This is a genomic window from Lipingzhangella rawalii (assembly GCF_031628175.1).
In the GTDB taxonomy this organism is placed as follows: domain Bacteria; phylum Actinomycetota; class Actinomycetes; order Streptosporangiales; family Streptosporangiaceae; genus Lipingzhangella_A; species Lipingzhangella_A rawalii.
On record NZ_JAVLVT010000008.1, the window covers coordinates 1 to 47,696 of the forward strand.

Sequence of the window (47,696 nt, forward strand, 5' to 3'; positions counted from 1 at the left end):
CGCTTGGTTAGGAGCACGCACCGTCTCGGCCGCCGGCGGCGTCGCGCCACAGTGGTCACCCGTGATGTCCTGTCCCCGCGGCGCTCCCCCGCACGACGGCCAACGGTGGGGCCGGCTGTGGCTGTGGGGCGTTTCCCGCAACCCGGGGGAACACACACTCCAGCCCAGCGGCCAGCGGTGGGGGTGGTGGCCGTGGGGGGTCTCCCGCTACCCGGGGGAGCGCACTCCCGCGCACGACGGCCAACGGTGGGGGTGGTGGCCGTGGGGGGTCTCCCGCTACCCGGGGGAGCGCACTCCCGCGCACGACGGCCAACGGTGGGGGTGACGGTGGCCGTGGGCCGTCTCCCCCAACCCGGGGGAACACACACTCCAGCCCAGCGGCCAGCGGTGGGGGGTGGTGGCCGTGGGGGGTCTCCCGCTACCCGGGGGAGCGCACTCCCGCGCACGACGGCCAGCGGGGTGGCGGCTCGGTAGGCCGTGGGGCACATCCCGCTGCCGGGGAGAACACGCTCCCCCGCACGACGGCCAGCGGGATCGGGGGCGGGGCCGACGTCGCCACGCCAGGACCAACCTCGCTCCCACCCCAAGAAGCCACGCCCTAGCCGTAGCGTTCCAGCATGAAGCTCTCCGCCAGCCGGTTCAGACCGTCCCGCACCGCGCGGGCCCGGGTTTCGCCCACGCCGTCCACCGCCTGGAGGTCGTCGACGGTACTGGTGAGGATTTTGCGTAGGTCCCCGAAGTGGGAGATCAGGCGGCTGGCCACGGGCTGGGGGAGACGTGGCACCCGGGCGAGGAGCCGGTATCCCCGCGGACTGACCGGTTGGTCCAAGCCGTCGGGTCCCTCGAAGCCGAGCGCCTCGGCCACGGAGGCGAGCTCCAGCAGTTGGCTGGCCGAGAGCCGCCCCAGCTGGGTGAGGGCTTGCCGGGGCCTGCCACTGGAGCCCGCACCCCCGGGATTGTCCACCAGGGGGATCGCGCAGTAGTCCCGCAGTGTCAGGTCCAGCTCTGTGTCCATCCCGCGGGTCAGCTCGTCCAGTTGCAGCTGGAGCAGGCGCCCGTCGGATCCGAGCTCCACCACATAACCCTCGATCTCCGTGGAGATACGACGCACCATCTCCAGCCGCTGTACAACAGCGGCCACGTCGCGCACTGTGGCGAGATCCTCCAGCTCCAGTCCGGACAGTTCACCCGAAACCTCGTCCAGACGGGAGCGATACCGCTCCAGGGTGGACAGAGCCTGGTTTGCCCGAGACAGCAGGGAGGTCGAGTCCTCCACCACGTAGCGCCGATCCTCGACGTACAGTGCGACGGTCCGCATGGAATGGCTCACCGAAAGCACGGGGAACCCGGTCTGACGGGCGACCCGCTCCGCGGTCCGGTGGCGGGTGCCGGACTCCTCGGTGGGAATACGTGGATCCGGCACCAAGTGGATTGCCGCACCGACGATCCGGTTGCGGTCCGTGTCCAGGACGATAGCCCCGTCCATTTTCGCCAGCTCCCGGAGCCGGGTGGCCGACGGTTTGACATCGAGGGTGAATCCCCCGGTGCAGATGGACTCCACGGTCGCGTCGTGCCCCAGCACGATCAGGGCCCCGGTCTGTCCCCGCAGAATCCGGTCCAGTGCGTCCCGCAGCATCGTCCCGGGAGCAAGCATGGCAAGTGCGGAGCGGTCTCCCTCGGCGATCCCGCTCCGCCAGCGAGGTGACTGTCCCCCGCGGCGCACTGTCGAACGTGCATGTGGCGCCAATGACTCCCCCGCAGCGGATGGCTGTGTTGGGCCAGTCTAAGGCACAGCTGCTCGCAGCGCCTGTGCAGCGAGTGGGATGACGGTGCGTCAGTGCTGCTCAGCCGGCAGGGTGGCCCGCAGTGCCTGCCCCAGGTCGTCCACTCCGACCGCGTCGATCCCGGGAACCGGTTCCTCACTGAGCCGCGGGACGATCGCACGGGTGAACCCCAGACGCGCCGCTTCGGCGAGCCGCCGCTGCACCCCACCCACGGCCCGCACGTCCCCGGCAAGGCCCACTTCACCGATGGCAATGGTGGCACGGGGGAGGGGGACGTCGGTGTGCGAACTGGCCAGGGCCAGGGCCATGGCGAGATCGACCGAGGGTTCGCCCAGGCGAACTCCTCCCACCGTCGAGGTATAGACGTCCGCGCCCCCGACGCGTAGGCGCGCACGCCGTTCCAACACCGCCATCACCATGGCGACCCGAGAGGAGTCCAGCCCCGAGGTGGCCCGTCGTGGTTGGGGCATTCCGGTTGGGGCGACGAGTGCCTGAACCTCCGCAATGAGTGGACGCCGCCCTTCCAGGGTGACGGTCACACAGCTGCCCGACACCGGCTCGTTGCGGCGGGTCAGAAACAGTCCGCTGGGATCGGGCAGCCCGATGATCCCGGACTCGGTGAGCTCGAAACAGCCGATCTCGTCGGTTGGCCCGTAGCGATTCTTGGCGGCCCGGAGGAGGCGCAGACGAGAATGATGATCTCCCTCGAACTGCACCACCACGTCCACCAGGTGCTCCAGCACCCGCGGCCCGGCGATCCCGCCGTCCTTGGTGACATGTCCCACCAGCACCGTGGCGATCCCCCGCGACTTGGCCAATCGGATCAGCGCCGCGGACACTTCCCGCACCTGGGTGACGCCCCCCGGTGTCCCGGAGACATCCGGAGCGGTGAACGTCTGCACCGAGTCCACGATGAGCAGACGTGGCTGGACCCGGTCCACCTGACCGAGAACGGCAGCCACGTCGTTCTCCGCGGCGAGATACAGCTGTGGTGCCAGCGCGCCGAGACGGTCCGCCCGCAACCGGACCTGCCCCGGAGACTCCTCCCCGGTGACGTACAGCACGGGAGCACGATCCGCCTGGAGCGCCGCAACCTCCAGCAGGAGGGTGGACTTGCCGACTCCCGGTTCCCCGGCCAGAAGCATCACCCCACCGGGGATCAGGCCGCCGCCGAGCACACGGTCGAGTTCGTCGAGGCCGGTGGGGGCAGCGTGTGCGGACTCCACGTCAATATCGGCGATGGGGCGAGCGGGGTGACCAACCCGGGCGGGGGCAACGTCCCCCGACGGGGCGGCGTCGATCTCCTCGACGGTGCCCCAGGCCTGGCATTCGCCACAGCGGCCGACCCACCGCAGCGCGGTCCATCCGCACTCGCTGCACCGAAACTGCGTCTTCGCCTTCGCACTACGACTCATGGCAGTACGCTAGCCGCCGCAGACGACATCCTGGGTCGTCGTCCACCCTCCGGTTCGTCGCGGACTCCCACCCGGTTCCGTGGCGTTGCGCGCCTGCCGGACGCACCCGAATAGCTACGATTCGCGCATGCATAAACACGAGGAGTTCTTCATTCGTCGGGCAGTCCGCAGGGGCGGCTCGACCCTCCCACCCCGCCCCGCGCCCGGTGTAGCACTACTCGGCCCCGCTGTAGCATGCGTGCTGGTTGCCCTCACCTCCAGCCCCGCCCAGGCAGATACCGCCACCCAGGTCCCACCGGGCGACACCGAACCGGAGTCGGGCGTGCACGGCAGTGGTGTCAGTGTTGCTGTCCAGGCCACTCCCACCGATGTCTCCGTCGAGGTGGACGGCGCCGCCGACCCCGATTCCGACCTCGACCGCGAGGCGCTGCGCTATGTGGCCCTGGGAGACTCCTTCACCGCAGGCCCCCTGGTGCCCAGTCCCCACGGCAGCCCCGCCCTGTGCCTGCGCTCGACGAACAACTATCCCGCGCTGGTGGCCGAGGCTCTCGACGTCGACGAGGTGGACGACGTGAGCTGCGCATCGGCCACCACCGAGCACATGTTCGAGCCGCAACGCCTCACCCTCGGACAGAACGATCCGCAGCTGGACGCGCTCACCGAAGACACTGACCTGGTCACTCTCGGGATCGGAGGCAACGATCTCGGCTTCGCGGACGTGGTGCGCACGTGCTCCACCCGCAGCGCACTCGACCCGCACGGAGACCCCTGCCGGAGCCACTTCGAGGAGAGCGACGGTGGGGACGAGCTCACGCAACGAGTCCCGGAGGTGGGGACAGCGGTCGCCGAGGTCCTGGACGCGATCACCGAACGCAGCCCCCATGCCACGGTGGCCGTGGTCGGCTACCTGCGCATCCTGCCCGAGGAGGAGGGCTGCTGGCCACGGGAGCCCATCGCCGCGGGAGACGTCGGCTATCTGGACGGCATTCAGACCGCCCTCAACGACGAGCTCGACCAGGTGGCCACCGCGGCCGGAGCCCGGTTCGTGGACGTTGCCGAGCGTGGACACGACATCTGCCAGTCCCCGGGCGACAAGTGGGTCGAGGGATTCGGTGTGACCTCCCCGGCCGCACCGGTGCACCCCAACGCGGCCGGCATGGAGGCCGTCGCACACCGGGTCACCGCGGCTGTGGAGGCACCACTCAACGCCGGTTCGCCCCGCGGCTGAGGTGGTGCGCCGAAGGGGTGATCGGGGGCGTGCCACTGCACAGCGGTACGCCCCACCGTTCGACCAGAGGCCGCTTTCCGGGGCCGGCCCTCCGCCACGGCAGCTCTGCCCGCCGAAGGGAATACAGTTGGTGGGGTGAGCGCAATCCACGTACCCGACGCTCCCGTTGTTCTGTCGACCGCCTCGGTGTTTCCGGAACGGACCCCGGAGGCGTTCGAGATCGCGGCGCGGCTCGGTTACGACGGGATCGAGGTCCTGGTGCACAGCGATCCGGTGAGCCAGGACGTGGACATGCTGCGTCGACTGTCTGACTATCACCGGATTCCCGTGCTGGCGGTGCACGCACCGTGTCTCATCTTCACCCAACGCGTCTGGGGACGGGACCCCTGGGAGAAGCTGCTGCGCTCCAAGGAGATGGCGGAGGCGCTCGGAGCCTCGACCGTGGTCGTCCATCCGGCGTTTCGCTGGCAACGCGACTACGCGCGCGACTTCGAAACCGGGATCGCGCGGATGCAGGACGAAACCGATGTCACCTTCGCCGTGGAGAACATGTACCCGGTGCGAATGCGCGGGACGGAGGTCGTTCCGTACTCGCCGGGATGGAATCCGGTGGAGCGGGACTATCCGGACGTCACCCTTGACCTCTCGCACACCGCCATGTCCGGATCGGACGCGATGGACATGGCCAAACAACTGGGGAGTCGTCTGTCCCATATCCACCTCGCGGACGGGGTCGGCGGACAGAACCTCGACGAGCACCTGATCCCCGGGCACGGGAACCAGCCGTGTGCGGAGCTGCTGGAACACCTCGCCACCAGTGGATACAGCCGGCAGATCGTGCTGGAGGTCAGTACACGCAAGTCCGAGGGGCGAGAGGCGCGGGAACTGGAGCTGGCCGAGGCGCTGGCATTCACCCGACTGCACTTCGCGGGGGCCCGCGGCGAGACCGAATCGGCACACACACGGGAACGCATCGTCTCCGCAGGTGACACCCAGCACCGGGCCGCGACGGCGACGCCCGCCCGACTGTGGCAGGTGCACGTGGACGGTACCGTCAGCCAGATCGGCTGACTCCTCCCCGGGCGTTCGGGGAGGAGTGGCGCGGGCTCCACCGATCGACGAGCCGCTTCCGGCGGTCTGGCTCGGGACGGCGGTGAGTCCCGCTACCGTGGATGACAAGTCCAGGAGGGTGGTTCGATGATCGCGATAGTCGGTGCGGGAAAGATGGGGGAGGCCCTGCTCGCCGGTTTCCTGGGGACGGGATACACCCCGGCGGACGTGCTGGTTACCGAGTCCCGACGGGAGCACGCCCAGGACCTCTGGGAGCGGTTCGGGGTCGAGTCCGTGGACGTGGCCACGGCGGCCCGCCGTGCCGACACCCTCGTTCTCGCGGTCAAACCCCAGGACATGGTCGCCCTCCTGAACGAGCTCTCCGGAGTGGTCGATTCGCGGCACCTGGTCATCTCGGTGGCCGCCGGGGTCACCACCGACGTCCTGGAGAAACACCTGGGGGGCGAGGTCGCCGTGGTCCGTGCGATGCCCAACACTCCGGCGCTGCGGGGTGTCGGCATGACGGCCCTGGCCGCCGGGACACACGCGACTGCCGAGGCCCTGGACCGCACGGAGCGGCTGCTGCGCACCGTCGGCGACGTGGTGCGGGTCCAGGAGCGGCACATGGACACGGTTACGGCGATCTCGGGCAGCGGCCCGGCCTACATCTACTTCGTCGCCGAAACCATGGTCGAAGCCGGGGTCGCGATGGGGATGCCCCGCGACATCGCCCAACACCTCGTCAGCCAGACCATCACCGGGGCGGCAGAGATGTTGCGTGAGTCCGGGGAACACCCGGTCATGCTGCGGGAGGCGGTTACCTCGCCCGGCGGGACCACGGCCGCCGCGCTGCGGGAGCTGGAACGGGACGGCGTGCGCGCGGCCTTCACCAATGCGATCGAGGCAGCCGGGAATCGCAGCCGTCAGCTGTCCGAGGGATGAGTGTCCGGGAGTTCGGGGCGGCTGTGGCCGGCGCACACCGGTCCGCTACGGTGACGGTGACGGCTGTGGTTACATCGCGTCCGTCACCGGTTGCTGTCGCTGTGTGGGTCGTCGTGGGTCATCGGCATCGCCCACCGCGGGTTGTGGAGGATTGATGGGCTGCTCGTTGCGCGTGCCGTGGGATGACGGGCTCACGCAGTACAACTTCGGCCCGCAGCATCCTCTTGCGCCGGTGCGCGTCGAGCTGACGATGGCGCTGGCCGAGGAGCTGGGGGTCTTCGACTCTCCCGACGTGCAGCGCACCAGCTTCGAACCAGCGACCCAGCGGGAGCTGGAACTGGTCCATGACGCTGGCTACATCGACGCGGTTCGGCTGTCGGGGGAGACCCTCAAACCCAACGATCCGTACTTCCTGGGAACACCCGACAACCCGGTGTTCTCCCGCATGCACGATGCCTCGGCCCTGGTGGCAGGGGCATCGATCGCCGCGGCCCGATCCGTGTGGACCGGAGAGGCCGAACACGCGGCCAACATCGCCGGTGGACTGCACCACGCGATGCCCAAGCACGCCTGGGGATTCTGTGTCTACAACGATCCGGCCATCGCCGTGGCCTGGCTGCTGGAGCAGGGCGCGAAGCGCGTGGCCTACCTGGACATCGACGTGCACCACGGTGACGGGGTGCAGGCCATGTTCTACGACGACCCGCGTGTGCTGACCATCAGCCTGCATGAGTCACCACTGACCCTGTTCCCCGGGACGGGAATGCCCAACGAGCTGGGAGCGCGCGGGGCCGAAGGGTACTCCGTCAATGTTGCGCTGCCCGCGGGCACCGACGACAGCAGCTGGCTACGGGCGTTCCACGCGGTGGTCCCCCCGCTGCTCCAGGAGTTCCAGCCCGAGATTCTGGTCACCCAGCAGGGATGCGATACCCACGCGCTGGACCCCCTCGCCAACCTGACCCTGAGCGTCGATGGCCAACGCACCGCCTACGAGGCCATTCACCGCCTTGCCAAGGAGACGGCGGCAGGACGGTGGGTGCTCCTCGGGGGTGGCGGCTACGAACTGGTCCGGGTCGTGCCACGAGCCTGGACCCACCTGCTGGCACAGGCCGCCGACCAGCCGATCGATCCGCACACTGAGACGCCACGGCGCTGGCGCGAGCTGGTGGCGGAGCGAACCGGTGAGGTCGCGCCCACCCAGATGACGGATGGGCGCACGGCCGCCCACACACCCTTCGAAGCGGGATACGATCCGGACGATCCGGTCGACCGGGCGATCCAGGCAACCCGAACAGCCGTCTTTCCATGCCATGGTATTGACCCGAACCTGTAAGGGAGACCCCGGTGACGCCCCCGACCCGTGACGGCCTGATCCGCTATCTCGTCCGGTCTGGAATCGCCGGAAGTGTGGCGACGCCTCGGGATGACAACCTGCGCCACTACCGACGGCTGGCCGAGGGAAACCCCTACTACGCACTGGGGCTCCGCTTCGACCGCAGCTGGAGCTATCCCGAGATTTTGCAGCTGATGACGAAGCGCTGTGGCGTGGTTCCGGACGAGGACTACACCCGTGGTGTGGACACGATCGACCCCGAACGCACGGTGGACGCGTTGGAGGCTGCCGCGGACCGGATGGGCGAGGCGGCCCAGCGTGGTGAGCGGGTGATGTTCGCGACGGGACATCCCGGAAGCCTGCTGGGGACCTACCAGGTGTGGGCACGGGCGCTGGCGGAGCGCGGGGCACGCCAGGTGGTGGCGGGTGCGGGCTACGAGTACCAGCAGGACCGGGACCGTCAGGGACCGCGGCGCCGCGTGGTCACCTGGGACGAGGGAGTGGCCTTCGTGAGTGACGGCCACGAGCCGCGGCACAGTCACCATGCCGAGGGAATGAACGGGATTCTCGGTGCCCTCGACCGTCAGGACTGGCCGGACATGGTTGTCGCCGACCACGGTTTCGCGGGTGCGGCCGGTCAGGCGGGGCTGGACGTCATCGGATTCGCCGACTGCAACGATCCCGGCCTGTTCGTGGGCGAGGCCGAAGGCCGGATCAACGTTGCCGTCCCGCTGGACGACGGGTACACAACATCCGACTACGAGCCACTCGCGAGCTACGTTCTGCACCGGGCCGGGCTGTAGTCGCGGCGATCCCGGTTTCCCGGTTCCAACTGTTGGGGGCCACGCTCGTTTGTGCACGTCGTAAGGTGCGCATAGCTGCGCGGACAGACAATCCCTCCTTTAAAAGCAGTGACCGTCGACCTACCCTGAAATCGGACGTGTCGGTAGTTACTGAAGGACACCGCAGCGTGGCGGTGAGACCCATGTATCCCCGGACAAGGTTTCAACGGGGGGTGCATCGGGGATTCGCCACGTTGAGGCAGGCAGGGACGACAGTACTCACGTCCGGAAATGAGGGCGTCGTGATGATGGGGAGTAAGGCTCCGCTGGAAGAGGTCAGGTTCTTGACCGTGGCTGAGGTTGCCACGATCATGCGCGTCTCGAAGATGACGGTTTATCGGATGGTGCACTCCGGAGCGCTGCCCGCAATTCGGGTCGGGAGGTCCTACAGGGTGCCGGAGCGTGCCGTACACGACTACCTGCGCGAGGCGTTCGTCGAGGCCGGATAGCACGCGTGTAGGTTTCCCGGGGCGATGTGAACCCCGCCCATCGCCCCGAGGGAGGTTGTGCGTGGGTCCTGTGCCCGTCCCGTGTCGCTCCCCCCGGGGCACCCGTAGCTACCCAGGCTTCTCTACTACACTTTGTCGTTGACAGTGGCGTGCGCTGTCGCTGTTCTCGTTCACGACCTGGGAGCTGTCGTTTGCGGTCGCTGCATGGGTTTGACCTGGGCCGTCCCGAGCGGTTGGCCGCCGTCCTCGTGACGGTGGGGCTGCTCTCCGGCTGTGCCGGTATGGACGTCGAGTCCGGGGATGCCGACAACCGATACATCGAAGGTGACGGTGTCGCCACCGAATACTCCCCTGATGAGCGGGAGGAGGCCCCCGACATTGAGGGGGAGACGCTCGACGGCGACCAGCTGTCGATGTCGGAACTCGGTGGTGACGACGTCGTCGTCGTGAACTTCTGGGCCAGCTGGTGCGCTCCGTGCCGCGCGGAGAAGCCCGTGCTTCAGGAGGTGCGGGAGGAAAACGCCGAGAACGGAGTGACCTTCCTCGGCGTGAACATCAAAGACGACCGCAACGCGGCGCAGTCGTTCGAGTCCAACTTCGAGGTGCCGTACCCGAGTTTGTACGACCAGCCGGGCGAGATTCCACAGACACTGCGGGACACCGTCCCGCCGCAGGCGGTCCCCAGCACCCTGGTCATCGACCGCGAGGGCCGGATCGCCGGCCGGATCATCGGGGCGAGTGACTACCGTACCCTCTCCGAACTCCTGGAGTCGATCCTCGACGGCGAGGACGGATCGAACACGGCGGCCGGTTCCGCGTTCGCCCGCGGGGGCGGCCAATGATCATGGAGACAGTGCTGCACGGGTCCATGATCCTGGCAATCCCGCTGGCCATCCTGGCCGGGCTGGTGTCCTTCTTCTCCCCGTGCATCCTGCCGCTCGCCCCGGGCTACCTGTCGTACGTCACCGGACTCTCCGGCGTGGACATGGCCGGCCAGCGGCCCCGCCCCGCCGCCCAGCCCGCCGGTGCGACACCCCCGGCCGGGCCGAGTCCTGAGGCTGGGGTCTCCGGCGGGCAGGACACGACGGCCGCCCCGATCGATGAGGTCCTCCAGCGACACCGCGGCACCATGCTGGCCGGAAGTCTGCTGTTCATTGCCGGGTTCACGGCCGTGTTCATGACCACCGGCGCGCTGCTTGGCGGACTCGGCGGCTTGCTGTTCGACTACATGGACCCGATCACACGCGTCCTTGGTGCGGTGACGATCGTCCTCGGCCTGGCGTTCGCGGGATTGCTGCCGGGCCTGGGCCGGGAGATGCGGATCCGCTGGCTGCCCAGGGCCGGACTGGCCGGAGCGCCACTCCTGGGGGTGGTCTTCGGGCTCGGGTGGACTCCGTGTATCGGACCGACCCTGGCCGCGGTGCAGACCCTGGCGTTCACCGAGGGCAGTGCCGAACGCGGTGCGGTGCTCGCATTCGCCTACTGCCTCGGGCTCGGGGTTCCGTTCCTGTTGGGCGCGGTCGCCTACCGGAGAGCCCTTGGGGCGTTCGCCGTGGTCAAGAGGCATTACCGCACCGTACTGGCGATCGGTGGCGGGATGCTCGTACTGATCGGCCTGCTGATGGTGACCGGGGTGTGGATGGAGCTGAACGCGGTTATGCAGCGTTGGGCGTCGAGCTTCGTGATGGTGATCTGACGTGACCCCCACTCCGTCTTCATCCCGGTCCTCGGCGGCGACCGAGGCCACAGCGTCCTCGGTGCCGCCGAAGCTCTCCCCGCGAGCCTGGCTGCGATGGGCGTGGAACCACCTCACCACCATGCGCACCGCGCTGGTGCTGCTCTTCCTGCTGGCGCTCGCCGCGATCCCCGGCTCCGCACTGCCGCAGCGCACCGTGAGCGTGGAACAGGTCGACGACTTCTACGTCGACTATCCCGAGCTGGCGCCCTGGCTGGATCAGCTCTACCTGTTTGACGTGTACTCGTCCCCCTGGTTCGCAGCGATCTACCTGTTGCTGTTCACCTCCCTGGTGGGCTGCGTCATCCCGCGGATGCGCACCCACCTGCGTGCCCTGCGGAGCCCCCCGCCAGCGGCCCCGCGCCACTTCGAACGCCTTCCCTACTCGGCCAGGTTCACCACCACCGCGAGCCCCGACACCGTGTTGGCGGAGGCGCGTCGGACCCTCCGGGGCCATCGGGTACGTACCTCCACGGACCACGTCGCCGGGGAGCGGGGATATCTCCGGGAAACGGGGAACCTCCTGTTCCACGCATCCCTCGTCGGGTTGCTGGTCGCCCTGGCGGCGGGTTCCCTGCTCGGCTACCGCGGCAACATGCTCGTCGTCGAGGGCGATGGATTCGCGAACGCGGTGCCCTCCTACGACGCGTTCCATCCCGGTGCCGCCGTGGATTCCGCCGATCTCGAACCCTTCACCTTCTGGCTGGAGGACTTCGAGGCGAGTTTCGTCGAGGACGGTCAACTGCGTGGACAGGCCGAGAATTACACGGCCGAGCTGCGGTACCGCGAGACACCGGACGGGCCCGAGCAGTACCACGACCTCGAGGTGAACCATCCCCTGTCGGTGCAGGGAGCCCAGGTCTACCTGCTGGGACACGGCTACGCCCCCGAGTTCACCGTGACCGATGCCACGGGTGAGGTGGTTTTCGACCAGGCGGTGCCGTTCCTTCCCAGCCCCGAGGCCGAAGACATGATCGCTTCCGAGGGCGTGGTGAAGGTTCCGGACACATCCGAGGAACAGCTGGGCTTCCGGGGGGTCTTTCTCCCGTCCCCAACCGAGAACGCCGCCGGTGAACTGATCTCGGACTTTCCCGCACCACGGGACCCCATCGTCACCCTGGATGCCTACCAGGGCGACCTCGGGTTGGATTCGGGGGAGTCCCAGTCCGTGTACCAGCTCCAGACCGAGTTCATGGAAGAGATCGGTACCACGACCGCGCTGGGGGTCGGGGACACCTGGGAGCTTCCGGACGGAGCCGGAACGATAACGTTCACGGGCTACAGCGAGTACATCAGCATGGAGGTCACCAGCGACCCGGGGCGCGTTCCTGCGCTGGTGGCGTCCTCGGTAGCGGTGGCGGCCCTGCTGTTGACGCTTCTCGTTCGGCCACGCCGCTGCTGGATCCGTGTTCACCGCGCCGACACTGCCGACGCAGAGACGGTCGTCGAGGTAGGCGGGCTCAGCAAGACGGACCATGCCGAGGTCACCGCGGACTTCCACGCGGTCACGACCCGGCTTCGAAACCGACTGCGCGGAGACTCCCGCGCGTCCCAGTGACAAGGAGTTGATCCGGGGTGCAGGTACTGCCCGTGGATATCGCGGACTCGTGGAGCCTGTCTGCGCTCAGCGACACCATGGTGCTCGCCATGATCGTCGCCTACGCGGTGGGGCTGTTGCTGTTCGCCGTCGAGGCGGCCTACGGGCAACGAACCACCCTGCGGTCCAGGACGCCGGCGACCGTCGGCGGTTCCGGCACATCGGAGGGGGGCGGTGACGAACCCGACGACCTCGAGGTGCGGCTCCGGGAGACTCCGTCCCAGGTGAAAGCCCCCCGACACTGGGTCGGCACGCTCGGTCTCGTGGTCGTCGGACTCGGCCTGGTCTGTAACCTCCTCCAGATCGTGGCTCGGGGGCTCGCCGCAGAGCGGTGGCCCTGGGGCAACATGTTCGAGTTCGTGGTTGCCATCTGTTTCGGGGCGGTCGCCGCGTTCCTGTACGTGGCCCTGCGGCACCAGGCCCGGTTCCTCGGGGTGTTCGTCCTGGTTCCGGTGCTCATCCTGCTCGGGGTGGCCGCGCGGTGGTTGTACAACGAAGCGGGGCCGCTCATCCCCGCGTTGGACTCCTACTGGATCGCGATTCATGTCTCCGCGGCCATCGTGGCGACGGGGGCGTTCATGGTCGCCGGGTCCACCACGATCGCCTATCTGCTGGCGCACCGCGCCGAGCTTCGTCGCGCCGCGGGCGAGGTGGTGACCGGAGTGGCCGGGCAGCTGCCGAGTTCCCAGGTGCTGGACCGGCTGGCCCACGGCCTGATCGTGTTCGCGTTTCCGTTGTGGACGTTCTCCATCATCGCCGGGGCGATCTGGGCGGACGAGGCGTGGGGACGGTTCTGGGGGTGGGACCCCAAGGAGGTGTGGTCCTTCATCACCTGGATCATCTATGCCGCCTACCTGCACGCCCGCGCCACCGCGGGGTGGCGCGGACCCCGCTCGGCCTGGATCAGCCTCGCTGGGTTCGCCTGCCTGTTGTTCAACTTCTTCGCCGTGAACTACCTGTTCAGTGGGCTGCACTCCTACGCATAGCCCGCTCGTGTGGGGGAAGCACGACGAGGATCCCGCCGCGGAGAGTGGCGCAGATGGCCCACCGTAGGGCGGGTGATGGCGTCGTGCTGACGCGCTGGTCGTCCCTGATCCCATGGTCGGGTGTTTCCCTGGACGACGTACCCGCCCCCACGTCCACCCTGGTCGGCTGACGGGTGTCCCGAACCAGCGGACCCGTTACTCCGGACTGCGAACGCCTGGTGGCCGGCTCCGTTACCGGAGCCGGCCACCACAGCCAGTTCGTCCCGAGGGGGAGGACGAGTGGCGCTACTCGTCGGGATTGATGCGCTTATTGAGTTTCCGCAGGAACTCGGGGTCGTCGTCCGGGCCGACGGGGTTCTGTGCGCCACGGGGCCGAGAGAAGTCCTCCGGACTCAGGTTCTGTGTGGGCGGCTGCTGCCGCGGCGTCGGTCCGGACGGTTCCTCTGCTGCGACGGCCGCGGTCTCGCGAGGCCGCCCGAAGAACAGCCAGAGCAGTGCTCCAACGTGCATGAACACCGCAATGAGGATCAGCCACAGAAGCTTCGGCAGATTCCGGACTTCCGAGCCAGGGCTCGTGAGGGCGTCACAGAACGCGTACACCCACAACGCCGTGAAGGCAACGGTTAGAAGCGCATAGAGCCACAGCATTCTTCCAGCCTATCCGTCGGCGTCGTTCTCGTCTGTAGGAGCGCTGCGGATTGGGGCCGTGAAGCGGGTCGCCTAGTGTGCCGGCTCCACCGCCTCGCCGTGGAGTAGTGCCCGCACTTCCGTTTCCCGGAACCTGCGATGCCCACCCGGGGTGCGGATACTACTGATCCGCCCGGAAGCCGCCCACCGGGTCACCGTCTTCGGGTCGACCCGGAAGAGGGAGGCGACCTCCCCTGGAGTCAACAGGCGTTCACTCGTACGTTCCACCGTCACTGTCCCCCTCTCTGTCCATCCGCCCCGGTCCGGGCGGTTGCTCCCCCAGTGTGCCTGAGTGCGTCCGTTTCCTCCCTAGTTTTCGTAAAAATTGCGGGGAGCGGGGGCGATTGAGGTCATCGTGATTAGAACGTAATCGTGTTTTGGGAGGGATCGAACCCCCACATGGACGGCGACGACGCCCTTTCCCGGGGGTGCCGCGTCGATGCGCTGCACCCCCTCTATCCTGGAGGAGACGCGGGCGCGACGGGGGCGGTTTTCGGGGACTTCCTCCAGGCGGAGTGGCTCGCCCCACCCCGCGCCCGGATCCATCCGGTCGGCGAGCGTCGGCCCCCGTCATTGTGAGGCAGGTGCATGCTGAACTTTGTGATGTACACCCTGGCCCGGCTGCTGCTGTTTCTGGCGGCGTCGGGACTCGCGTACCTCCTGGGAGCGCGCGGCTATCTGACCTTCCTGATCGGGATCGTGATCAGTGCTCCGGCCAGTTACGTCCTGCTCGCCCGGCATCGGGATGCGATGTCGGCGCAGGTCGTTTCCTGGATCGGGGAACTGAAATCCCTGGGGCGGCGGCTGGAGGAAGGGGCCGGTAAGGAGGACGTACCGGAGGAGACCGCCTCCGCCGAGGCGCCGGGGTCAGCGCCCGCCGGGCAGGGAGTGGACCAGTCCCGGGCCACCCCGAGCTCGCAGGCCGGCACGGACGAGGCCGGCACGACCACCGGTGTGGAGGCCCCCGACGGCAGTGTGGAGTCAGTGGAGCCAGCGGAGCCAGTGGAGCCAGTGGAGCCAGTGGAGTCACCGGCAACGCCGGACTCGTCGCGCAGCACGTCCGGGTGACGCGCCGCGCCAGCGGGAACAGCGGGTGCACTACCGGGTTGGGAACATGGCCAGGCGGGGCTGGTAGCGCCCGCCGATCCATTCGGTGTCGCTTCCCACATAGAGACCGTCGTCGGTGACGGTGAGTTCCTCGGCCCCGTGCCCGCGCTGCCGGCCGGGGTTCCAGGACAGGGCGGTTCCCCGTGTCGGATGGATTGCACCGATCCCTTCTCGCTCCACCGCTGAGGGCCCGGCCGACTTGTCCCCCTCGGGGTTGTCCAACCACCTCTGGTGCCCCCCGACGTACACGGCGGCCTCGGTGACCGCCACGGAGTACAGGGAGTCGCCGCCTGTGTGGTTGACCCAGGTCGGTTCGGCGTCGGGGTTCTCGTCAACCTCCCAGCGACTTGCCGTCTTGCACAGGCCGCCCAGGTCCACGGGCGCGCCGGTGGTTACCACCACGAAGTAGCTGCCGTCCGGGGCAAAGTCCATTTGGCGTAGGTAGGTGTGCATCCGGGACCAGTCGCATTCCGCGGTGAATGCGTCCGTGGCCCACGAACTCAGCCGCGCCTCGTCCCCGGTGGTGTCGATCATGGCGATCTGGGGACGCGGCGCGCCATCCACCTCCAGGAACGGGCCACTGATGAGCAGTCGGTCCCCGGCGGGGCTCAGTGCGAGGTTGTGCACCCGCAGGAAGCCGGCCCGGGTCTGGCCGATCGGAAGGTCGAACGCCGGGTCCACCACCCCGGTGCTGGAGTCCAACCGGGCCACGCCCTGCCGCTGCTCGCCGTTGATGCTGGAGAATGAGCCCCCGACGTAGAGATCGCCGTCCTGCTCGGCGAGCCCGTAGACACGTCCGTCGTCGATCGTGGTGTCCGCGAATTCCGGCACCTGACGGCCGTCGTCCAAGGACAGGCGCACGAGGCCGCGTGCCGGTTCTCCATTCACGGTGGTGAAGAATCCCCCCACATAGACAGTGCCGTCCCGGACGGAGACCGACGTGACTTCCCGGTCGAGGTCGGGGCGAAAGCCGGTACGCAGCGCTCCGGTAGACCGGTCGAAAGCGAAGAGGTACGGCTGCTCGATCACGTCGTCGTGGTCGTTGGTGCGCAGGTGCCCGAAGTTCCCGCCGACGACGACCACATCCCCGTCCTGGTCGATCGCCTGTACCTTGCCGTTCACCACGTGTGGGGTCCAGCTGACCGGGACGTCGTCCACGACCGCGGTGTGCCCGAGGGACGCGGTGGTTCCAGCCTCGGCGATCGGGGTGCCCACCGCGGATGGGACCATGAGGAAGCAGAGTGTGCAGCCGACCGCGCAGATGCGGGTAAGGAGACACTGTGGCACGAGCCACCTCCGACACAGTTCTGGCCGCGATATCCATGTGCTTACCTATTGTTTCTGGTCTTGCACACTATGTGATTATTGGTCTGGTGTGTGCGATGCACCCCTGTCGACGTGTCGCCCGGGACGAGCCGCAGTGACCGCGCCAACAGCTAGGCTTGACGCCATGACCCGCCCCGACCTCGCCAAGAACCCCGACGATGTGTCGACCATGTTCGACCAGGTCGCTCAGCGTTACGACCTGCTCAACACCGTCATGTCCGCCGGGCAGGACCGCATCTGGCGGCGGGCCGTCGCCCGGGAACTCGAGGCTTACAGCGGTGAACTCGTGCTCGACCTCGCCGCCGGCACCGGAACCTCCTCCGAATCCTTCGCAGCGGGTGGGGCTCGCGTCATCGCCTGCGACTTCTCCATGGGCATGCTCACCGTGGGGGCCCAGCGCAGAGGAGGAGCCAACCGCCGCGGCGTGACCTGTGTGGCTGGAGACGCCGTTCATCTCCCGTTCGCAGCCGAGACCTTCGACGCGGTCACGATCTCCTTCGGCCTGCGTAACGTTGTGGATACCCAGGCTGCCCTCCAAGAACTACTCCGGGTAACGAAACCTGGTGGGCGACTGGTTCTGTGTGAGTTCAGCCACCCTCCCAGCCGTGTTCTCGACTGGATCTATACCCGCGGTATCCGCATCGGCCTCCCCCTGCTCACGCGCCGCCTCACGCCCAACCCGGAGGCGTATGAGTACCTGCCCGAATCCATTGCGGCCTGGCCCGACCAGCGTCAGCTCTCCGCCGAGCTCACTCGCAGCGGATGGACCACGGTGCGCTGGCGCAACCTCAGCCTCGGTGCGGTTGCCGTGCATCGGGCGACACGGCCCACCAGCCACTAGTGCCGTGGCGGGCGCCGTCGATCCCGGATGTGCTCGGCCCCGGGGGTGACCGCAATACGGGCTGCGCTGCCTGGCCCCTGGGTGGGTGGACGGCCTGGCCCGGAATCCGCCCAGCGGCACGACGATCCCCGACACCTGGTCCGTTGGGGACCTACCGGCGGTGCTGGTGACCAGCAACCGGGGTGGTTGGGCCGTACGCCCCGGGTGGATGGTGGCTTACCGGTGGGTATGATCCGGGCATCCGCAGGCCCATGCTCCGAGAGTCAGCAATGTGACCTGTGATTTTCTTCGAGGGCCTGCCACGTCCGGCCCTGACTACGCTTCGTGTTCAACGTCGGCCCGGGGGCGGGGTCGCTGAGCGATGGCGAAAGGTCTAGACTGCGGACGAGGGTTTGTGAAGGGCTTCACAAGTGTTCGTGCTTTTGGTCGCCTCCGGTTGCGTCCGTACAGCACACACCCGAGGCCGGACTCCCCGCCAGCCACAACGCGTGGGTCCAGCATGCATAGAACTCAGGATGGGCTCGTGAGCGACACCAGATCCGACACAGTCGTTACCGGTCGTGCCGGGATCGAACCAGACGCCGACGTTATCGTCGTCGGCGCCGGCCCCGCAGGCGCGACCGTTGCCTACCATCTCGCCCAGTCCGGTCTGGACGTCTTGGTGTGCGAGAAGACAACCTTCCCCCGAGAGAAGGTCTGTGGGGACGGCCTGACTCCCCGCGCGGTCAAGCAACTGATCGCGATGGGCGTCGACACCACGACCGAGGGGTGGGTCCGTAACCACGGCCTACGGATTATCGGAGGTGGGGTCCGCCTGGAGCTGCCCTGGCCCGAACTGGGGGAGTATCCCAATTTCGGTCTGGTTCGTACGCGCTACGACTTCGACCAGATCCTGGTGGAGCGCGCCCAGCAGGCCGGTGCCCGGTTGCGGGAACAGACCAATGTGCAGCAGCCCATCATCGGAGACCGAACCAACCGCGTCATTGGGGTGCGTGCGCGCGGTGCCGACGGCGAACCGGTGGACCTGCACGCCCCCCTGGTCGTCGCCGCGGACGGAAACTCCTCCCGTCTCTCGGTGGCCCTCGGGATTCGCAAGCGTGAGGATCGGCCGATGGGAGTCGCGGTCCGGACCTACTTCACCAGCCCGCGGCACACCGACGACTACCTGGAGTCCTGGCTGGAGCTGTGGGACCGCAGTGGGGACCGGGACGTGTTGTTGCCCGGGTACGGCTGGGTGTTCGGTGTCGGGGACGGGACCAGCAACGTCGGGTTGGGCATCCTCAACTCCACCTCTTCCTTTCAGAGTGTGGACTACCGGCAACTCCTGCGTCGCTGGACCGCGAGCATGCCCGAGGAGTGGGGATTCGGGGAGGACAATCAGGTCGGGCCGGTGCGTGGTTCCGCCCTGCCCATGGGGTTCAACCGGGTCCCCCACTACTCCCGTGGGCTGTTGCTGGTCGGTGATGCCGGTGGCATGGTCAATCCGTTCAACGGGGAGGGGATCGCCTATGCGATGGAGGCCGGTCACCGTGCCGCCGAGGTGATCGCCCAGGCGTTGCGCCGTCCGACTGTGCAGTCCCGGGAGCGAACCCTGCTGAGCTACCCCCGGATTCTCCAGGAGACCTACGGTGGCTACTACACCCTGGGTCGCTATTTCGTAAGACTGATCGGGAATCCGGAGTTCATGAAGTACGCGACCAAATACGGCCTGCCCCAGCCAATGTTGATGCGCTTCACCCTCAAGCTGCTGGCGAATCTGACCGAACCCCATGGTGGCGATGCGATGGATCGGGTCATCAACGGGATGTCGCGATTGGCGCCGGCAGCGTGACGGGACGGGTGAGCGCGGGGCATCCTCCGGGTATCGGCACGGCCCGTTCCTGGCTGTGGGCCCGGGGCATGCCATCCGTGTTGGCTGGCATGGGGGTGAATTACCCCGGCCCGGGTCCGGTGGTGCCGGCGCTGGACATACCAACGAGCGGACCGTTGTGTGTCCGCGACGAGGAGAGGATCGGCTAGCGATGGAGCTGTACACCCCCATCCTGGTGCTGGGTGGCCTTGCGGCGGCGTTCGCGCTGTTCTCACTGTTCGCGGCGCATATTGCCGGTCCCCGCCGGTACAACAGGGCCAAGCTGGAGCCCTACGAGTGCGGGATCGAACCCACCCCCCAACCGAGTGGTGGTGGTCGGTTCACGGTGAAGTACTACCTGACCGCCATGCTCTTCATCATCTTCGACATCGAGATCATCTTTCTGTATCCGTGGGCGGTCCATCTGGACGCACTCGGCTTGTTCGGGCTGATCGCGGTGGTGCTGTTCCTGGTCAATGTGTCAATCGCCTACGCCTATGAATGGCGGCGTGGCGGATTGGAGTGGGACTGATGGGAGTCGAGGAGAAGCTGCCGAGCGGCTTCCTGCTGACCACGGTCGAGCAGCTGGTCGGAGCCGCCCGTAAGTCCTCGGTCTGGCCGGCCACATTCGGGCTGGCGTGCTGCGCGATCGAGATGATGTCGGTGGGTGGCCCACGGTACGACCTGGCCCGGTTCGGGATGGAGCGCTTCTCGGCCACCCCTCGCCAGGCCGATCTGATGATCGTGGCCGGCAGGGTGAGCCAGAAGATGGCCCCCGTCCTGCGTCAGATCTACGACCAGATGCCCGAACCCAAGTGGGTGATCGCCATGGGCGTCTGTGCCTCCAGCGGTGGAATGTTCAACAACTACGCCATCGTGCAGGGGGTGGACCATATCGTTCCGGTGGACGTCTACCTGCCCGGTTGCCCGCCGCGGCCGGAGATGCTGCTGGACGCGGTCCTCAAGCTGCACGACCAGATCCAGAACACGAAGCTCGGGGTGCATCGGGAGCAGGAGATCGAGGAGAACGAGCAGCGGCAACTGCGCACGCTTCCCCTGGTGGAGCGGGATGACGACACTGAGGGGGTGTCACGATGACCTCCGATTCACCCGCAACCAACAATGAAGGCCAGCCTAACCTAAACGACGAGGAGAGTCTACCCGAGCGTCGGGGCGCGGAACGGCTGGCCACACCGGTGGTGCGCACCGGGATGTTCGGGGCCAAGACCACCGGGGACACCTCCGGCTACGGTCGCCTCCAGGTGCGTCAACAACCGCCGGCCCGGTCCGAGCCGCCCTACGGCGATCCGGACAATCCGAAGACCGCCTACTTCGACGAGGTGGCCGAGACCCTGGCCGCAGCTCTCGAACAGCAGGGGACCACCTTCGACACCGCCGTGGAGCGGGTCGTGGTGGAGCAGGGAACGTTCGTCCTGCACCTGGACCGGGAGTACCTGCCGCTTGTCGCACGGCTGTTGCGGGACGAGCCCGCCCTGCGGTTCGAGCTGTGCCTCGGGGTGGCCGGAGTGCACTACCCGGAGGACACCGGGCGGGAGCTGCACGCCGTCTACCCCCTGCGCTCGATCACGCACAACCGGTTTCTGCGTCTGGAGGTCAGCGTTCCCGACAGTGACCCGCGCGTGCCCTCGATCGTGGACACCTACCCCACGAACGACTGGCACGAGCGCGAGGCGTGGGACCTGCTGGGGATCGTCTTCGAGGGACACCCCGCCCTGACCCGGATCCAGATGCCGGACGACTGGCACGGCCACCCCCAGCGCAAGGACTACCCCTTGGGCGGGATCCCCGTCACCTACCGCGGTGCGACGGTCCCCCCACCAGACGAGCGGAGGTCATACGCGTGAGCACCCCAGCCGCAGCTGACGCGACGTCCACCGGTAGTGGTGGCGAGCGTGTGTTCAACGCCTCGGGCGCCGACTGGGACGAGGTCATCGCGGCCGCCCGGGAAGCCGGAACCGACCGGCTCGTCGTCAACATGGGGCCGCAGCACCCCTCGACCCACGGAGTGCTCCGGCTGATCCTCACCCTCGACGGTGAGACCGTGACCGAGGCCCGGGCCGGAATCGGCTACCTGCACACCGGCATCGAAAAGAACATGGAGTACCGGACGTGGACGCAGGGCACCACGTTCTGTACCCGCATGGACTACGTGATGCCGATCTTCAACGAGACGGCCTACTGCCTCGCGGTGGAACAGCTCCTCGGCATCACCGACGAGATCCCGGAACGCGCCCAGGTCATCCGCGTCATGATGATGGAGCTCAACCGGATGGCCTCCCACTTCGTGGCGATGGCCACCTTCGGAATGGAGCTGGGCGCGACCACGATCATGACGAACGGGTTTCGCGAGCGCGAGATGGTGCTCGACCTGTTCGAGATGATCACCGGGCTGCGGATGAACCACGCCTACATCCGCCCCGGAGGTGTGGCCCAGGACCTGCCCAGCGGAACCCTCGGCAAGGTACGTGAGTTCCTCACCGAGATGCCCAGGCGCGTGGCAACCCTGCGCAAAATGCTGGATGAGAATCCCGTCTACCTCGCGCGAACGCGTGATGTCGCCTACCTGGACCTGTCCGGCTGCATGGCGCTCGGCGCGACGGGGCCGCTCCTGCGCGCAACCGGCCTGGCCTGGGACCTGCGTAAGTCCCAGCCGTACTGCGGGTACGAGAACTACGAGTTCGACATTCCGGTGTCCGAGGGATGTGACGTCTACGCGCGCTATCGCGTGCGCGTCGCCGAGCTGGAGCAGTCCCTACGAATCATCGAGCAGTGCGTGGACAAACTGGAGGGGCTGCGCTCCGAGCCCGTCATGATCAACGATGCCAAGATCGGATGGCCTGCCCGACTGGCGCTCGGCCCGGACGGTCTCGGGAACTCTCCGGACCACATCGCCCACATCATGGGCCAGTCCATGGAGGCCCTGATCCACCACTTCAAGCTGGTGACCGAAGGGTTCCGGGTCCCCGCAGGCCAGGCCTACGTGGCGGTGGAGAGCGCCAAGGGCGAACTGGGCTGCCTCGCGGTCAGTGACGGCGGAACCCGCCCCCACCGTGTGCACTTTCGGGACCCGTCCTTCACCCACCTCCAGGCCGTGGCAGCCATGTGTGAGGGCGGAAGCGTGGCCGACGTCGTCGCGGCCGTGGCCAGTATCGACCCCGTGATGGGAGGGGTGGACAGGTGACTGAGGAGACGGCCGGGACGGACCGCGCCGAGACCGCGGGGGCGTTTGACCCCGAGGTACGGCAGCGGTTGGAGGCCGACGCCAAGGAGATCATCTCCCGCTATCCGCAGGCCCGATCGGCGCTGTTGCCGCTGCTGCACCTGGTGCAGTCAGAGGAGGGTTACGTCAGCGACCGGGGTGTGGCGTTCTGCGCGGAGCAGCTCGACATCACCAAAGCCGAGGTCACCGCTGTGGTGACCTTCTACACCATGTACAAGCGTCGCCCCACGGCCGACTACAACGTGGGGGTGTGCACCAACACCCTGTGTGCCGTTCTCGGTGGCGACCAGATCTACACCGAGCTCAAGGAACACCTGGGAGTTGGCAACGACGAACCAACGCCCGACGGCACGGTCTCGGTCGAGCATGTCGAGTGCAACGCGGCCTGCGACTACGCCCCGGTCGTTATGGTCAACTGGGAGTTCTTCGACAACCAGACCCCGGACAGCGCCAGGGAGTTGGTCGACAACCTCCGCGACGGCGCCGCGGTGCGCCCCACCCGCGGTCCGGACAGCCTGTGCACCTGGCGTCAGGCCTCTCGCATCCTGGCGGGTTTCTCCGACGGGCGGGCAGGCGAGGGCCCCCAGGCGGGCGAGGCGAGTCTCGCCGGCCTTCGGTTGGCCCGGGAACGGGGCTGGAGCGCCCCCGACCCGCAGGAAACCGGTGTGCTGGAGGAGGGTAGCGAGTGACCACCCTGACCCCGATCCTGTCGGCGAACTGGGACCGTCCCGAGTCCTTCACCCTCGCGGACTACCGTGCCGAAGGTGGATACGAGTCCCTGCGCACCGCGCTGGGCATGGACCCGGACGAGCTTGTGGATCTCGTGAAAACCGCAGGCCTGCGTGGCCGAGGAGGCGCGGGTTTCCCAACCGGAATGAAGTGGGGCTTCCTGCCGAAGGACAACCCCAAGCCCCGCTACCTCGTCGTCAACGCCGACGAGTCCGAACCGGGCACGTGTAAGGACGTGCCACTCATGCTGGCCAACCCGCACGTCCTACTCGAGGGCGTGGCCATCACCTGCTATGCGATCCGCAGCCACCAGGCCTTCATCTATGTCCGCGGCGAGGTCCTGCACGTGATCCGTCGCCTGCGGCAGGCGGTCGCCGAAGCCTACGAGGCCGGTCTGTTCGGCACCAACATTCTCGGCTCCGGGTTCGACCTCGAGGTGGTTGTGCACGCTGGGGCTGGTGCCTACATCTGCGGTGAGGAAACCGCCCTGCTGGACTCCCTGGAGGGTTACCGCGGACAGCCACGCCTCAAGCCGCCGTTCCCCGCGGTGGCCGGACTGTACGCCTCACCGACCGTGGTGAACAACGTCGAGTCGATCTCCAGCGTGCCGAGCATCGTCAGTGGCGGAGCCGACTGGTTCACCGCCATGGGCACGGAGAAGTCCCCCGGCTTCGGCCTCTTCTCGCTGTCCGGACACGTCAGCCGCCCCGGCCAGTACGAGGCCCCCCTGGGGGTAACCCTGCGGGAACTGCTGGACATGGCCGGTGGCGTGCGCGAGGGACACGAGCTGAAGTTCTGGACCCCCGGCGGCTCCTCCACCCCGATCCTCACCGCGGACCATCTGGACACACCGCTGGATTTCGAGGCGATCGGGGCGGCCGGGTCGATGCTCGGCACCCGTGCCCTTCAGATCTTCGACGACACCACCTGCGTAGTGCGCGCCGTGCTGCGCTGGATCGAGTTCTATGCGCACGAGTCCTGCGGCAAGTGCACGCCCTGCCGGGAAGGCAACTTCTGGATGGTCCAAGTGCTGGAACGTCTGGAGCACGGACGAGGAACCGAGGCGGATCTGGAAAAGCTCCTGGACATCTGTGACAACCTGCTCGGGCGCTCGTTCTGTGCCCTGGGCGACGGTGCGACCAGCCCCGTGACCTCCTCGATCTCCTACTTCCGGCAGGAGTACATCGACCACTTCGAGCAGGGCGGCTGCCCGTTCGATCCCACCAAGTCGACCGTGTGGGGGGAGTCCTCATGACCGTTGCGACGAACATACCCGCCGGGGTCGATCCGCAGACACCCCCCGAGGACCTGGTCACCGTCACCATCGACGGCTTCCAGATCCGGGTCCCCAAGGGGACCCTCGTGATTCGCGCGGCGGAGTTGCTCGGGATCCAGATTCCACGGTTCTGCGACCACCCCCTGCTCGAGCCGGCGGGGGCCTGCCGCCAGTGCCTGGTGGAAGTGCCCGATGCCGGCAACGGCCGAGCGATGCCCAAACCGCAGGCCTCCTGCACGCTCGCCGTGATGGAGGGCATGGACGTCCGGACCCAGATCACCTCGGACGTCGCGGAGAAGGCGCAGCGGGGAATCATGGAGTTCCTGCTGATCAACCACCCGCTGGACTGCCCCGTCTGCGACAAGGGCGGCGAGTGCCCCCTCCAGAACCAGGCCATGTCCACCGGACAGGGCGAAACGCAGTTCCTCGACGTCAAGCGCACCTTCCCCAAGCCCATCTCCCTGTCCACCCAGGTGCTGTTGGACCGGGAACGCTGTATCCAGTGCACCCGCTGCACCCGGTTCGCCGCCGAGATCGCCGGGGATCCGCTCATCGAGATGCTGGAGCGCGGTGCGGACGAGCAGGTGGGCATCGCCCCCGGGGAACCGTTCCAGTCCTACTTCTCCGGTAACACCGTGCAGATCTGTCCGGTGGGGGCACTCACGGGGACGGCTTACCGTTTCCGGGCCCGCCCGTTCGACCTCGTGTCCACCCCCAGCGCCTGCGAGCACTGTGCCTCGGGATGTGCCCAGCGCACCGACCACCGGCGGGGCAAGGTGACCCGCCGCCTCGCCGGGGACGACCCCGAGGTCAACGAGGAATGGAACTGCGACAAGGGCCGCTGGGCCTTCACCTATGCCACCCAGGCGGACCGGCTGCACCATCCACTGGTCCGGGACAGCCACAGCCGTGCCCTGGAAACCGCGTCCTGGTCGGAGGCGGTCAGCCTCGCCGCTCAGGGACTCGCCGCCGCCAGGCCGGGCCGTGTCGGCGTGCTCACCGGTGGCCGGCTGACGCTCGAAGACGCCTACGCCTACAGCAAGTTCGCCCGGCTCGCTCTCGGCAGCAACGACATCGACATGCGGGCACGCCCACACAGTCCGGAAGAGGAGGAGTTCCTCACCGCCCGGGTTGCCGGGCGGGGACTCCAGGTTCGCTACCGGGACCTGGAGCGCGCCCCCACCGTGCTGCTGGCTGGATTCGAGCCCGAGGACGAGTCGCCGATGGTGCTGCTGCGGCTGCGTAAGGCCGTCCGCCAGCACGGACAGCGCGTCTTCGCCCTGGGAAGCCACCAGACCCTCGGCCTCACGAAGCTGCGGGGCACCCTGCTCCGCACCGCGCCGGGCGGCGAAGCCGAGCTTCTCCAGGCCCTGACCGCACACACCGCCACCACCGGAACCGACACAGCCGGCGACGACGCCGCACTCACCGCAGCAGCCACCGCCCTCGGCGAGGGCTCGGGCGAGGCCATCATCATGGTGGGTGAGCGACTGGCCGAAACCCCGGGAGCACTGTCGGCGGTGGTGCGGCTGGCCGAGGCCACCGGGGCGCGACTGGCCTGGGTCCCGCGCCGCGCGGGCGAGCGTGGTGCCATCGAGGCCGGGGCGATGCCGGGGCTCCTGCCCGGGGGGCGTCCGGTCACCGACGCTCCCGCCCGGTCCGCGGTGGCCCGCAGCTGGTCCGTGGCCGAGCTGCCGGCCCAGCCGGGACGGGATACCGCCACCCTGGTGGAGGCTGCCGCCGCCGGTGAGCTGGACGCGCTGGTCATCGCGGGTGTCGATCTCGCGGATCTGCCCGACCCCGAGGCCGCAACCCAAGCCCTGGCGCGGGTACCGTTCATCGTCAGCCTGGAGCTGCGCGCCAGCAACGTCACCGACCGGGCCGACATCGTGTTCCCCGTGGCAGCGGTCGCCGAGAAGTCCGGCACCTTCTTGGACTGGGAGGGGCGTCCCCGCACCTTCGGACAGGCCCTGAACCTGCCCACCGCCATGTCTGACCTGCGTGTGCTTTCGGCCGTGGCCGATGAGATGGACGTGCACCTGGGGCTTCCGGACGCGGAGGCGGCGCGGCGAGAGTTGGCCGAACTCGGCGAGTGGGACGGGATTCGTCCGCCCGCGCCGGTTGCCCGCCCCGAACCGCAACCGGCCCCGGAGGCGGGACAGGCCGTGCTGGACACCTGGAACGAGCTACTCGACCAGGGGCGGATGCAGGACGGGGAACCGTTCCTCGCCGGGACCGCCCGGCGCGCCGTTGCACGGATCAGTCCCGCCACGGCAACAGAGGCGGGGCTGGCCGAAGGCCAACAGCTGCGGGTTGCCACCGACCGGGGGGCGATACAGCTGCCCGTGGTCTCCACCGAGATGCCTGACCGGGTGGTGTGGCTGCCAACCAACGCCGAGGGGTGCGCAGTCCGGTACAGCCTCGGTGCGGGACGGGGCACGGTCGTGAACCTCCAGGCGGTCGATCCGCCCGGATCAGCCAACGCCTCTGGTGTCGGAGCGCACACAGCTGTCCCGGCGGACACGGTGCAGCCGGCGCAGGACACCGAGCCGGACCAGGCCGCACGGACCGGAGGGAAGGCGTGATGACCAGCACAATCGTGGCCGGGTCACCGGCCCTGACCACCGTCGCGCAGGCGGACCCCTATCTTGAGGGGTTCGGGGGCGACCCCTGGTGGCTGATCGGGGGGAAGGTCCTGGCGATCTTCGGCTTCTGTGTCGTGATGGCGCTGCTGCTGATCTGGGGCGAGCGCCGCATCATCGGTCGGATGCAGAACCGGCTTGGCCCTAACCGGCACGGGCCGTTCGGCATCCTTCAGTCCCTCGCGGACGGGATCAAACTGGCACTGAAGGAAGACATCGTCCCGGCGAAGGTCGACAAGGTCGTCTATGTCCTCGCGCCGGTGCTCTCCACCGTTCCGGCGTTCATGGCCCTGGCGATCGTGCCGTTCGGTCCGGAAGTCACCATCTTCGGACAGGAGACACACCTTCAGCTGACGGATCTGCCCGTCGGGGTTCTGCTGGTCCTCGCCACCGCCTCGATGGGGGTGTACGGGATCGTGCTGGGTGCGTGGGCCTCCGGTTCGCCCTACGCCCTGTTGGGTGGACTCCGTTCCTCGGCCCAGGTGATCAGCTACGAGATCGCGATGGCACTGAGCTTCGTCGCGGTGTTCATGTTCGCCGGAACCATGACCACCTCCGGTGTGGTCGAGGCACAGGCTGGCGGGAACACCATCACCCTGTTCGGGACCGAGGTGTGGGCCCCCTCCTGGTTTGCGATCGTCCTGCTGCCCTCCTTCGTGATCTACGTCATCACCATGGTCGGGGAGACCAACCGGCTCCCCTTCGACCTAGCCGAGGGGGAGGGCGAGATCGTCGGCGGGTTCCACACCGAGTACTCCTCGCTGAAGTTCGCGCTGTTCTTCCTCGCGGAGTACATCAACATGGTCACGGTCTCGGCGATCGCAGTGACCCTGTTCCTCGGCGGATACCACGCGCCACCACCCGTCACCGCGTTCTGGGCCGGCGCCAACGACGGCTGGTGGCCACTGATGTGGTTCATGCTCAAGCTCGTCGTCGTCCTGTTCTTCTTCATCTGGCTGCGCGCCTCCCTGCCGCGGGTGCGCTACGACCAGCTGATGAAACTCGGGTGGAAGGTCCTGATTCCCGTCCAGTTGGTGTGGATCGTGGCCGTCGCGACGATGCGGGTGCTCCAGAGCGAACAGGCCGGAACCGCGGTTGTGGTCTCGGTGGTGTTCACCATGCTCGCGTTGATCGTCGCCGCGATTGTGATGTGGGACCGGTCGGTCAGCAGGCAGGAGGCCGCCGAGGCGGCCGAGGCAGCTGCTCAGGAGGCAGCTTTGCGGGACAACCCCATGCACGGCGGTTTCCCCGTGCCACCCAAGAACGCGCCGCACTACGGCTCCAGTGTCGCCGCGGAACCCCGCGTGTCGCGGCAGGAACCGCGTAAGGAGGTCACCGGTGCTTGATTTCCTGAACCCGGTCAGAGGGTTCGGTGTCACCTTCCATAACCTGTTCCGAACCCCACAGACGGAGCAGTACCCCGAGAATAAGCAGGCCACGATGCCCCGGTTTCACGGCCGGCACCAGCTCAACCGCTGGCCGGACGGGCTGGAGAAATGCATCGGCTGTGAGCTGTGTGCCTGGGCCTGCCCGGCGGACGCCATCTATGTCGAAGCCGGCGACAACACTGAGGACGCCCGCTACTCACCGGGCGAGCGTTACGGCCGCGTCTACCAGATCAACTATCTACGCTGCATCCTCTGCGGACTGTGCGTGGAAGCGTGCCCGACCCGCGCGCTGACCATGACCAACGAGTACGAGCTCGCCGACGACAACCGGGAGAGCCTCATCTGGACCAAGGAGCAGCTCCTCGCGCCGCTCCAGGAGGGCATGGAGGAGCCCCCGCACCCGATGCGACTCGGGGACACCGAGCAGGACTACTACCGGATGGGCCGGGAGACCACGACGCAGCAGGGCAGTGCGAACGGTGAGGACGCGCGGTGAACCCGATCAGCGAATCCCCCGAACTGATGCTGGCCACGGTGATCTCTGCGGGTGAGACCGCGGCCTTCTGGGTGCTGGGCAGTATCGCGGTGCTCGCGGCACTCGGGGTGGTGCTCCTCCGCAAGGCAGTGCACTCCGCCATCATGCTCGCCCTGGTGATGACGATCCTCGCGGTCTTCTACGGCATCCACCAGGCACCCTTCCTGATGGTGGTGCAGATCGTCGTCTACACCGGCGCCGTGCTGATGCTGTTCCTGTTTGTTCTCATGCTGGTGGGGGTCAGCTCCGCGGACTCACTCACGGAGACCATTCGAGGCCAGCGCGTGCTCAGCGCCGTGGTCGCGGCGTGCTTCCTCGGAGCCCTGGCGATCGGCCTCACCCGGGTTCGGCTGGGAGCGCCACAGGGGCTGGACGCGGGAACCGCGGAGGCCGGTGGGAACGTGCCCTGGGTCGCCCTCGAAGTGTTCCACCGCTACGTGATCGCCTTCGAGGCAACAGGGGCCCTGCTCATCGTCGCCGTCCTCGGGGCGCTGATCCTCGCTCACCAGGAACGCCGGCGCCGCAACTCCCAGCGGGACCAGTCCCGGGCACGCATCCGGGGCGACCACCCCACCCCGCTGCCCGGACCGGGAACCTACGCACGCCACAACGCGATCGACGCCCCCGCCCTTCTTCCCGACGGCAGCGTCGCCAAACTGTCGATCAACCCGATCCTCGCCGCACGCGAGGAACAGCCCCCCGAGGCACCCGAGGTCACCGGCGGTAGCGACGAGGCCCACGACGCGCTGGATCAGCAGCCCGGGCAGCACACGGGCGAGCAGGACACCGACCAGCGCAACACGGGCACCGAGCGGGGTGAGGACTAGCCAATGGACCCCATGAACTACATCCTGCTGGCCGCCGTCCTGTTCACGATCGGGGCCGTGGGCGTGTTGGTGCGCCGGAACGCGATCATCGTGTTCATGTGCGTGGAGCTGATGCTGAACGCCTGCAATCTGGCGTTCGTCAGCTTCGCCCGCATGCACGGCACCATCGAGGGCCAGATCGTCGCGTTCTTCGTGATGGTGGTGGCCGCCGCCGAGGTCGTGGTGGGCCTGGCGATCATCATGCAGATCTTCCGGACCCGCAGGTCGGCGTCGATCGACGACGCCAGCCTGCTCAAGCACTAGAGGGGCAGGGAACGTGACGACAATCCTTGCTCGGGACACAATGACGCAAGCACAGACCCTGGCCGATACCTCAGCCACGACCGGCGCCCTGGGGTACTCCTGGCTGATGATCGCCCTGCCGCTGGCGAGCGCGGCGATCCTGCTGCTGGGTGGGCGGCGCGTCGATCCGTGGGGCCACTGGCTTGGCCTCGCGACACCCCTGGCGAGTTTCGTACTCGCATTGGTGGGGCTATTCGCCCTCCTCGACCGCACGCCCGCAGAGCGCGAGGTCGTCGTCCAGGTCTACGAGTGGCTGTCCGTGGGCACGTTCTCCGTGGATGTGAGCCTGCTGCTCGATCCCCTGTCCATCAGCTTCGCGCTGCTGATCACCGGGGTCGGATCACTCATCCACATCTATTCGGTCGGCTACATGGCCGAGGATCCGGGACGGCGCCGCTTCTTCGCCTACCTGAACCTGTTCCTGGCGGCAATGCTGCTGCTGGTTCTCGCGGACAACTACGCCCTGCTGTTCATCGGCTGGGAGGGCGTGGGGCTGGCCTCCTACCTCCTGATCGGGTTCTGGCAGTACAAGCCCTCGGCCGCGGTCGCGGCGAAGAAGGCCTTCCTCATCAACCGTGTGGGTGACATCGGACTGCTGGTCGCACTCATGGTGATGTTCGCGGCCCTCGGCTCGGTGACCTTCGAGGCCGTGCACGCCTCGGCAGGCGAGGCCGGCACCACAATGATGACCGTACTCGGGCTGCTGCTGTTGCTGGCGGCCTGCGGTAAGTCCGCACAGCTGCCGCTCCAGGCCTGGCTCCTGGACGCGATGGAGGGCCCGACCCCGGTTTCCGCCCTGATCCACGCCGCGACGATGGTCACCGCGGGGGTCTACCTCATCGTGCGTTCCGGGCCGATCTTCGAGCTGGCTCCAGCCGCGCAGTTGACCGTCGCGATCGTCGGCGCGGCCACCATGCTCGCCGGCGCGATCATCGGCTGCGCCAAGGACGACATCAAGAAGGCACTCGCCGGCTCGACCATGAGCCAGATCGGGATGATGGTGCTCGCGGCGGGGCTCGGCCCCGTAGGATATGCCTACGCCATCGCCCACCTGCTCACCCACGGCTTCTTCAAGGCGGGGCTGTTCCTCGGTGCCGGATCGGTCATGCACGGCATGCACGACGAGGTCAACATGCGGCGGTTCGGCGGGCTGCGTTCCGCCATGCCGATCACCTTCGCCACCTTCGGCCTGGGGTATCTCGCCATCATCGGATTCCCGTTCCTGTCCGGATGGTGGACCAAGGAGGGGATCATCGCGGCTGCGTTCGGCTACGGCGTCGACGCGGTGGACGGTGGTGCCGTGACCGGACCGGTGTTGGGGTCGCTGACACTCCTCGTGGCCGGGCTGACCGCCTTCTACATGTCCCGGATCATGTTCCTGACGTTCTTCGGAACGCGGCGCTGGGACGCGGACGTGCACCCGCACGAGTCCCCCGGCTCCATGACGTGGCCGATGATCCTGCTGGCTGTGGGATCGGTGGCCCTGGGCGCGGTTCTGGTGTTCGGCTACCGCTTCGCCGAGTTCCTCCAGCCGGCCACCGGAGCGGAGGTCGCCACGTTCGACCTCGCCGCCATGCTCACGGATCCGATCGCTCTGGCCGCCCTGGCCGTCATGGTGCTCGGTGTGGCCCTCGCCTGGTACCGCTACGGCCGTACGGACGCCCAGGTTCCCCGAGAGCAGCCGCCGGGCACCGTCGTAACGGTTGCGGCCCGCAATGACCTGTACGGCGACGCGGTCAACGAGACCCTGTTCGAGCGGCCCGGTCAGGTCCTGACCCGGGCTGCGGTCACCGTGGACGAGAAGGTCGTCGACGGTGCCGTACACGGGGTTGCCGCGAGCGTGGCGGGCAGTTCGCGGGCACTGAGTCGTACCCAAACCGGTTTCGGGCGCAGCTACGCGTTGACGATGCTGCTCGGCGCAGCGGTCGTGGTCACCGCGATGTTGGCCGTGCTGGCCGGCTAGTAGTGAGGTTCGAGTAGACGTGACTATCCCCTGGCTGACACTCGCCATCGCGTTGCCCGCACTGGGCGCGCTGGGCGTTGCGCTGATGCCGCGCGACCGTTCCGAGCATGCCAAGCGGATCGCGCTTGCCGTGTCCGTGGCCACCCTGGCGGTGGTTATCGCGATCGCCGTGCAGTTCGAGCCGGGCGGTCCGCGCCTGCAATTCGAGCAGGTCCAATCGTGGATCCCCCGGTTCGGCGTGCACTATGCGGTCGGTGTCGACGGCATATCCCTGGTTCTGATCGCCCTGGCGGCGCTTCTGGTGCCGCTGGTGCTGCTGGCCGCCTGGCGCGATACCGCGGATTTCCCGGATGACGGCAAGGGCTACTTCGCCCTGGTGCTCGTCCTCGAAGCCATGATGATCGGGGTCTTCGCCGCCACCGACGTCTTCCTGTTCTACGTGTTCTTCGAGGTCATGCTGATTCCGGTCTACTTCATGATCGGACGCTACGGCCGCGGTGCCGACCGGGCGCGCGCCGCCATGAAGTTCCTGCTCTACAGCCTGTTCGGTGGCCTGCTCATGCTGGTCGCCGTGATCGGGGTGTACGTTGCCAGCGCCCGCGCGGGCGAGCCCACCTTCCTGTGGACGGAGCTCACCGGCCCGGAGGGAGCCCTCTCCGGGCTCGACACCACCGTGGCGATCTGGCTGTTCCTCGGGTTCTTCGTGGCGTTCGCGATCAAGGCCCCCATGTGGCCGGTACACACCTGGCTGCCCACCGCCGCCGGGTCCGCCCGGCCCGGAACCGCGGTACTGCTGGTGGGGGTCCTGGACAAGGTCGGAACCTACGGGATGTTGCGGTACTGCCTGGAGCTGTTCCCACAGGCCGCGCACTGGTTCGTGTGGCCGGTCATTGTGCTGAGCCTGATCAGTATCGTCTACGGCGCCGTTCTCGCGATCGGCCAGACGGACATGCTCCGCCTGATCGCCTACACCTCGGTCTCCCACTTCGGGTTCATCATCCTGGGAATCTTTGCCATGACGAGCCAGGCCCAGGCGGGGGCAGCGCTGTATATGGTCAACCACGGTCTGGCCACCGGCGCACTGTTCCTCGTGGTGGGCTTCCTGATCGCCCGGCAGGGCTCGGCCCAGCTGGAGGACTACCGGGGTGTCCAGCGGGTCGCCCCCCGGCTGGCCGGAATGTTCCTGATCGCTGGCCTGGCCGGGCTGTCGTTGCCGGGGTTGTCTCCGTTCGTGAGCGAGTTCCTCGTGTTCGTGGGCACCTTCGCGGCCTACCCCGTGCCCGCCGTGATCGCCGCCGTGGGTGTGGTGTTGGCGGCGCTGTACATCCTGTGGCTGTACCAGCGCACGATGACCGGACCGACCCCGGACCGGTTGCGCTCCATGCCGGATTTGTCCGGACGGGAGCTGTTGGCTGTGGCACCACTGATCGCCCTGATCATCGGGTTCGGGCTTGTCCCCCGGCCGCTGCTGGAGCCGGTCACCCCGGCGGTGGAACAGACCATGGAACAGATCGATGTCACCGACCCCGCCCCCAGCCTCGATGAGGCGGAGGCCGGTGCGGCCGCTGACCAGACAGAAGGAGTCGGCGAGTGAGCATGCTGACCGCGGGCGGGACTCTCGCTTCCCTCGACCCCGCCGTGCAGGAAGCCCCCAACATCGACTACCTCATGTTGGCCCCCATGCTGGTGGTCTTCGGAGCAGCGGTACTGGGGGTCGTCGTAGAAGCCTTCGTGCCCCGGGCACACCGCAGGCCCACCCAGCTAGTGCTCGCGTTCGTGGGCCTCGTGGTGGCCTTCGTCTGCCTGCTGGTGCAGGTGCGCGAGCTGCCCGCGGATTCGCCGGGGGTCACGATCGCGTTCGCGACGGTCGCCATTGATCGTCCAACCCTGTTCCTGCACGGAACGGTTCTCCTCCTGGCCTTGGCGAGCCTGCTCCTGTTCGCCGCCAATCGCCGGGAAGCCTTCGCGCCACAGGCAGCCACCATTCCCGGAAGCGAGGAGGAACGCGAACACGAGGAAGCCGAGTCCGAGCACACCGAGGTCTACCCGCTGGTGTTGTTCGCGGTGCTGGGAATGCTCCTGTTCCCCGCGTCCAACGACTTCCTCACCATGTTCGTGGCCTTGGAGGTACTGAGCTTTCCGCTGTACCTCCTGTGCGGGCTGGCCCGGACGCGACGTCTGTTCTCCCAGGAGGCGGCCCTCAAGTACTTCCTGCTGGGTGCCTACTCCTCGGCGTTCTTCCTGTTCGGTATCGCGCTGGTGTTCGGCTACGCGGGCTCGGTGCACTTCGTGGACATCGACGAGGCCGCCGCCGCGGGCGGGGCGGGCGTCGTCGAGCAGGGCGAGCCGCTGCTGATGCTTGGCATCGCGCTGGTCGCGGTGGGCCTCCTGTTCAAGGTGGGGGCGGTACCGTTCCACAACTGGAAGCCCGACGTGTACCAGGGAGCGCCGACTCCGGTGACCGCGCTGATGGCTTCGGGGACGGTCGTTGCCGCCTTCGGCGGGCTACTGCGGGTCTTCTTCCTCGCCTTCGACGGTCTGACCTGGGACTGGCGTCCCATGCTGTGGATCGTTGCCATTCTCACGATGGTGGTCGCCGCCGCGATCGCGGTGACCCAGCGTGACGTCAAGCGTCTGTTGGCTTACTCCTCGGTGGTGCACGCCGGATTCATCCTGACGGCCGTCGTCGCGGCCAGTCCGGAGGGCCTTGCCGGAGCGCTGTTCTACCTGGCCGCGTACGGGTTCACCACCGTCGGTGCGTTCGCCGTTGTCACTCTCGTTCGGGTCCGCGAAGGTGGCGCCGAAGCGGGGGAGCTCAGCCAGTGGGCCGGCCTTGGGCGCAGCCATCCCCTACTCGCGGGAGCCCTGGCCCTGTTCCTGCTGGCCTTTGCGGGAATCCCGCTCACAAGTGGCTTCATCGGGAAGTTCGCCGTGTTCGAGGCCGCCCTCGCAGCGGGTGCCGCCCCGCTGGTGGTCGTCGGTGTGTTGGCGAGTGCCATCACGGCCTTCTTCTACGTGCGGATCATCGTGCTGATGTACTTCAGCGAACCGCAGGAGGAGGGGCCGTGGGTGGTCACACCCGGCCCGCTCACCGGTTCCGTGATCGGTGTCGGTGTGGCGGCCACCCTGGTGCTGGGGATTATGCCCGGCCCGGTATTCGATCACCTTCTCCCGCAGCCGGCCCAGGAGGGTGTGCCAGAGGAGGCGAGTCCGATGGACATGTACGTACGCTGAAACTGCCTACGCTGAGACAAGGCGCACGCGGCGCCGCGTTGGTTAGGGGCAGACGCGTCCGCTAACTTGTCAAGTCGATGTCCATCCCACGAGCGTGCGGCCTGTCCGGATTCCGGGACTCGTCCGTGCGCCGCGCGCAGCCGACAGGTGGAGCTTTCAGGTGAGCAGTATTGTCCCCAGCGGGTTCCTCGCGTTGCCGAGCGTCGACGAATCCCTCGCCCGGGAGGTCCAGGCGGAGCTGGAGCTGGTCGAGCAGCACCTGCACGCCACGGTGTCGGCGAGTGATCAGCTCCTGGCGGAGTCGGCGACACACCTCCTGGCCGCTGGGGGCAAGCGTTTCCGGGCGATGCTGGTACTGCTGGCCGCACGCCTGGGCGACCCCCGTGCCCCGGAGCTGGTTCCCGCCGCCGCGGTCGTGGAGCTGACGCACGTGGCGACCCTCTATCACGACGACGTGATGGACGAGGCGGAGCTGCGTCGGGGAAAACCCAGTGCCAACCAGCGCTGGGGAAACTCCATCGCGATCCTGACCGGGGATTTCATCTTCGCACGGGCGTCGGAAATCCTGGCGGACCTGGGGGCGGACGCCGTCCGGTTACAGGCACAGACCTTTGGGCGACTGGTGCAGGGCCAGGTCCTGGAAACCGCGGGCAGCCGGGAGGAACGCGACCCCCTGGACCACTATCTCCAGGTCATCGCGGACAAGACCGCATCCCTGATCGCCTCCTCCGCCCGGTTCGGGGCGATGTTCGGTCGAGCCGACCCCAAGGACATCGAAACGATTACCCGGGCCGGCGAGGCACTCGGGATGGCCTTCCAACTGTCGGACGATCTGTTGGACGTGGCCAGCGACACCGAAAACTCCGGGAAGACCCCGGGGACCGATCTCCGGGAGGGTGTGCTCACCCTGCCCATGTTCTACGTCCTCCGGGGAACGGATCCGGAGGGGGAACGGTTGCGGAGCCTGCTCGGCCGGCGCCTGGACGACGCGGAGACCAAGGAGGCCCTGGAGCTGCTCCGGGCCCATCCGGCGATGCCCACCGCCCATGCGACGATGCGCTCCTGGGCGGACAAGGCCCGTGCCGAGCTGGCCACGCTGCCGGTCGGACCCGCGCGCCAGGCCTTCGAAGGACTGTGCGACTACGTTGTGCGGCGCTCCGGATAACAACGCGCGCATCCACGCTTGGGGGCTGGTCCCGTGGACCGGCCCCCGTTGTTTTCCCGGCGGCTGCCTGGCCGGGCCCGCATCGGGGCCCGCCCTGCACCTGTGTCGCCGAATCCCGTCCGCGCCTGGGCACGCCACCGGTGGCCACGGATCACCGGTGACCACGGATCACCGGTGGCGTGCCACAGACACGCCACAGGCGTTCGGCACCGAAATCCGGGTAGAAACCGTAGTACCGGAGTTACCTTCGGTGACAGTGGCGTGATCGGGGGGATGCGTCGTGGCACCGCGGATTGGAGCCCGGGAGTTGATCGGCCATCGACTGCTCGACCGGGACGGAAACGCTGTCGGAAAGATCGGACAGGTCTATCTGGACGACCGGAGCGGGATGCCCACCTGGGTGACCGCCCGCACCGGGCTGTTCGGCACGAGTGAGCACCTCGTGCCGATGCGGGGGGCACGCACTGTCGACGAAGACCTCGTCGTGCCCTTCGACCGGGACACCATACGTCGCGCCCCCAGCTTCGACGCGGATCAACACATCTCCGCCGAGCAGGAAGCCGCGATCTACCGCCACTACGGCCTGTTGCCCGGAGTTCCCGCTCCTCGGGAAGACTCTCCGGTCGCGGGCGCGTCGCCGCAGTCCGAGGTGGAGCCGGGCGGGCCGCAGCCGTCGGGTGAGCGACCCGCGGAGGGATCCACCGGTCGCTGAGGCGGCAGGGGATGCCCGTTCGGTCCCGCCAGCGACGCCGACGGGATCGGGTCCGGTATGGCGACGGGGTCACGGCGGGGCCGCTGTCGGACGAGATCCACGACGAACACGACCAGGGCCGTCCACACGATGGCGAAACCCACCCAGCGGCTCAGCGGAAGCTCCTCCTCGAATACCAGCCAGGCGATGAGGAACTGCATGATCGGGGCGATGAACTGCAACATGCCCACATAGGTGAGGGGGATCCGGAAGGCCGCGGCACCGAACAGCACGAGTGGTAGCGCGGTCGCGATTCCGACCCCCATCAGCAGCAGGGTGTGTCCGACCGAGACCGTGGCGAAGGTGCCCGCCCCAGTGGCGTGCAGCCACCCCACATAGGCCAGCGCGGGCACCAGCAGCATCGCGGTCTCAACGGTGAGTCCCTCCCGGCCGTCCAGGCCGATGAACTTCTTCAGCAGACCGTAACCGGCGAAGCTACCGGCCATACCCAGAGCGAGCCACGGAACCGCACCGTAGGCGAACCCCAGCACCAGGACCGCGGTTGCCCCGAGGGCAACCGCCACGACCTGGGCACGCCGGAGGGGCTCGTGTAGGACCAGGACCCCCAGGGCAACACTGACCAGAGGGTTGATGAAGTAGCCCAGCGCCGCCTGAAGCGTCTGTCCGATGTGGACGGCAAAAATGAACAGGCCCCAGTTGACGCTGATGGCCGCGGCCGCCACCGCGAGCAGCGCGAGCCGCCGGGGGTCGCGCAGTACGGAACCGATCCAGTGCCAGTGCCAGCGCACCGCGAGGATCAGCAACACAACCAGTAGTGACCACACGACCCGGTGCGCGAGGATCTCCACCGGGGCCGACGGTTGCAGAAGCGGAACATAGAGGGGAAACAGGCCCCACAGGAGGTAGGCAGACACGCCGAAGGCGAGGCCGCGAGAAAGTTCGGACACGCTGCTCAGCGTAGGATGATCCGATGCCGATTGGTAGTTAGTTCTGCTTCACAGACCGATGAAGCCCACGTGGGGGTGGCCGTGGATACGCTGGAGTCATGGTCGCCTTTCCCAAGACACAGCTGGTCACCGAAGCCGAGGCGCTGCCCGGGCGCGACACCGAGATGGCGGTACCCGAGCGGCATGAGGTTCTACACACCCCGCTGCTTCCCCCCTACCCGGAGGGCACCCGGATCGCGGAGTTCGCGATGGGCTGCTTCTGGGGGGTGGAACGCGGTTTCTGGCGGCTCGGCGCCGAGCGCGGTGTCGTCACCACCGCCGTGGGATACGCGGGTGGATACACCCCCAATCCGACCTATGCGGAGGTGTGCACCGGCCAGACCGGGCACACCGAAGCGGTGCGTGTCGTGTTCGACCCCCAACGCATCACCTACACCGAACTGCTCCGGCACTTCTGGGAGGGCCACGATCCCACCCAGGGCATGCGTCAGGGAGGTGATGTGGGAACGCAGTACCGTTCGGCGATCTTCGTGCGCGACGACGAGCAGCGCGCCGCGGCGGAGGAGTCACTGCGGCGCTACCAAGAGGTCCTCAACCGGCACGGCTACGGCACCATCACCACCGAGATCCTGCCCGCCGGCCCGTTCTACTTCGCCGAGGACTACCACCAGCAGTACCTTGCCGACACGAAGAACCCGAACGGCTACTGTGGCGTGGGCGGCACCGGCGTGAGCTGCCCCATCGGCGTGGCCCCGGCCGAGTAGGCCGGTCGGCGTCCCCGTACGGGTCCCGGATCGCCGCACCCGGGTCCAGCCAGGCACCGGAGCATCCAGGTATGTGTGTCGTCGACGAACGCTGAGGCGGCGAGACCGCAGGGTCCCGGAACGACCACCGGCGGAGGGTGAACGGCGTGCCCGCGCCGGAGCGCGCGGCTGTCCCGGATGCCCCTGGCCTCCGCAGCCCCCAGATCCCGCTCTGGACCACCATGGGTCCTTCGGGCGGTAGCGCGGGTTTGTGGGGGCCTGCACGCGTTCACGTCCCGGAACTGGGAATTCAGCGTCTTGGGTGCCGCCACGCGGTGGTAGCGCGGTGGGGTCGTCTCCGCACTGCTGGAGCACATCCTCGGCTGGAGCGCTCCCGAGGGGGTACTCCCTCCAGGATCTGGAGGCCGAAGTCGGGGAGCACGTCCGTTCCGCCCGGTGCCGGTGCGGGAAGCAGGGGCTCGACTACTGCACCCCGCCGTCCGCGGACCGGCTCCCGGGCCACGGCCCGTTCCCGGCCCGGGAACGGGAAACCCGCGCCCCGGCGGCACCTACCACTGCTGCTGCCCGTAGCCCGGGTACTGTCCGTAGCCCGGATATTGCTGACCATAGGGGTTCTGCTCATAACCGGGGTACTGGTGCCCGCCACCGTAGCCGGGATACTGCTGGCCTTGCGGGTACTGCTGCCCCGAGGGGTACTGGTAGCCCGCGTAGGGGTCGTAGGACGGATGTCCGCCCGTGGGGGGCTGGCCCGGCTGTTGGTGCTGGGGGTGCTGCTGTTGGGGCTGCTGGCCCCCGGTTGCGTCGGACTGTCCCCGGTTCGACCCCTGACTGGTTTCGGGGCGGAAGATGAACAGCTGGGCCGCCTCGCCCTCCTCTGTCTGGGTGGGGGAGCACTGTTCCAGACGCCAGCCCGCCTCCTCGATACTCTCCAGCACACGGGACAGGCCCGGACGCATGTTGCTGCTGGTGTCGTCGTAGGCGTTCACCTTGAGCTGGACGACGAACATGGTGCGCTTCTGCTGCGCGGCCACGCGCGCGTGCTCGACGACCGTGCTTTCCCTGACGACCTGCGTGACGCTCATGCGTGCCACCCGTACCCATCTGCCTCGTTGGCGGTCTGGCGCCCGGCGGGCGCTGCGACTGTGGTGCCCGCCGGGCATCACCGCCCGACGGAGCCGCTCACTGCCATGATGCCCCGTCCGTGTGCCTAGGAGCCACCCGCTCCCTTCGCGGCGATCTGGGCCACCGCGTCCGGAATCGGGGTGCTGCCCGCGACCAGGCCCAGCGTGTGCCCGACGGTTCCCGGCTCGTCCAGGAGGGCGAGCAGCGTGGCCGCAACATCGTCCCGGGGAATGTCACCATGCTCCACCTCGGACGCCAGCTGCACCCGTCCGGTTCCGGTCACATCCGTCAGACGGCCCGGGCGCAGAATCGTCCAGTCGAGCTCGGCACCGCGCTGCTGGATGTCGGCGTCCGCGGCTCCCTTGGCCCGCAGGTAGGCGGCGAACACGGGGTCGGTATCCGCTGGGGGCTCCTCGTCCACCCGTAGGGCGGATACGACCACGAAACGACGGACCCCGGCGAGGGAGGCGGCGTCAGCGAACAGGACCGCCCCGGCCCGGTCCAGAGTTTCCTTACGTTCGGCGCCGCTCCCGGGCCCGGCCCCGGCCGCGAACACGGCCGCGTCGGCACCCATGAGCTGCTCTGCGAGCTGGGTAACGGTCGTGTGCTCCAGGTCCACCTGGGCTGGCTCCGCCCCGGCCGCCCGCAGGTCGGGCGCGTGGTCGGGATTACGGATCAGCCCCACGGGCTGGTCTCCCCGCTGTGCCAGCAGGCGCTGGAGACGGAGGGCGATCTTGCCGTGTCCACCGGCGATAACAATGCGCATACCAGCAGGCTAGTAGCAGTGTCAGCTCTGGGGTGGAACCCGGTCCCAGCGCCGCAGGGACTGCGGTAGAAACGTCCACACGAGCAGGCTCCCAGCGAGGATGACAACGCCCAGGCTGGCCCCGGCGATCACGTCCGAGATCCAGTGCACGCCCAACAGGGGGCGCGTGCCACCCGTGCTGAACGCCACTCCTACGGCGAGGACCACAACCACCCACCGCCACGCGCCCCGCACCAGGGGCAGCGTGGCGAACAGGAGCACCCCCATGCCGACCGTGGCCATCAGGGCGTGCCCCGAGGGAAACGCGGGCCCACTGCCGGTGGCGATAGGGTCGATGAACTCCGGCCGGGGCCGCTCCACCGCATGCTTCATCACCCAGCCAACCGCGCCGGCGGCGCCGGTGGCCCCGAGCGCCCACACAGCCGAGGTGAATTGGCGACGCAGGGCCAGCCACACCGCCACAAGCACCCCCAAGGCGATCATGACCCGGGTGCCGAACAGGTCGGTCCACGTCTCGAGCCCATGACCCAGTGTGGGCAGGGGGTGCACCGTGCTGTACAGGTGCAGTGCCGCGCCCGTGTCGAACCAGATGAGGGGATCCCACCGGGTGGCGACCAGCGAGGTGAGTACGACCAGGAGGAGGGCGGCAACGACCGCGACCACTGCCAGGATTCGGCGGTCGTCCGGAAGGATCCCCGTGCGCCGGGCCTCCCGGGCCTGCGGCTCGACCGGGGTATGGGGGGTCATCGAATCTGCGGTCACATTCACCGAAGATTACCCGGTTTCGGCTGTCCGGTGACCGCGAATCGAGAGATTGGTGAACTTCTGGTGACGCCAGCCCGGGGGCGACGTGGCCTTCCGTCTCGGCTCCAGGCCCGTGGTGGGTTCCCGTGCGGCGGTGTGCGAGGCACGGGAACCCACATGGGTACCTAGATAGCTGCCTAGGTAGCGTCCACGGTCCAGGTGTCCCCGCTGGCGAGCAGGTCAGCCACGGCATCCATCCCCGCACGCGGTTCGGTTTCGGAGATCTGCTGGGTCATCTGCTCGTCGTAGGTGGGTCGGTCCACATCCCGGAACACCCCGATCGGTACGTGTGCGAACGCCGGGTAGTCCAGCCGGGACAGGGCGAAGGCGTAGCCGGAGTCCTGTCGGTGGGCATCGTGGCGAACGAGGCGATCCTCGACGGTCGCGTCGAGATCGACCACCTCCAGCTCGCCGTACTCGCCCATGACGACCCCGCGCTGGTCGCCGATCCGCAGCGGTTCACCGTGCTCCAACCGCAACAGGCGGACATCCCGCTCATCGGTGCCCTTGAGCGGCGCGAAGGCGTCGTCGTTGAAGATCGGGCAGTTCTGGTAGATCTCCACGAAGGACGCACCCGGATGGTCCGCCGCCGCCCGCAGGACACTCTGGAGGTGCTTGCGGTCCGAGTCCACGGTGCGGGCGACGAAGGTCGCCTCGGCCCCCAGAGCCAACGAGAGCGGGTTGAACGGAGTGTCAAGTGATCCCATGGGGGTGGACTTGGTGACCTTGCCCGCCTCCGACGTCGGAGAGTACTGGCCCTTTGTCAGTCCATAAATGCGGTTGTTGAACAGCAACACGTTGATGTTCACGTTGCGCCGCAGCGCGTGGATGAGGTGGTTGCCGCCGATGGACAGGCCGTCGCCGTCTCCCGTGATCACCCAGACCGACAGGTCTGGCCTGGTGCTCGCGAGCCCGGTCGCGATCGCGGGTGCCCGCCCGTGGATGGAGTGCATCCCGTAGGTGCTGAGGTAGTAGGGAAACCGTGCCGCACAGCCGATACCGGAGATCATCACGATGTTCTCGCGGGGTACGCCCAGTTCCGGGAGGAAGCTCTGGAACGCGGCGAGGATGGCGTAGTCCCCGCAGCCGGGGCACCAGCGCACCTCCTGGTCGGACTTGAAGTCCTTGGTGGACAGCGTGGTGTCGCTGTGCGGGACCAGAGGCAGTCCCCGGAAGGCTGCCTGCCCGTTGCCGTTCTCATTCGCCACGGTCAATGACCTCCTGAAGCATGTCCGCGAGCTCCTCGGCCTTGAACGGCAGGCCGCGTACCTTCGTGTAGCTGATGATGTCGACCAGGTACCTGCTACGCAGCAGCGTGGCCAGCTGGCCGAGATTGATCTCGGGGACGACCACCCGCTCGTAGGAGCGCAGCACCTCGCCGAGGTTGGCCGGGAACGGGTTGATGTGCCGCAGATGCGCCTGGGCCACCCGGTTACCCGCCCGTCGGGCACGGCGCACGGCAGCGCCGATGGAACCGTAGGTTCCGCCCCAACCGAGTACCAGCACGTCGGCGTCTCCGGTCGGGTCGTCGACCTCCAGTGGGGCGATATCCCGGGCGATCCCGTCGATCTTGCCCTGCCGCGACCGAATCATCAGGTCATGGTTGCTGGGGCTGTAGGAGATGTTGCCGGAACCGTCGCTCTTTTCGATTCCACCGAGTCGGTGCTCCAGACCGGCCGTTCCCGGTACCGCCCACGGGCGGGACAGCGTCTCCGGATCCCGCTGGTAGGGCTGGAACCGCTCCTCGGCATCCAGGGGCGCGTTCTCCCGGGTCGTGAAGTTGACGGTGAGGTCGGGCAGTTGGCTGGTGTCGGGCAGCCGCCACGGCTCCGAGCCATTGGCCAGATAGCCGTCGGACAGCACGATGACCGGGGTTCGGTACTGCGTCGCGATACGGGCGGCCTCGATGGCGATATCGAAGCAGTCGGACGGGGACTGTGGCGCCAGCACGGGCAGCGGCGATTCGCCGTTGCGTCCGAACATCGCCATGAGGAGGTCGGCCTGCTCGGTTTTCGTTGGCATGCCGGTGCTTGGACCGGCGCGCTGCACATCGATCACAAGCAGGGGAAGCTCCGTCATCACGGCGAGTCCGAGAGTCTCCGCCTTCAGCACCATCCCCGGCCCCGAGGTGGTGGTGACCCCCAGGGAACCACCGAAGGACGCTCCGAGCGCGGCGCCAACTCCGGCGATCTCGTCCTCGGCCTGGAACGTGCGCACACCGAAACGCTTGTGTCGCGACAGCTCATGCAGGATGTCCGAGGCCGGAGTGATCGGATAGGAACCGAGGAATAGCGGCAGCCCGGACAACTGGGATGCCGCGATCAACCCGTAGGAGATCGCGACGTTACCCGTGATGTTGCGGTAGGTACCCGCGGGCAGCGTGGCCGGCTTGACCTCGTAGGAGACCGCGAAGTCCTCGGTGGTTTCCCCGAAGTTCCATCCGGCGTGGAACGCCGCGAGGTTAGCCGCCAGAATGGTCGGCTTGTCGGCGAACTTCTGCTTCAGGAACCCTTCGGTGCCCTCGGTGGGACGGTTGTACATCCAGGACAGCAGCCCCAGAGCGAACATGTTCTTCGCTCGCGCGGCGTCCTTCTTGGAGATCTCGATCTCCTCCAACGCCGTGATCGTCATGGACGTCAGCGGCGCCGCCGAGACCTTGAACTCCCGCAGGGAATCGTCCTCGAGGGGGTTGCTCGCGTAGCCGGCCTTGGACAGGTTGCGCTTGGTGAACTCGTCGGTGTTGACGATGATCTGGGCGCCCCTCGGCAGGTCGTCGAGGTTGGCGCGCAACGCGGCGGGGTTCATGGCAACGAGGACGTTGGGGGCGTCGCCCGGGGTCATGATGTCGTGGTCTGCGAAGTGCAGCTGGAAGCTCGACACTCCGGGCAGGGTTCCGGCCGGAGCTCGGATCTCCGCGGGAAAGTTGGGCAGGGTGGACAGGTCGTTACCGAATGACGCCGTCTCTTGGGTGAACCGATCACCGGTCAGCTGCATCCCGTCACCGGAGTCACCGGCGAAACGGATGATGACGCGATCGACTTGCTGGACCTCTTTGGACACTGGGTCCCCGACCTCCGAAAGTACCGGGCCGCGCGGCGCGACCCACTCGTGGCTACGCGGCGGGCCCGGTGCGCCCTCGCACTGCGCCGCGTGGACTGAATGTGCTGCGTCATCGTGCCCCATCGAGGTAGGGGGCTACCTCGAACCATGCCGAATCCACACGTGGTGGTCCGTCGCCCGGCGACCGTGCCGGGGGAGCACGTGTACGAACGCGGCTACAGGGCGCTCGCCGTGCGCATCAGGTCCACATGTGGGCGACCCACGAGCAGGGCGTCCACCGCATTGCGGGTGAGATAACTGGTCACACTCGCACTATAGGTGCTCGGGCCACACGAATCAGATTCCGATAGTAACCAGTATGTAGCTCTTTGTGCATGAAGATTCGGTCGCGCGGTCACTAGGGGCTGCCGAGCTGGGATGACGTAGATTCGGCGTGTGTGATTGTGGTTGAGATCACCCTGGATTGGGGGCTCCGCTCCGGAAACAGCGGCCTCCATCACGGGAGGAACACGGCGAACTCCCGCAGCTCCGGAAGCGCTCCCGGCGAGATCGGAACCCGGTTCTGGAGGTCCTGAAGCGAGCGGAACGGGCCGGACGCCTGGCGTTCCTGGACGATCGCGGTTACATCCCCGGACGACAGCATGGCCAACCGGGACCGCAGCAGTTCCTCGGGAACATGGTTGAGGTCGATCACTCCACCATCGTCATAGGTGCGGTCCGGCACGTCCGGCCGGCCGATCCGCAGCTCCTGGGCCATCATCGGGTCGTTAGCGACCATCACACGGGCCTGGGACCGAAGACCCCGCCGCTGTTGCGCGTGCAGCAGCGTGTCCTGGTTCGTACGTGCGGTCCGCTGCTCGTGGGCCAGCTGGGCCGCGAACACCCGGGAACGGATAGCTACCGCGTGCACGGTCGGAACGAGCAACAACAGCATCCACACGAAAAGGGAGATCGCCTCCGTTCCCGAGGTGGACTGGGCGAGGGGACTCACCGCAAAGTAGACGAGGAACAGCAGGCCGAGGTACCCCAGACAGGTGTACAGCAGCCCCCGACTGCGGTGGAGATACGCGGCGATACCGAAGGTGACCGGTGCCCCCCAGCCACAGGTCAGAGTCGGGGCCAGAGCCCACAGCCAGGTAAGCGCCGTATGGGGCCGGGCCAGAATGTTCACCAGGATTCCCTCACCTGCTCCGGATGTGGCGTCACCATCGCTGCTGTGCCGCACCCAGCCTCGTCCCGGGGTGAACGGGCGCCGGGAAACCACCGTGCACGATGGACAGGTGACCCCTCGGCCCGCGCGGACACTCCCACCGTAGCGTTCGGGAACGCCGGGGTACCGTCCACGCGTTCGCACCGGTGGGTGGGATCCGAGTGGACCGGGGAGCCTGAGGGGGGGGCCGTGTCGCACTGTCGTGGTGGCGTCGTCCGCCTGTCCGTCCTGCTGGCTGTGCTGGCAGGCGCCGCCCTGCTGCTCGGGTGGGTGTGCGCGGGCGCCGTTGGACTGTTGATCGGGGGCCTCGTGGCCGTGGCCCTCCCCGTGGTGGGGTATGTGCTCAGTGAGCGGATGGCACTCCGGGCCGTGGGAGCCCGACCGATCAGCGAGATCCAGTATCCCGAGCTGTACCGGGTGGTTCGGGAAGTCGCCACCGAAGCCCGCGCACCGGTACCCCGGGTGTACCTGTCCTCGCTGGATACCCCAAACGCCTTTGCCCTGGGGCACAGCCCCCGACGAGCCGCAGTGTGCGTAACCGCCGGACTGTTACGCATTCTCGACGAACGCGAGCTGCGGGGAGTGCTCGCACACGAACTCAGCCACGTCTACCAGCGCGACAGTCTCGTGCTAGCCATCACCGCCACCCTCGCGACGATGGTGACCTGGCTGGCCAACCTGGCGTGGCTCCTGCCGTTGTCCGACGCGGAGGACGAGGACGTTCCCGCAATGCTCGGGGCCTTGTTCTTCCTCGTCGTCGGGCCGCTCGCGGCACTCGTCGTGCAACTAGGCGTGAGCCGGTCTCGAGAATACCGAGCGGATGCGGCGGCCGCTCGGATCACGGGTGACCCCCTCGGACTCGCGCAGGCCCTGCGCAAAATCGAGGTGCGAACCCAGACCCATCCGGCCCCGGAAGAGCGAGCCCTATTGGCCTCCGGGCATCTCATGATCGTCGCGCCGTTTCCCCGCCGCGGGCTGCGGCGCCTGTTCGCCAGCCATCCGCCCGTGGTGGAGCGAATCCGTCGCCTGCGGCGCCTCGCCGACGAGGTGCTGTAGCCCCCACCGGTCCCGCGCCGCTGCGCCACGCCGAAGGTGCCTCACGGATTCGGTGGCCACCCCGCGCGGGCGCCACCGTCGCGGCTCCGAAGCCGGGCAGGCCTCCACTCAGCGGAAGTTGACGAACTGGAGAGCGATGTCCAGGTCCTTCTCCTTCAGCAGAGTGATCACGGCCTGGAGGTCGTCCTTCTTCTTGGACGTGACCCGCAGCTCGTCCCCCTGAAGTTGCGCCTTGACACCCTTGGGGCCCTCATCCCGGATGATCTTGGAGATGCGCTTCCCGTCCTCGGTGGAGATGCCCTCCTTGAGGCCGATGGGAAGCCGATACTCCTTGCCGGATGCCTGGGGATCCCCGGTGTCCAGAATCTTGAGCGACAGCCCACGCTTGATCAGCTTGGTCTGTAGGACGTCCAGGGCCGCGCGAGCCCGCTCCTCGGAATTGGCGCGAATCTCAATGCCCTTGTCTCCGGACCAGGCCACACTGGCGCCGGTTCCCCGGAAATCGAACCGCTGCGAGAGCTCCTTACCCGCTTGGTTCACGGCGTTGTCGACCTCCTGACGGTCGAGCTTGGAGACCACGTCGAAACTGGCTTCGGCGGCCACGTGTCCTGATCACCCCCGCGACGGTGTACTGATGTGCATCCCGGCCCAGCCCACGGGCGACGACGTGCACCCGGCCGCATCGGAGCGGATGTGCCGTGCGATCCCTCGGATGTACTGAGCACACGGCACAGCCTAGTGC

44 protein-coding genes and 1 pseudogene are annotated in these 47,696 nt (G+C 67.8%); 31 read left to right on the top strand and 14 right to left on the bottom strand.

Annotated features, from left to right (window positions below; all coding sequences use genetic code 11):
• Positions 1-598: 598 nt before the first annotated feature.
• Together disA and radA are read right to left on the bottom strand one after the other, a co-directional pair.
• On the bottom strand, positions 599-1,747 hold the full coding sequence (disA, locus tag RIF23_RS15585) for a DNA integrity scanning diadenylate cyclase DisA (RefSeq protein ID WP_310913289.1): 1,149 nt from the start codon (positions 1,745-1,747) through the stop codon (positions 599-601).
• Positions 1,748-1,834: 87 nt separating this feature from the next.
• Positions 1,835-3,199 (bottom strand): DNA repair protein RadA, encoded by a 1,365-nt coding sequence (radA, locus tag RIF23_RS15590; protein WP_310913290.1) that lies wholly within the window; start codon positions 3,197-3,199, stop codon positions 1,835-1,837.
• A 127-nt stretch (positions 3,200-3,326) separates the two neighbouring features.
• Between radA and RIF23_RS15595 the strand changes: the two genes are divergently transcribed.
• The 10 genes from RIF23_RS15595 (at position 3,327) to ccsB (ending at position 13,361) form a co-directional block, all read left to right on the top strand.
• A complete protein-coding gene (locus RIF23_RS15595) occupies positions 3,327-4,427 on the top strand; it encodes an SGNH/GDSL hydrolase family protein (protein ID WP_310913291.1) in 1,101 nt (366 codons plus the stop codon).
• A 135-nt stretch (positions 4,428-4,562) separates the two neighbouring features.
• Entirely contained in the window at positions 4,563-5,498 is a 936-nt protein-coding gene (locus RIF23_RS15600; RefSeq protein ID WP_310913292.1) for a sugar phosphate isomerase/epimerase family protein, read from the top strand.
• A gap of 126 nt (positions 5,499-5,624) precedes the next feature.
• Positions 5,625-6,419, top strand: a complete 795-nt coding sequence (gene proC, locus RIF23_RS15605; RefSeq protein ID WP_310913293.1) for a pyrroline-5-carboxylate reductase — start codon at positions 5,625-5,627, stop codon at positions 6,417-6,419.
• 154 nt (positions 6,420-6,573) lie between these two features.
• The gene (locus RIF23_RS15610; protein WP_310913294.1) at positions 6,574-7,752 is read left to right on the top strand and encodes an acetoin utilization protein AcuC; all 1,179 of its coding nucleotides are present in this window, start codon (positions 6,574-6,576) and stop codon (positions 7,750-7,752) included.
• 11 nt (positions 7,753-7,763) lie between these two features.
• Positions 7,764-8,555 carry a phosphatase gene (locus tag RIF23_RS15615; RefSeq protein ID WP_310913295.1) on the top strand — a complete coding sequence of 264 codons (792 nt, stop codon included), beginning with the start codon at positions 7,764-7,766 and terminating at the stop codon, positions 8,553-8,555.
• Between the two features lie 284 nt (positions 8,556-8,839).
• The gene (locus RIF23_RS15620; RefSeq protein WP_310913296.1) at positions 8,840-9,043 is read left to right on the top strand and encodes a helix-turn-helix domain-containing protein; all 204 of its coding nucleotides are present in this window, start codon (positions 8,840-8,842) and stop codon (positions 9,041-9,043) included.
• A 191-nt stretch (positions 9,044-9,234) separates the two neighbouring features.
• The gene (locus tag RIF23_RS15625; protein WP_310913297.1) at positions 9,235-9,885 is read left to right on the top strand and encodes a TlpA family protein disulfide reductase; all 651 of its coding nucleotides are present in this window, start codon (positions 9,235-9,237) and stop codon (positions 9,883-9,885) included.
• Complete coding sequence (locus tag RIF23_RS15630; RefSeq protein WP_310913298.1) at positions 9,882-10,739, top strand: cytochrome c biogenesis CcdA family protein; 858 nt, start codon at positions 9,882-9,884, stop codon at positions 10,737-10,739. The genes RIF23_RS15625 and RIF23_RS15630 overlap by 4 nt, the downstream gene beginning before the upstream one ends.
• Before the next feature lies 1 nt (position 10,740).
• Positions 10,741-12,336, top strand: a complete 1,596-nt coding sequence (resB, locus tag RIF23_RS15635; protein WP_407659482.1) for a cytochrome c biogenesis protein ResB — start codon at positions 10,741-10,743, stop codon at positions 12,334-12,336.
• A gap of 17 nt (positions 12,337-12,353) precedes the next feature.
• Complete coding sequence (ccsB, locus tag RIF23_RS15640) at positions 12,354-13,361, top strand: c-type cytochrome biogenesis protein CcsB (RefSeq protein ID WP_407659483.1); 1,008 nt, start codon at positions 12,354-12,356, stop codon at positions 13,359-13,361.
• Positions 13,362-13,646: 285 nt separating this feature from the next.
• Here ccsB and RIF23_RS15645 read toward each other — a convergent pair whose 3' ends face one another.
• A complete protein-coding gene (locus RIF23_RS15645; RefSeq protein ID WP_310913299.1) occupies positions 13,647-14,009 on the bottom strand; it encodes a PLD nuclease N-terminal domain-containing protein in 363 nt (120 codons plus the stop codon).
• A gap of 72 nt (positions 14,010-14,081) precedes the next feature.
• Positions 14,082-14,282 (bottom strand): BldC family transcriptional regulator, encoded by a 201-nt coding sequence (locus tag RIF23_RS15650; protein ID WP_310913300.1) that lies wholly within the window; start codon positions 14,280-14,282, stop codon positions 14,082-14,084.
• A gap of 354 nt (positions 14,283-14,636) precedes the next feature.
• Between RIF23_RS15650 and RIF23_RS15655 the strand changes: the two genes are divergently transcribed.
• Positions 14,637-15,116 (top strand): DUF4229 domain-containing protein, encoded by a 480-nt coding sequence (locus RIF23_RS15655; protein ID WP_310913301.1) that lies wholly within the window; start codon positions 14,637-14,639, stop codon positions 15,114-15,116.
• Positions 15,117-15,146: 30 nt separating this feature from the next.
• Here the strand turns inward: RIF23_RS15655 and RIF23_RS15660 are convergent, their stop codons facing one another.
• The gene (locus tag RIF23_RS15660) at positions 15,147-16,442 is read right to left on the bottom strand and encodes a hypothetical protein (RefSeq protein WP_310913302.1); all 1,296 of its coding nucleotides are present in this window, start codon (positions 16,440-16,442) and stop codon (positions 15,147-15,149) included.
• A 163-nt stretch (positions 16,443-16,605) separates the two neighbouring features.
• Here RIF23_RS15660 and RIF23_RS15665 point away from each other — a divergent pair, with 163 nt between their 5' ends.
• The 18 genes and pseudogenes from RIF23_RS15665 to RIF23_RS15750 all read left to right on the top strand — a co-directional run.
• Entirely contained in the window at positions 16,606-17,322 is a 717-nt protein-coding gene (locus tag RIF23_RS15665) for a demethylmenaquinone methyltransferase (protein ID WP_310913303.1), read from the top strand.
• Between the two features lie 523 nt (positions 17,323-17,845).
• Positions 17,846-19,153 (top strand): geranylgeranyl reductase family protein, encoded by a 1,308-nt coding sequence (locus tag RIF23_RS15670; protein WP_310913304.1) that lies wholly within the window; start codon positions 17,846-17,848, stop codon positions 19,151-19,153.
• Positions 19,154-19,343: 190 nt separating this feature from the next.
• Positions 19,344-19,703: an NADH-quinone oxidoreductase subunit A gene (locus RIF23_RS15675; RefSeq protein ID WP_310913305.1), complete on the top strand. Its 360-nt coding sequence runs from the start codon at positions 19,344-19,346 to the stop codon at positions 19,701-19,703.
• Positions 19,703-20,269 carry a NuoB/complex I 20 kDa subunit family protein gene (locus tag RIF23_RS15680; protein WP_310913306.1) on the top strand — a complete coding sequence of 189 codons (567 nt, stop codon included), beginning with the start codon at positions 19,703-19,705 and terminating at the stop codon, positions 20,267-20,269. The genes RIF23_RS15675 and RIF23_RS15680 overlap by 1 nt, the downstream gene beginning before the upstream one ends.
• Positions 20,266-21,036, top strand: coding sequence for an NADH-quinone oxidoreductase subunit C (locus tag RIF23_RS15685; protein WP_310913307.1), 771 nt, complete (start codon positions 20,266-20,268; stop codon positions 21,034-21,036). The genes RIF23_RS15680 and RIF23_RS15685 overlap by 4 nt, the downstream gene beginning before the upstream one ends.
• Before the next feature lie 50 nt (positions 21,037-21,086).
• Positions 21,087-22,373: an NADH-quinone oxidoreductase subunit D gene (locus RIF23_RS15690; RefSeq protein ID WP_310913491.1), complete on the top strand. Its 1,287-nt coding sequence runs from the start codon at positions 21,087-21,089 to the stop codon at positions 22,371-22,373.
• Entirely contained in the window at positions 22,370-23,101 is a 732-nt protein-coding gene (gene nuoE, locus RIF23_RS15695) for an NADH-quinone oxidoreductase subunit NuoE (protein ID WP_310913308.1), read from the top strand. The genes RIF23_RS15690 and nuoE overlap by 4 nt, the downstream gene beginning before the upstream one ends.
• Entirely contained in the window at positions 23,098-24,396 is a 1,299-nt protein-coding gene (nuoF, locus tag RIF23_RS15700) for an NADH-quinone oxidoreductase subunit NuoF (protein ID WP_310913309.1), read from the top strand. Before nuoE ends, nuoF begins: the two co-directional genes overlap by 4 nt.
• Entirely contained in the window at positions 24,393-27,002 is a 2,610-nt protein-coding gene (locus tag RIF23_RS15705; protein ID WP_310913310.1) for an NADH-quinone oxidoreductase subunit G, read from the top strand. Before nuoF ends, RIF23_RS15705 begins: the two co-directional genes overlap by 4 nt.
• Positions 27,002-28,405: an NADH-quinone oxidoreductase subunit NuoH gene (gene nuoH / locus RIF23_RS15710; protein WP_310913311.1), complete on the top strand. Its 1,404-nt coding sequence runs from the start codon at positions 27,002-27,004 to the stop codon at positions 28,403-28,405. Before RIF23_RS15705 ends, nuoH begins: the two co-directional genes overlap by 1 nt.
• Positions 28,398-28,943 (top strand): NADH-quinone oxidoreductase subunit NuoI, encoded by a 546-nt coding sequence (gene nuoI, locus RIF23_RS15715; protein ID WP_310913312.1) that lies wholly within the window; start codon positions 28,398-28,400, stop codon positions 28,941-28,943. The genes nuoH and nuoI overlap by 8 nt, the downstream gene beginning before the upstream one ends.
• Positions 28,940-29,809: an NADH-quinone oxidoreductase subunit J gene (locus RIF23_RS15720; protein ID WP_407659484.1), complete on the top strand. Its 870-nt coding sequence runs from the start codon at positions 28,940-28,942 to the stop codon at positions 29,807-29,809. Before nuoI ends, RIF23_RS15720 begins: the two co-directional genes overlap by 4 nt.
• 3 nt (positions 29,810-29,812) lie before the next feature.
• Positions 29,813-30,112, top strand: a complete 300-nt coding sequence (gene nuoK, locus RIF23_RS15725) for an NADH-quinone oxidoreductase subunit NuoK (protein WP_310913313.1) — start codon at positions 29,813-29,815, stop codon at positions 30,110-30,112.
• A gap of 40 nt (positions 30,113-30,152) precedes the next feature.
• Positions 30,153-32,114 (top strand): NADH-quinone oxidoreductase subunit L, encoded by a 1,962-nt coding sequence (gene nuoL / locus RIF23_RS15730; protein WP_310913314.1) that lies wholly within the window; start codon positions 30,153-30,155, stop codon positions 32,112-32,114.
• A 19-nt stretch (positions 32,115-32,133) separates the two neighbouring features.
• Positions 32,134-33,708: an NADH-quinone oxidoreductase subunit M gene (locus tag RIF23_RS15735; protein WP_310913315.1), complete on the top strand. Its 1,575-nt coding sequence runs from the start codon at positions 32,134-32,136 to the stop codon at positions 33,706-33,708.
• A gap of 2 nt (positions 33,709-33,710) precedes the next feature.
• Entirely contained in the window at positions 33,711-35,348 is a 1,638-nt protein-coding gene (gene nuoN / locus RIF23_RS15740) for an NADH-quinone oxidoreductase subunit NuoN (RefSeq protein ID WP_310913493.1), read from the top strand.
• Positions 35,349-35,508: 160 nt separating this feature from the next.
• On the top strand, positions 35,509-36,513 hold the full coding sequence (locus tag RIF23_RS15745) for a polyprenyl synthetase family protein (protein ID WP_310913316.1): 1,005 nt from the start codon (positions 35,509-35,511) through the stop codon (positions 36,511-36,513).
• Positions 36,514-36,793: 280 nt separating this feature from the next.
• Positions 36,794-37,003 (top strand): annotated as a pseudogene (locus tag RIF23_RS15750) (PRC-barrel domain-containing protein); the annotation flags it as partial.
• 86 nt (positions 37,004-37,089) lie between these two features.
• On the opposite strand, the gene rarD reads toward RIF23_RS15750, so the two are convergent.
• Entirely contained in the window at positions 37,090-38,172 is a 1,083-nt protein-coding gene (gene rarD / locus RIF23_RS15755; RefSeq protein WP_310913317.1) for an EamA family transporter RarD, read from the bottom strand.
• Positions 38,173-38,270: 98 nt separating this feature from the next.
• On the opposite strand from rarD, the gene msrA reads away from it, so the two are divergent.
• Positions 38,271-38,936 (top strand): peptide-methionine (S)-S-oxide reductase MsrA, encoded by a 666-nt coding sequence (gene msrA, locus RIF23_RS15760; RefSeq protein WP_310913318.1) that lies wholly within the window; start codon positions 38,271-38,273, stop codon positions 38,934-38,936.
• Positions 38,937-39,484: 548 nt separating this feature from the next.
• Here msrA and RIF23_RS15765 read toward each other — a convergent pair.
• The 7 genes from RIF23_RS15765 to RIF23_RS15795 all read right to left on the bottom strand — a co-directional run bounded on the left by RIF23_RS15765 (position 39,485) and on the right by RIF23_RS15795 (position 45,913).
• The gene (locus RIF23_RS15765) at positions 39,485-40,018 is read right to left on the bottom strand and encodes a hypothetical protein (protein ID WP_310913319.1); all 534 of its coding nucleotides are present in this window, start codon (positions 40,016-40,018) and stop codon (positions 39,485-39,487) included.
• A gap of 125 nt (positions 40,019-40,143) precedes the next feature.
• Positions 40,144-40,824: an NAD(P)H-binding protein gene (locus tag RIF23_RS15770; protein WP_310913320.1), complete on the bottom strand. Its 681-nt coding sequence runs from the start codon at positions 40,822-40,824 to the stop codon at positions 40,144-40,146.
• Positions 40,825-40,845: 21 nt separating this feature from the next.
• Positions 40,846-41,571, bottom strand: a complete 726-nt coding sequence (locus tag RIF23_RS15775; protein ID WP_310913321.1) for a phosphatase PAP2 family protein — start codon at positions 41,569-41,571, stop codon at positions 40,846-40,848.
• A gap of 194 nt (positions 41,572-41,765) precedes the next feature.
• Positions 41,766-42,842: a 2-oxoacid:ferredoxin oxidoreductase subunit beta gene (locus RIF23_RS15780; protein WP_407659485.1), complete on the bottom strand. Its 1,077-nt coding sequence runs from the start codon at positions 42,840-42,842 to the stop codon at positions 41,766-41,768.
• Entirely contained in the window at positions 42,826-44,688 is a 1,863-nt protein-coding gene (locus RIF23_RS15785) for a 2-oxoacid:acceptor oxidoreductase subunit alpha (RefSeq protein WP_310913322.1), read from the bottom strand. Before RIF23_RS15785 ends, RIF23_RS15780 begins: the two co-directional genes overlap by 17 nt.
• Positions 44,689-44,903: 215 nt before the next feature.
• On the bottom strand, positions 44,904-44,993 hold the full coding sequence (locus RIF23_RS15790; protein WP_310913323.1) for a putative leader peptide: 90 nt from the start codon (positions 44,991-44,993) through the stop codon (positions 44,904-44,906).
• A gap of 191 nt (positions 44,994-45,184) precedes the next feature.
• Positions 45,185-45,913 carry a ComEA family DNA-binding protein gene (locus tag RIF23_RS15795; protein WP_310913324.1) on the bottom strand — a complete coding sequence of 243 codons (729 nt, stop codon included), beginning with the start codon at positions 45,911-45,913 and terminating at the stop codon, positions 45,185-45,187.
• Positions 45,914-46,087: 174 nt separating this feature from the next.
• On the opposite strand from RIF23_RS15795, the gene RIF23_RS15800 reads away from it, so the two are divergent.
• Positions 46,088-46,954, top strand: coding sequence for a M48 family metalloprotease (locus tag RIF23_RS15800; RefSeq protein ID WP_310913325.1), 867 nt, complete (start codon positions 46,088-46,090; stop codon positions 46,952-46,954).
• Positions 46,955-47,062: 108 nt separating this feature from the next.
• On the opposite strand, the gene RIF23_RS15805 is transcribed toward RIF23_RS15800, so the two are convergent.
• Positions 47,063-47,557 (bottom strand): YajQ family cyclic di-GMP-binding protein, encoded by a 495-nt coding sequence (locus RIF23_RS15805; RefSeq protein ID WP_310913326.1) that lies wholly within the window; start codon positions 47,555-47,557, stop codon positions 47,063-47,065.
• Between the last annotated feature and the right edge of the window lie 139 nt (positions 47,558-47,696).

Coding starts and splice junctions, on each gene's coding strand:
- RIF23_RS15675 (WP_310913305.1), top strand. CDS start 19,344: ATGGAGCTGTACACCCCCATCCTGGTGCTGGGTGGCCTTGCGGCGGCG.
- msrA (WP_310913318.1), top strand. CDS start 38,271: ATGGTCGCCTTTCCCAAGACACAGCTGGTCACCGAAGCCGAGGCGCTG.
- RIF23_RS15610 (WP_310913294.1), top strand. CDS start 6,574: ATGGGCTGCTCGTTGCGCGTGCCGTGGGATGACGGGCTCACGCAGTAC.
- RIF23_RS15775 (WP_310913321.1), bottom strand. CDS start 41,571: ATGACCCCCCATACCCCGGTCGAGCCGCAGGCCCGGGAGGCCCGGCGC.
- RIF23_RS15645 (WP_310913299.1), bottom strand. CDS start 14,009: ATGCTGTGGCTCTATGCGCTTCTAACCGTTGCCTTCACGGCGTTGTGG.
- nuoN (WP_310913493.1), top strand. CDS start 33,711: ATGCTGACCGCGGGCGGGACTCTCGCTTCCCTCGACCCCGCCGTGCAG.
- nuoH (WP_310913311.1), top strand. CDS start 27,002: ATGACCAGCACAATCGTGGCCGGGTCACCGGCCCTGACCACCGTCGCG.
- RIF23_RS15665 (WP_310913303.1), top strand. CDS start 16,606: ATGACCCGCCCCGACCTCGCCAAGAACCCCGACGATGTGTCGACCATG.
- nuoK (WP_310913313.1), top strand. CDS start 29,813: ATGGACCCCATGAACTACATCCTGCTGGCCGCCGTCCTGTTCACGATC.
- RIF23_RS15705 (WP_310913310.1), top strand. CDS start 24,393: ATGACCGTTGCGACGAACATACCCGCCGGGGTCGATCCGCAGACACCC.
- proC (WP_310913293.1), top strand. CDS start 5,625: ATGATCGCGATAGTCGGTGCGGGAAAGATGGGGGAGGCCCTGCTCGCC.
- RIF23_RS15680 (WP_310913306.1), top strand. CDS start 19,703: ATGGGAGTCGAGGAGAAGCTGCCGAGCGGCTTCCTGCTGACCACGGTC.
- RIF23_RS15685 (WP_310913307.1), top strand. CDS start 20,266: ATGACCTCCGATTCACCCGCAACCAACAATGAAGGCCAGCCTAACCTA.
- nuoL (WP_310913314.1), top strand. CDS start 30,153: ATGACGCAAGCACAGACCCTGGCCGATACCTCAGCCACGACCGGCGCC.
- RIF23_RS15630 (WP_310913298.1), top strand. CDS start 9,882: ATGATCATGGAGACAGTGCTGCACGGGTCCATGATCCTGGCAATCCCG.
- radA (WP_310913290.1), bottom strand. CDS start 3,199: ATGAGTCGTAGTGCGAAGGCGAAGACGCAGTTTCGGTGCAGCGAGTGC.
- RIF23_RS15620 (WP_310913296.1), top strand. CDS start 8,840: ATGATGGGGAGTAAGGCTCCGCTGGAAGAGGTCAGGTTCTTGACCGTG.
- RIF23_RS15595 (WP_310913291.1), top strand. CDS start 3,327: ATGCATAAACACGAGGAGTTCTTCATTCGTCGGGCAGTCCGCAGGGGC.
- RIF23_RS15770 (WP_310913320.1), bottom strand. CDS start 40,824: ATGCGCATTGTTATCGCCGGTGGACACGGCAAGATCGCCCTCCGTCTC.
- RIF23_RS15655 (WP_310913301.1), top strand. CDS start 14,637: ATGCTGAACTTTGTGATGTACACCCTGGCCCGGCTGCTGCTGTTTCTG.
- RIF23_RS15765 (WP_310913319.1), bottom strand. CDS start 40,018: ATGAGCGTCACGCAGGTCGTCAGGGAAAGCACGGTCGTCGAGCACGCG.